Origin of the sequence: Shinella sp. HZN7 (genome assembly GCF_001652565.1) — a bacterium.
Taxonomy (GTDB): domain Bacteria; phylum Pseudomonadota; class Alphaproteobacteria; order Rhizobiales; family Rhizobiaceae; genus Shinella; species Shinella granuli.
Genome location: NZ_CP015736.1, coordinates 950150 through 1007820 on the forward strand (window position 1 = coordinate 950150; position 57671 = coordinate 1007820).

The following is a 57671-nucleotide window of genomic DNA, read 5'->3' on the forward strand; positions in this document are numbered from 1 at the left end:
CAGCAGGACGGCCCGGCCACCGACGCCGGTCCAGCCGCTACCGTGCATGCCCTGTGCGCCAAGGGCGCGGGCAAGGCCGGCGCCGATCGCCGAACCGCCCGTGACCAGCCGCGCATCGCGGACAAGCCGTCCCAACCGGTCGATGTCGTCGTCGTCTATGGCATCGGCGACGATGAAGCGCGCGTCTGTGTCGACCAGAGCCGCATTGGCCTCGCCCGCGCGCAGCGTGGCCAGCGGCAGGTGGCCGACCTTCTGCGCCGTCTGCCGCGCCAGCCAGCGCCGCAGGTCGGGATCGGTCATCGGGGTCAGCGGATGCTGCGCCAGCGGGCTCTCCGACAGCAGGCGATCTTCGACGAACAGGTGCCCCTGATAGACCGTGCGCCCCGTCGCGGGAAAGCTGGGCACGAAGAGGACCCGGTCCGCGCCGAGATCGTCGGCCAGCGCCTCGGCGACGGGACCGATATTGCCCTCCGGGGTCGAATCGAAGGTCGAGCAATATTTGAACAGGATGTGTTCCGCACCCTGCCTCAGCAGCCAGTCCACCGCCGCGCGCGAGGCGGCGACGGCCTCGGCTGCGGGGACCGAGCGGGTCTTGAGCGCCACGATCGCCGCCGCCTCGTCGGTGGCGGAAGCCGGCAGCGGGCCGGCATAGAGGCGGGTGGGAAGCCCCGCCTGCGCGATCATGTTGGCGAGATCAGCCGATCCCGTGAAGTCGTCCCCGATGGCGCCGATCAGCATGGGCGGATCTCCATCAATAACCGCCCTGCGCCGGGGAGCGCGCAGCCGCTGCGCCGAGAGTCTCGGCCACCGCCGCGCGCAAGCCGCGGGTGAGAATGCCGAAATCGTTGCCGGGCGTGACCAGGGCGAAGCCCTGCGCCACGCGTCGCGCAGCCTCGGCGCCGTCGGCGCAGAAGATTCCGACCGGGATCCCCGCGGCCTTGGCCTTTTCGAGGACATGGGCGATGACCTCTTCGGACTTTCGCCGGTCAGGCCCGACGCGACCGTCGAACACGAAAGCGAGGTCGTTCGGGCCGATATAGATCATGTCGACCCCCTCGACGGCGAGGATCGCGTCGAGGTTTTCGACGGCCGCGACGGTCTCGATCATCGGGATGACCATGATCTCGGAATCGGCATGCGCCACATAGTCGGAGCCACCATAGAGCAGGGCGCGGGCCGGCCCGAACGAGCGGATGCCGGTCGGGGGATAGCGGCAGGCTCGCACCAGTTCCGCCGTCTCCTCGGCGGTGGAGATCATCGGGCAGATGACGCCGTAGGCGCCGCTGTCCAGCACCCGCATCAGGAATGCCGGATCGAGCGAGGGGACGCGCACCAGCGGGACCGCGGGTGTGGCGGAAATCGCCTGCAGCATGTGCAGGGCGTCGGCCGGGCCGATCATGCCATGCTGAAGATCGACGGTTGCGGCATGGACCCCGGCATGTCCCATCCCCTCGGCGGAATAGGACGAGGGGATGGACAACCAGGCATTGACGATGGTCTGCCCCTCAGCAAGCCTCTCGCGGAGAGGATTGCGGCGGATGTTCGGTTGATCGTTCATGTCGTGCGCTCCCGCGTGTCAGTCGTGCGCGCCGGTCTGAAGCAGGATCTGCTTCCAGATGGCGGTTTCATCGATCAGGGTGAATTCGTTGCGGATCGCCGGGCCGCCGTCATCGCCGAACGGGCCGAACTCGACATGGCTGATGCCGAGCACATAGACCTGCGCCTGCGTCGGCGTGCCGAACCGGCCCCAGCCGGAATGCTTGCCCCACAGCGACCAGCGGATGGCCGACCTTGGCGGCATCAGCGGGTCCTCGCGGCCGATGACGTGCTCGATGCTGAACTCGGCATGGGGGAAGGCGGCCCGCAGGCCCATCCAGAACTGGTCCGCCTGCGCGCGGCCGAACAGCGTCTCGCCGCCGGGATAATGCAGGTTGCAGGCGCGGTCGTAGCTGCGCGGGATCACCTCCATGTCGGCGGCCATGATGCGGTTCAGGATCTCGGCGTGGCGCTGCCCCCATTCGTTGTCGTTGCCGCGGCCGGTATAGGGTCCGGGCACGTCGTTGTCCTTCGTCAGCGGCTTGACGCAACGCTCCGGCCCGCCCTCGCGCGCGATCAGGTCGCGGGTCCAGTCGATCACGTCGAAGCCCATCTGCCGCACGATCGCCGACTGGTCGCGCACCAGCCATTCGTCATAGATCGTGTCGTCGCGGATCGCGCAGTCGGCGAGGATGCGATAGGCGAAGTGCTTTCCGGTCGGCGCGCCGTACATGCCGGGCCGCGTGTGCCGTGCCCATGAAATCAGCCGGTGCGAGGACAGGAAGGCGTCGGAGGTCTCGGTCGAGCCGGCCGGGTCCTCGCACCAGATCACGTCCTCGCCCGGCAGTTCCCGGTCCGGAAATTCCGCAAGGGTCGCCATGGTCGCCGCGATGACATTGGTGTTGTCGACCACCACCGAGGCGGGCGAGCGCACGATCAGCCCCGGGGCATAGTGGCGGCGCAGGCTGCCGATCTGGCGGTCCTCCCAGATCTGCTGGGTGAGGCCGTTGATGAAATGCGGGACATCCCGCCATTTCGGATCAAAACCTTTCATGACTGTACCTCTTGTCTGTCCTGTTGCTGGCGAAGGGAGACCACGGCTGTTCGGCGACGCCACGGCCGGCGCCGGCCGGCACATCCTGCGGAAGCCGGGGCGATAAAGCTGGTTGTTTTTCGTCGTCCGACCCGGGGCCATGGTGCGCTGCCATGCCCCAAGCGCGCCGGATCAGGGCGGGTCCGAACCCTCGCGGGCTCTTTCGCCGTCCTCTCATATTATTAGTTGCCAGATATCAAATTCTGTGTCTAGGGTATTTATGCATTCGAATGCACAAAGGGAATGCACAGAGGAAGGAGCTCAACCCGAATGGCCGAGATCGTCTTGCGCAACCTCACGAAACGATGGGGCAGCTTCACAGGTGTCGAGCGCACCAACCTGACGATAGCGGACCAGGAATTCCTGGTTCTGCTGGGGCCGTCGGGCTGTGGCAAGACGACCACCATGCGCATGATCGCCGGCCTGGAAGAGGCCAGCGAGGGCGACATCCTGATCGGCGGGCGGCGGGTCAACGGCCTGGATCCGAAGGACCGCGACATCGCGATGGTCTTCCAGAGCTATGCGCTCTATCCCAACATGAACGTCTACGAAAACATCCGTTTTCCGCTGAAAGTGCGGCGCGTGCCGGCCGCGGAACATCACGAAAGGGTCATGCGCGCGGCCCGGATGGTCGAGCTGACCGAATTCCTGGAGCGCCGCCCGGGCGAGCTGTCCGGAGGGCAGCGCCAGCGCGTGGCCCTGGCGCGTGCGATCGTGCGCCAGCCGAACGTGTTCCTCATGGACGAACCCCTGTCCAACCTGGACGCCAAGCTCAGGGTTTCGACGCGCGCGCAGATCAAGAACCTCAGCCACGAGCTGAAGGTGACGACGATCTACGTCACCCACGACCAGGTGGAAGCGATGACGCTGGCCGACCGCGTCGTCATCATGAAACGCGGCGTGATCCAGCAGGTCGGAAGCCCGGTGGAGATCTACGACCGGCCGGCCAACACCTTCGTGGCCGGCTTCATCGGCAATCCCGCCATGAACCTGATGACCGGAGAGCTTCGCGGCGGCGTCTTCAGCGGCGAGAACGTCCGCATTGCCGGGATTAACGGGCCGGACGGCGCCGTCGTCCTGGGGTTTCGGGCCGAGGATGCCTCGGTGGTGCCCGCCGGCGGCGACATCGTCGCGCCGACCTACACCATGGAGCTTCTGGGCGACGCCACGATGGTCGCGGTGCGCGCCGGCGGCGCGCTCGTCACCGTCAAGGCCCACAAGGATTACCGCATCGAGATCGGCGCTCCGGTCGAGATCTCGGTGCCCGCAGGGATCTGTCATCTCTTCGATGCCGCTGAAGGCAACCGCATCGAGACCGCCGGATAAATCCAACCACGAATGCCGGAAAACGTGCCGGCAGCAAACAGCAGGGGAATCAAAATGAAACGTCGAAATCTCTTCATCTTCGCCGTCCTTGCCGCGCTCGGCTCCGGACCGGCCAACGCCGCCTGCAGCTTTTCGAACGAGGTGCCGATAAAGGTCCTCAGCGCCGCCTTCGAGGCGTGGAAGTCGGTGACCGATGCGATGGCCGAATGCGGCAACGTCCAGGCATCGCTGGACCAGGATTTCCGCTTGAAGCAGTCCGCCGCCTTTGCCGCAAATCCGGCGCTCTACCAGCTCGGCGGCGTGGCCAACAACACGATTCCCCAGTTGCTGAACGAGAAGAGGATCCGGCCGCTGAACGATCTGGTCGAGAAATACGGCCAGCACCTCAAGCCGAACCAGCTCATCAAGGTGGGCGGCGACATCGTGGCCATCGCCATGATGGTGAACACCCAGGAATTCGCCTATCGCAAGGACATCTTCGACGAGCTCGGGCTGGACGTGCCCAAGACCTATGATCAGGTCTTCGAGGCCGCCGAGAAGATCCGGCAATCCGGCAAGGTGGACTATCCGCTCGGCGGCATGACGATGTCCGGCTGGAACATGGCGCTGGAATGGCTCAACGTCTATGCGAGCCTTGCCGGCGACAGCTTCCTCAACGCGGACGGCACGCCGAACTTCAACAACGAGAACGGCATCAAGGCGCTCGAACTGCTCAAGCGCGCGAGCGAATACATGGACCCCGAATATCTCGTGTCGGATTCCACCTTCGTCCAGCAGCAGATGCAGCAGGGCAAGATCGCCATGGCCAATATCTGGGCGAGCCGTGCGGGTGCCGCGGACAACCAGGCCGAATCCAAGGTGGTCGGCAAGATCCATACCGCCGCCTCGCCGCTGGCCGGCGAGGGCGCCCGGCCGGTCGCCATGCTCTTCTGGGATGGCGTCGTGATCCCCCGCAACATCTCCGACGAGGCGGCCGAGGCGGCCTTCCGGGTCGCAATGGAAGGGCTCGATACCGAAATGGTCCAGGCGCACAACGATGATGCCGTGTGGCTGATCGAAGGCTACAAGCCCGGCCGCCTTGCCGAAGGCGCGGTCGCCACGGCCAGCGCCCAGCCCGGCCCGATCTCCTATCCCATGACGATCGAGATGGGGCTCATCCATTCTGCGATCGGCAACCAGATCAGCGGCTTCTTCACGGGAGCGAAGTCGGCGGAGGCGGCCCTGCGCGCGGCGGAGGAGGAATATGGGACGGCAGCCCGCGAGGCCGGCCTTCTTCAATGAACCATTTGCGCGGGCCGCGATGAACGGCGCGGCCCGCGGACAGTTTTCGCAAAAGCAGGGAGAAGACGGTGCGCTTCAGGACATTCGCGGCGTTTGTCGCGCCATCGTTGTTGCTCATGGTGCTGTTCATCGCCGCGCCGCTCGCCAGCGTGTTCGTGCAGAGTTTCTTTGTCACGCAGCCGCAAATCCAGCGGGTCGAGACCGAGCGCTGCACGGCCGGATTCCTGGAGCAGCAATGCACGACGGAGATCAAGAACGTCCCCGTGCTGGACAAGAACGGCGCGGTCGTGACGACGACGCGCTTCGTCGGGCTGGACAATTATCGCGCCGTGGTCAGGCCCGACCGCGCCTTCGCCGCGCTGTCGGCATGGGACTGGCAGGCCCTGATGTCGATCGATTTCTGGAAGGCGCTGCGTTTCACGCTCACCTTCACGCTGGTGACGTTGCCGCTGGTCGTCGGCCTGGGTCTTGCGATCGCGCTGGCGGTCAACAACACGATGCGCTCGATCCGCGGCCCGGTGATCTTCGTGTCGCTGCTTCCCTTCATCGTCACGCCGGTGATCGGCGCGCTGTCGATCCGCTGGCTGTTCGTCGGCGACGGGATCCTGACCCGCGCGATGGAGGCCTGGAGCGGCACCGAGATCGCCATGTTCGCGCAGGGATGGACCATCGAACTGCTGATGCTCTTCTACCGCGTCTGGCATGTCGCGCCCTTCGCCTTCGTCATCTTCTATGCCGGATTGCAGACGATGAACCGCGAGACGCTGGAGGCCGCGATGGTCGACGGCGCCTCGCGCTTCGAGCGGCTGCGCTACGTCATCGTGCCGCATCTGATGCCGCTGATCGTGTTCGTCTCGCTGATCCATCTCATGGATGCCTACCGGGTCTTCGAGGAAGTGGTCGGCTTCCGAAGCCAGGCGCATGTCATCTCGCTGCAATGGCTGACCTACGACCTGCTGCAGCCGGACGATGCGGGCAACCGCGCGGTCAGCCGCGCCTCCGCCTCCGCCATGCTGACCATGATCGGCATCGTCATCCTTCTCGTTCCGCTGCTGCGCAAGTCCTGGCGCGATCACAAGGGAGCCCGCTGATGTCCACTGTAAAGGCTTTGCGCCAGCCCGCCTCGCTGCAGATAGTGTCGGCCGGTTTCCTGCTCTTCTGGTGCGTGCTTGCCCTGTTCCCGATCGCCTGGATCGCGGTCATGAGCATCAAGGCACCCCTCGACGCCTTTGCCGCCAATCCCTTCGACGTGATCCTGGGACCGGCCACGATCGCGCAGGGCAGCGGATTGACGCTTGCCGATATCGCGGCGGCTCTTCTCGGGGGAGGGCTGGCCATCTGGTTTGCGATCAAGGTCCTGCCGGGCCTGGTCGCCCGCCACGTGCCGCCCGGCTACAGGCTGCTCGGCTGGATCCTGGCGCTCATCGGCTATTGCATCATCGTGCTTCTGGCGGGGTTCATCCTGCTGCCGCGCCTGGCGCAGGCGGTGAACGCGGCCATGGCACTCGATCCGGTCATCGGTTTCACGACGCAGCATTATCATGCCGTCTGGGTGGAGAACGCGTTCTGGCAGAACTTCGTCAATTTCGCGATCGTGACGACCGGCGTGGTGACGATCTCGCTGACGGTCGGAACGCTCGCCGGCTACGGGCTGTCGCGTTCGGGCTCGAACCTCGCCTTCTGGTTGCTGATCGGCGCGCTCGTCTTCAGGGCGCTGCCGCATTCCGTGCTCGTGGCCGGCTATCTTCCCGTCTTCATCAATTCGGCCGAGCTTCTGCGGCCGCTCCTGGGAGAAAATGCGCCGACCCTCTACGGCCAGCCGCTCGCCGTCATCATCGTGCTGGTGTCGATCAACCAGCCCTTCACGATCTGGATGCTGCGCTCGTTCTTCCAGAGCATCCCGGCCGAGCTGGACGAGGCGGCGCGCGTCGACGGCTGCACCCATTTCCAGGCGTTCCGGCGGGTCATCATGCCGGTGATGTGGCCGGGCGTGATCACGACGGGGCTGTTCAGCTTCCTGCTGGCGTATAACGACTTCCTGGTGACGTCGCTGCTGCTCGACCAGTCGGACATGACGATGGTCCCCGCCATCGCCGCCTACTTCAACCGCGAGACGACGACGACCGACCAGGTCGAAGCCATCGCGGCGGCCGTCTCGATCACCGCGCCCCTGTTCCTGCTCGTGATGGCGTTCCAGCGCCAGATCGTCAGCGGCCTGACCGCTGGCGCGGTGAAAGGATAGGGCTTCGAGTCGAAGGTGTTGCGAACTCATAAGGGGGCAAGCCGTCGAGGCTCGCATGCGGGCGATACCCTTTCTTGCGGCCGCGTCATTGCTTGCTCCCGCATCCGTCCCGGCTCTCTCTGCGTGGCGTTCGACCAGAGGCCGGTTCGCGTCGAACCTCTTGGCTGCGCTTTTTAATCGTCGTCGTCGCTCTCCGCGAAATTGCGAAGCGCTTCGATGTTCTTGACGGTTATCGAGCGATAGCTCGTCGTCAGCCACCCTGCGGCCTCTCTAGGCGGCGGGCAACACAAACGGAAAGCTGACACCAATCGAGCCAAGGCTCTGACGCATCAAGCCAGGCCCGTTGAGGGAAATCCCCCATTGCTACTGTGTGGCTGCCTTCTAGATTCAGTGCGATAACCAATCCCAACGACGGAGGGCTCCATGGCCAACCCGCAATCCGACGACAAGCGCCCAACCCCGGACCCTGCTGAGGACAATGCGTTTTTCCCCTCTCCTTATTCACTGAGCCAGTTCACATCGCCGAAATCCGACCTCAGCGGTGCGAACTATTCCGATCCTTATACAGGCGGGCGCTGGAAGATCCTTATGATCGGTGCCGATGAACGTTATCTTCTGACCGATAACGGCACGATGTTCTCAACCGGCAACCATCCCGTCGAAACATTGTTGCCGATGTACCATCTCGACAAGGCAGGCTTTTCATTCGACGTCGCGACGCTGTCCGGCAACCCCGTCAAGTTCGAATTCTGGGCGATGCCGACCGAAGACGAAAAGGTGAAGGGGCTGTTTGCGAAGTATCGTGCTCAGTTCAAGCAACCGCTGAAGCTCGCCGACGTGATCGAAACGGCACTGGGCGAGGAATCCGATTACATCGCTGTCTTCATCCCCGGAGGCCACGGCGCGCTGATTGGCCTGCCCGAGAGCGAGGATGTGAAGACCGTTTTGGAATGGGCGGCTGCCAAGGACAAGTTCGTCATCTCGCTGTGTCACGGCCCGGCGGCTTTCCTCGCCGTAGGCCTCGGCGACATGAAGGGCGGCAGGTCGATCTACGATGGCTATAAGATTTGTGCCTTTCCCGACGATCTCGATGCGCAAACTCCGGACATCGGCTATATGCCGGGCCATCTGACCTGGAAATTTGGCGAGAAACTGAAGGCGCTGGGCATCGAGATCGTAAACCAGGGCATATCCGGCGCGACCCATCAGGACCGAAAGATGCTGACCGGCGACAGTCCGCTTGCCGGCAATGCGCTCGGCAAGCTCGCGGCCGAGGCGCTCTTAAAAGAGGCGGCTGCGGGGTGATCCTCCATGCAGGCAGATGCCACGTTCCGTGTCGCTCTTGATATCGAGTGCAGCCAAACCCCTTCGGCGATCGAGGATGTGGTCCGCTCCTTTGCCAGGCCGTTGGGCTACGACCGCTTCGTCCTGTTCTCCGCATCGGCGGCGCGGGACGATGTGGTCGAACGGATCTACTGGGTCGAAGGCGATTGGTTCGGCGACGGTGAGACGGTCGATGCCGAAACCTATATTCGACGTTGTCCGGTCACGCGGCATATGCTGGAAACGCATGATCCGTTCTTCTGGACCAAGGCGAGGGAAGAAGGCGGCGAGCGTTATCGTGTCGTTCGCATGCCGCGCGGTCGCGGCATTCATGGCCTGCAAATCCCGATCTTCGGCCCGTCGGGCCTTGAAGGGGCGATGAGCCTCGGCGGCGAGCACATCGACGCATCCCCGCCAGCGCGCCTGGCGCTGGCAGTCGTAGCTTCTGCCGCCTTCCTCGCGGCCCGCCGATTGCTGGAAGCCCCTGCCGACGGCGTGACCGGAAAGCTCTCGAATCGCGAGCGCGAGGTCCTGGCATGGACGGCCGCCGGGCGGCGCCAGAGCGACATTGCCGCCACGCTCGACCTGTCGGAACGCACGATCGAGAATCATCTGCGACGAATACGCCGGCGCCTTGGGGTTGCGACGACAGCGCAGGCGATCAAGGTAGCGATCCGCAACGGCGACATCGAGGGCTGACACGAAGACCAAAGGAGACCAGTAAAATGGCTAAGACGGTATTGGTGACGGGAGCAGCGTCCGGCTTCGGCCGTGGTGTGGCATTGGGGCTCGCCTCGCGTGGCCACAATGTGATTGCCGGATGCCAGATCTGGCCGCAGGTTACGGAATTGCGGAATGCCGCCGCGGCAGAGGGTGTCGGAATGCAGGTCATCAAGCTCGATGTCCTGAGTGAGATTGACCGCAAGAATGCGCTGGAACGGGAGATCGATGTCCTGTTCAACAATGCCGGCATCATGGAATCGGGACCGATGGTCGAAATCCCGATGTCGGTGTTCCGCTCGGTTTTCGAAACCAACGTCTTTGCGGCCCTCGAGCTGGCGCAGGGCTTCGCGCGCAGCATGGTGAAGCGCGGCTCCGGTCGAATTGTCTGGACATCCTCTGTGGCGGGTCTGGTCAAGGTGCCCTTTGACGGCGCCTACGCGGCCTCCAAGCACGCAGTGGAGGGGGTATGCTCCGCAATGCACGAGGAACTGAAGCCCTATGGCGTCGAGGTCTTGACCGTGAATCCCGGCGCCTTTCGCACCGGCTTCAATGACACTGGCATGGAGAGCATGGACCAATGGTGGAACCAGGGGGAGCGGGTCGTCGAGCACTGGCCCGTCCGTGAACTCGACCGGCAGCATGATCCGGCCGAAATGATCCAGGCCATCATTGACGTGATCGAGGCAGAGAAGCCGGCCTATCGCACCATTCGGCCGGCAAGCGCCGAGGAAATGGTCAGGAAGGAGCAGGCGGCGGTGTGGGAGCGGCATGCCTGAGCGCCCCGCCTCGCAGGCCTCATGTGGCGAGGAAGGCACGACGAGGCGAGCGGCGTCCGGTGTTCCCCTCTTCTCTCACGCCGATTGACCTTGCCCCCAGGTTTTATCCAGTTTGGAGTTCGCTCCAGCGGTATTTGGGACAGCAGCGGCGGGCTGCGGTGCAGAGCCATTTCGGCTGCGCAGCACCGCATCACGTCGCGGGTTGATTGTTTGAGCGAACTCGGCAGGTGTCAGCCAAGCAATGCCTGAATGTGGTCGGTAATCGCTGCGCCAGTTTGAAAGCGCTGATCGAGCCTGCGGCCGGAAAGAGAATAGGGTTTCGTTCAAAAACGCATCGCGCAGCCGCCCAACGAAGCCCTCGATGAAGGCTTTCTGGATCGGCTTGCCAGGCGCGGTGTAGTGAGCGCTTCGCTTTCACGGACACGATTTATGCGGACGGCCGAATGTTCGCGGCATGCTGGCGGGCCTTTGCGAGCGCTTCGTCGAGACGGGCGCGAGACACGCCCGCGAGGCGCTCGACGCCCAGGAGACGTGCCAGGTCGCGCGCGGGGTCGGGCTCGTCCAGCAGGTCGGGATTGTCGAGCACGACGGCCGTGAGCTCGGCGAGCGGGATGTCTCCGATCGACCTGCGCGCATCCTCGCTTGCGGGCTGCCGATACGGAAGGATATCCGACACGGTCCCTTTCTTCCAGATGAACTCGCCGCTCGATTCCACGGTCCTGTCCAGGTCGCGCAAGTGAAGGTCTATCCGTTCACGGATTCGTCCACCTGTCCGCAGCCAGCCGTGGGCGCGGGCCAGCCGCTGGGCAAGGATGTCGGTGCGCAAGGGACTTTCGGTCTCGATGATGGCTTCGATCATCCGCCGCAAGATATCCCGGTAGCCGAATTCGAAGAACTGATCAGGATCGGCCGGAAAACCGGAAAGATCGGTGACATGATATCGTCGCTTCTCGACGATACCGACCACGGTTGCAGACGCGGGCGCCTGCATTGCTGCTCCTTCGATACCACGGGAGACCATTGGTGCTTCCGCCGAGACGAGTTCGGTCTCAGTGGTTGCCGGCGGCGGCGCAATCTCCTCGGCAGGAACGACCCCATCATCGCGAATCTCCTCGATCCCCTCCACCTCATGTCCCATGTCCCAGTGGGTGGCAACGTCCTCCTTTTCGGCGGCCCGGCGCGCCCTGCTTTCCTCCAGCAGACTTTCCAGCCCGGCGTGGAGCCGCTCCACGCAGCCTGCGGCATCGAACCACCAGTCCGTCGACCAGACACGCAGGATATTCCAGCCAAGCCCCTTCAGGACCTGCTCGCGGACCTTGTCACGATCCCGTGCGGTGGCCGACCTGTGATAGGTGGCGCCGTCGCATTCCACGCCTGCGAGATACGCGCCGGCAAGATCGGGGTGGCGGACGCCGAGGTCGATCCGGAAACCGGAAATCCCGACCTGCGGCACCACCGTCCAGCCGCGTCGCTCAAGCTGCGCGGCGACCGCTTCCTCGAAGGGAGAATCGAATCCGCCGACCGATCCGATATCCTGGGCCGGCAGCGCGATCGCGCCGCGCTCGGCATAGTCGAGAAACGTCTTCAGGTGCTGCACCGCCAGCGCCTTCGTCCGCGCCGGATCGATCTGATCGGCCGTAAAGCCGGAGAAGACGACCAGTTCCTGGCGCGCGCGGGTCACGGCGACGTTGAGGCGCCGCTCGCCGCCGTCGCGGTTGAGCGCACCGAAATCCATCGTCAGCTTGCCGGCGGCATCCTTCCAGAACGTGATCGAGAAAAAGATGACGTCACGTTCGTCGCCCTGCACGTTCTCCAGATTCTTGACGATCGTCTGTTCGACCCGTTCTTCGGCGAAGAACCATTCAAGCTCGGGATCGTCCCGGCGTGCCGTGTCGAGCAGGTCCAGGATCAGCGATTGCTGCTGGGCGTTGAAGGTGATGATGCCGAGCGTCGGGCGATCCTTTTCCGGCAGCCTCAACCAGCCCTTCATGCGGCAAACCGCTTCGCGCGTGACGGCTTCCGCTTCGATCCTGTTCGTCCGGCTCTTGCCGCGATCGTAAACACCGTCGGGCACCTTATGCAGGCGCACCGCGCGGTCTTCGACCAGGGGCGAGGGGAACGTCACCAGACGGTTCTGGTAGTAGTGGTGATTGGAGAAGGCGATCAGCGACTCGCTTCGGCTGCGATAGTGCCATCTCAGATCGCGTACCGGAATGCCGGCCGCCTTCGCCTCGTCCAGAATGCTCTCCAGATCCTTCTCGTGATCGGCGATCTCGTCCTCATCCTCGTTGCGGCCGAAGAAGTTCGTCGGCGGCAATTGTTTCGGGTCGCCGACGATGACGGTCTGGCGTGCCCGCGCGATGGCGCCGACGGCATCCCAGGTGGTGATCTGGGACGCCTCGTCGAAAATCACCACGTCGAACAGCGCCTGATCCGGCGGGAGATACTGGGCGATGGAGAGCGGTGACATCAGCATGCAGGGCGCAAGCTTGGGAAAGCTCTGCGGCATCTTGCCGATCATGTCGCGTATCGACTGGCTCGGCCGCTGCAGTTCCATCTGGTGGCGCAACAGCCCGAGTTCCGAGTTGCGCGAAACGCTCTGCACGGCGGGCAGTCCATGCGCGATCGCGCTGATCACGCGGCGGGTGGCGTGCGAGCGCACCAGATCGTCGATCTCACGGAATTCCTTGATGGCGTTTTCGTGCTGGAACCGCCGGAAATCCCGCAAAACAGGATCGCTGTCGAGAACCTTCGGAAGCCACCACCTGGCATATCCCAGTCGAAACGCCGACCGCGCTTCCTCGGGGCGGACCACCCCCTTCTCGATCTGCTCGACAAGAGGGGCAAGGCTGGAAGCCATCGCCCGGCGCCTGATGCGGCACCAGGCCGACCAGTCGCGAAGAAGATGCCGCGCATTCACGAGGGCACCGATATCCTCGCTCAGTGTCACAAGGTCGGGTCCGTCCGATCCTGCTGAAATCTCTCGCCCGGCAATCTCGCGGAAGCGCTGACGTGCAGCCTGCAGGCCTTCGATCGCGGTGAGAAGCCGGTCTCCCGTCTGCCGGACCCTGTCGTTTTCGAACGTCCCGCGCAGGCATGGGGCAACGGAACGGAGCATCGATCGTGTCTCTTCCTGGCCGCGCCCCGGGATCGGAACGGTGGCGCGGAATTCCCATGCGAGTTCGAGGATTTCCGTGATGGCGACGACGTCCGTCGCCAGACCGTCGATCGGCAGAGGTTTCCCCGTCAATTGATTCCGATCGATCGCCGAAAGGCATTCCTTCATGCGGCGCAACAGCGGAATATCCCGTTCCGGCTCTGCTGTTCCTCCATCAGCGTAGCCTTGCAGCAACTTCTGGACCTTGCGCTTGCCAAGCGCAGACGTGGGCCAGAACGAGGCGTTCGCCTCCCGCCATTGACGGTCCAGCGCATCGGGATCGAGGTCGCGCACTGCGGTCACGGCGTAGGCGGCGGAAAGTCCGCGCTCTGCCTCGCGGTAGCTCTTGATGGAATTCGCAAGCGTCTCCAACGCGCCGGCGCATTGCGGAAGCTCCCGATCGAAGGCGATGGTGATGTCGCGGCCCCGGCATTTCCGCACCACCCTCGCGAGGTTGGTCAGCCCCTGGATTTCGGCTTGTGAAGATCGGCCTTGCGACCCGAGGCCAAGGCTTGCCAGATAGGCCTCGACAGCGGTCCTCACCGCCTCGGCCGCATCTTTCAGGGATTGCGCCGCCGCGAGCAGGCTTTCCTGCCAGCCGGAGCTCCAGTCACCGACATCGACAAGATCCAGCACCGGCTGCCGTTCGACGGAAGCGAAAACGAGGCCGAGCTCGCCGGCAAGCTCTTCCAGATCCTGGAGCGTTTGCGCGTCATGGGCATCCCGCTCCGGCCATGCAAGGCCTGGTGCAGGGTTCTCCGCAGCCTTCAAAGCGATTCCGAGTGCCAGATAGGGCGTCCATCCATTCGGGTAGCGCTTGTGCAAGGCCTCGACATAGGCATTCAACTCGTCGCGGCGCAGCCGAAGGCGCTCGTTGACCGCCACCCATTCGGATGCATCGATCCCGCCGCCCTGTTCCCAGGCCGCCTTGAGCTGTCCCAGGAAATGGCGGCGGTCGGCCTTGTTCGAATGCAACTCGATGCAGTGATTTGCGAGGCCATGTTCGCGCAATCGCCGATAGACGACATCGAGCGCAGCCGTCTTCTCGGCGACGAACAGGACCGTCTTTCCCACAGCCAGGCAATTGGCGATCATGTTGGCGATGGTCTGGCTCTTGCCGGTGCCCGGTGGGCCGACGATGACGAAGTCCCGCCCTTCGGCGGCGGCAAGGCTTGCCGCCATCTGCGACGAATCCGATGGAAGAAGGCAGATGAGGTCGGACGGCGCATAGGCGCGATCGAGCTCGCGTTCCTCGCGAAACGACGGCTGTCCGTCGCCTGCCTGGAACGCCTGCTCGGGCGTGTCGATCAGGTGGCGGACGACCTTGTTCGCGCGGAGCGCCTCTGTCCGCTCCACCAGGTCCTTCCACATGAGAAACTTTGCGAAGGAGAAGGTCGACAACGCGGTTTCATCGACGACCTCCATGCCCGGAACGTCGCGGATCGCCTGGCGCATCATGGCAAGAAGGCGCGGAACGTCGATACCGTTGTCGTCGAGCGGGAGGTCTCCTGCGAATTGCGGAAGCGTCAGATCGAAATCGCGCTCCAGGAACTGCAGGAGCGTGGCGTTGAAGCGCGGCTCGTCCTCATGAAAACGGACCGTGAAACGCGAGCTGGCGCTGCGGCGCTCGAGCTTTACCGGGACCAGCAGAAGAGGAGCCCGGTAGCTGCGATCGTCTTCCGGCTTCTTCTTCCAGCGCAGAAAGCCGACGGCGAGGAACAGGGTGTTTGCGCCGCCCTCGGCAAAGTCGTTTCGGACCTGCCGGTAAAGGTCGATCAGCCGTGCCTCAAGCTCGGATGCACCGAGCGTCGAGGGGAGTTCGTCCCTGAGCAGCGCTTCGGCTGCGAAGCCGCGTTGCAGGTCCTTGCCGTGGACGTCGCGATAAAGCGCGGCGTCGCGCTCGCCGAGTGGATTTTGCTCGGGAAGAGATATGATGCGGATTGCACCACCGCCCGCCAGCCGATCCTCGAGGTAGGCGACGTCCGTGCAGAGAAACGGGATCGTCTTCCTCGAATCCGGAAAATTGAGGAGCCGGTTGCGAAGCGTAAGATCGAGCAGTTTCTTCTGCCACCGGTCGATGCGGCCGGCAGCGGTGGTCGGCTTCACCTCGATGGTTTCGACCGGCAATTCGCCGAAGGATGGCGCCGCGGGCAGAGGCAGGTCCGCAACGGGCGCCATTTCCTCATCGGGAACAGCGCGGCGGATCGGCTCGTGCGAGGCAAGCGGCATGATCCCGCCGCTCCGTGACCGCCGGACATCGATCGCCGCCACAAAGGCGTGAGCCTCCTTTTCGCTGAGGCGGTTGTCGAGGATCCGCTGCGCGTTCTCCATCGTCATGGCGGGGCGATGTGTCACGCCGGTCGTTTCGAAGACGATCAGCTCGCGGGATGCGAGCGCCTTGCGGACCTCCATCTGGTCCGTCTCGATCGCGTTGGCGAGGGTTCTCCTGGCCAGCCACACACCGGCTGACGCATGCCCCTGGAACATCAGAAGGACAGGATACAATCCGGCAGCTTCCAGGGCGGCGGCGAAAAGAAGCGTGGTGTCGAGGCAGGTCGCCAGCCGCTCCTCGGCGATCGTGCTCGGGCGCCTGATCTTCTGGCCGCGGCTTTCGAAACTGGCGGGCGGTTCCGCATAATGCAGCGCCATGCCGGCAATTGCCGAGTAGATGGCGGCGGCGAGCAGGTAGGCCCGCTGCGGGCTCTCGGACTGGTAGCCGTCCAGACCGCTCGGGTATCCATGCGCGGCCAATCGCTCTGCCGCAGTCCGCAGAATGGGTGCCACGCCCGGATCGTTCGGCATGACGAAGGCCGGAAGCAGTTGCGCCATGTCGGCGACGCCGCCCCATTCGTCCCGGGCGAGCAGCCTGACGGGAAGGTGCCGTTCGTCGAGGACGTTTCCCGCCGAGGAAAGGCGAAGCGTGATCTCGCCGCGCTCCGCCTCGTTGAGGCCGGCGAGATAGCTGGCGTCGAGTTCCACTTTCCTGTCGCTCAGCGCAAGCCTGTCGCCCGGCACGAGCCGGTCGATCGTCCATGTTTTCGGCCTCAGGAATGAGGGGGAAGAGGTCAATTCCAGCTTGCAGTTGGCGAAGTGCCTGTCGCTGTTGTTCTCGATCAGAATAGAGCGGATGACCGGTATGGCATTCTGATAGGATGCGTAAGTGAAGCTCGCGGCGATATCGGCAACGACCACCGGCCTTTCGCGGGTGTTGCTGATGCCGGCATCGTATTGTTCCGGACTATTGTCTTCTGCCATCTGCATCGGTGTGTCTCCCCGCCGAGAGACTAGCGTTGTTTTTTACCGCGAAGAAGGACTTTCTACTCGTGATAGTTGATTTTGGGCAGAAATTCTCTTATCTGCTTGGATTGGCAACGCGTATCACGTCACGTTGACCTGATGGTGATCCACCATGAAGAGGGATTTTTACATCGCAAATGAAAAAGCGTCCGCCGAAGCGGACGCCTTATCTGGTGCATATCTCAGCTTGTTGAAACGGCTGGACTGCGATTTCTGAACTGCTGTATGAAATCATGAAAGTGGAACTATAGCAATGCCTTATTCCGAGCGTCTCAAACTGGTTATGCTTGACAAGCATATAAGAATCATGAACCTAGCAGTTCAGAAATCGCAGGCCAACCGCAACCACATACTTTCGGCAAATCTTTGATTTTCCGAACTTTGTTGATAGAGCCCCGCCGGGGTGAACCGGTGAGGACTGGCTGGCAAACCTTCGAGATGGCGGGTAGCTTATCTCTATACACCCTCCACCTAGGTTGGATTCTAGGTGGAGGGTGTAAATCACTCAGCGTGTTTGACAAGTGCATGATTCTTATCATATCGTCAAGGTAGGTTATGTAATTATCTTTCACATACTTTCAGGCAAATCTTATTTTTGGCGATTTTTAATGAGCTAGGAGGCTGCGGAAGATGACATGAAAACACTTGGTCTTGATCTCGGTACAAATTCGCTCGGATGGGCAATTGTCGAAACTCGCGATGAGCCCACAAAATATAGTGAAGGCAGCATCGTTGCCAGCGGTGTCCGAATCTTCTCCCAATCCGAAATGGCGGGGCGCGATCCGCAGTCGAAAGCATCTCTCGCAGTGGCGCGGCGTCAGGCGCGTGGGTCAAGGCGCCGGCGGGATCGCTATCTGAAGCGGCGGCAGCGCCTTGTCGACCTTCTCGTCGATCTCGGGCTGATGCCCGCCGACAAGGCCGCTCGCGCAGAGCTGGTTAAGAACCATGGCGATGGGAAGACGGGCGACCTCTCGTCATCCGTCTATGCATTGCGCGCGCGGGCGCTGGACGAGGCGCTGTCGCCCTATGAGATCGGCCGCGCGATTTTCCACCTCAACCAGCGCCGCGGCTTCAAGAGCAACCGCAAGGCCGACAGCAACGACCCTGAACAGGGCGTGATCTCCGAGGGGATGCGCGCGCTCGATGAAAAGATGGCGGAGGCGGGCGCGCGGACCATCGGCGAATGGCTGCACATGCGCCGGCTGCAAGGCCTGCCGGTTCGTGCCCGTATCGCGCCTGATGGGGAAGGTTACGCCTTCTATCCCTCGCGTGGTGCGCTTGAGCGCGAATTCGACCGGATCATGGCTCGCCAGACGCTTTTCCATACCGACCTACTCACCGATACGGCAATCCGGGAGCTGCGCGAGGTGGTCTTCCACCAGCGTCCGCTAAGGCCGGTGAAACCGGGGAAATGCTCCTACAATCCGCTGGAGGAGCGGTTGGCGAAGGCGCATCCCCTGTTCCAGAAATTCCGGCTGCTCAAGGAACTCAACGAACTGGAAATCGTCGGGGAGGACCAGAAACACATCAAGCTGACGCCGGAGCAGCGCAATGCCCTGGCACTTCAGTTGCGCACGAGCCTCACCAAACAGGGCAAGGTGCCCTTCTCGAAGTTGCGGAGCACGCTGAAGCTCGGGCGGGAAGTGCGCTTCAACAAGGAGACCGACAACCGCAGCGATCTCGAAGGCGACGTGATCTATTTTCGCATGTCGCGCCCGGAATGCTTCGGTAACCGCTGGGCGGACCTGCCGGTGGAGATGCAGGCGGCAATCACCGAGAGACTGCGCACCGAGCCTGACTACAAAACCCTCATGAACTGGCTGAAAGCGGAGACGGGGCTGGATGAGGTTCATGCCCGGGCGGTGGCCGACACACCGGTGCCGGACGGTTTCGGCAGGCTGGGGCAATCCGCACTGACCGCGCTCATCGATGCGCTGGAAAACGAAGTGGGCGAGGGCGGCTTCGTCATCACCGAGGCCGAGGCAGCGAAGCGGGTTTACGGCCGCACCAATTCTGAAGCCGATCCCGACCGCAAGGGCGTGGATGAACTGCCGAAATATCAGGAGGTTCTGGCGCGCCACATTCCTCCGGGAACGGGCGAGCCCGACGATCCCTATGACGATTTCATGGGCCGCATCACCAATCCCACGGTCCACATCGCGCTCAACCAGTTGCGCCGTGTGGTCAACGCGCTGATCCGGACGTATGGCAAGCCGGACCGGATCGCCATCGAGGTGGGCCGCGACCTGAAGATGAACGACAGGGAGCGCGACGAGGTCAACCGCCGGATCGGGCGGAACACGAAAGCGGCGATCGAACGAGGGGTGAAGCTGACCGAGACCTTCCGGCAGTTGGACACCGGTTACAATCGTCTCCGGCTGGAATTGTGGGAGGATCTGAACCAGAAGCCGGAAAACCGTGTCTGCATCTATTGCGGCAAGGCCATCGCCGGCCACATGCTCTTCAACGGCGAGACGGATATCGATCACATCCTGCCCTACTCGAAGACGCTGGACGACAGCAAGGCGAACCGGATCCTGTGCTGCACCTCCTGCAATCGCGAGAAGAAGAACCGGCCTCCGTCGCGCGTGCCGCAATGGCGCAGTCGCTATGGCGAGATCCTGGCGCGCGCCACGACGCTGCCGAAGAACAAGCAATGGCGCTTTGCCGAAGACGCCATGACGCGCTTCGGCGAGGAGGAAGGTTTCCTCGCCCGGCAATTGACCGACATGCAGTATATTTCCCGGCTGGCGCTGACCTATCTTGCCCATCTCTACGATTACGAAGAAGTGGACCTCGACGGTATCTACAAGCGCCATGCCCGTGTGCGTGCCTTGCCCGGGCGGATGACCGAGATGCTGCGCCGTCAGTGGGGTCTCAACGAATTGTTGCATGACCATAATCTCATCGGCGGTGACGTGGCCAAGCCGAAGAACCGTCTGGATCATCGCCACCACGCCATTGATGCCATCGTCATCGCCTGCACCTCGCGCGCACTCATCCAGCGGCTGGCGACGGCGTCCGCGGCGGCCGAGGAGCGCGGGGCCGAGCGTGTCGTCGAGCGGATCGATCCGCCCTGGTCCGGCTTCCGCGAGGATGTCCGTGCGGCGGTGGGCGCCATCGTCGTCAGCCACAAGCCGGATCACGGCACGGTGGGCCGCGAAGGCTATGCAAAGGGTCGCGGGCAGACGGCGGGCAAGCTGCACAACGATACCGCCTACGGGCACACCGGCGAAAAGGACGCCAGCGGCAACGATATCGTCGTGCGCCGCATTGCCGTCACCGATATCAGGAGCCCGGCCGATATCAGGAAGATCAGGACCAACGCGCACGGCCATTCCGAGCTCAGGGACCGGCTTTACGAAGCGACACGCGGGCTGGAGGGCAAGGCGTTCGAACAGGCGGTGCTGGATTTCGTCAAGGGCGATGCGAAATTCAGGGGTATCCGCCACGTCCGCATCACCGAAGTGGCGAATCCCGTCTGGATCACGCATGGCGACGGGCGGCACAAGAAGGGCTATCTGCCGGGCGGCAACGATCGCTTCGATGTCTGGGAACTGGCTGACGGCAGATGGGATGCCGAAGTGGTGACGACCTTCGATGCGCACCGGCCCGGTTTCGTGCCCCGCATGCGGCTCGAAAACCACAATGCCCGCAAGATCATGAGCCTGAAGAAGGGGGATATGATCGCCTACAACGACCCTGTCAGCGGGCAGCGTATCATCGCCATCGTCCGCAAGTTCGACCAGCGCAACAAGCAGCTTTACCTCGATCCGCACAACGAGGCGGGCAATCTCGACAGGCGGGAAAAGGAAAAAACCTACAAGCCGCTTCGCCCGATGCCCAACCCATTGAAAAAATACCGGCCGCGGCAGGTCCGCATCGATGAGATCGGCCAGGTGTTCGATCCCGGTCCGTGGTGGGAGAGGCAGGACGGTTAACCAAGGATTAAGATTTGCCGGACGCAGGCGCGCGATTGAGTTAGCCTCTCAACATGCAGCGTGTGGTTGATCTTTCCTCTGATGGCCTGCATGTGGCCGTTCATCGTGGTTTCCTTACCGTGTCGAAGGACCGGGAGGAGATGGGCCGCGTAGCGCTTGATGACATCGGCGGCGTTATCGCCCATGCGCACGGGCTGACATGGTCAAATACGGTCTTCGTCCGCCTCTCGGAGCGGGCGGTGCCGGTTGTGCTGTGCGCGGCGAACCATGCGCCGATAGCCTGTGTCTGGCCGCTGCAGGGCAATCATCTGCAGGGCAGGCGGCTGAACGCCCAGGTGGACGCGTCGCGGCCTTTGGCCAAGCGCATCTGGCGCGACATCGTGGTCGCGAAGATCCGGATGCAGGGCGCGGTGCTGGCATCGGTCGGGGCGGAGGCCGGTGCATTCGACATGCTCGCCCGCAAGGTCCGCTCCGGCGATCCGGACAATGTGGAAGCGCAGGCGGCGCGGCGCTACTGGCAGGCGTTCATGGGGCCGGATTTCCGGCGCGATCAGGACGGCGAAGGCATCAATGCACTCTTGAATTACGGCTACACGGTGCTGCGCGCGATCATCAGCCGGGCCATCTGCGCCGCCGGTCTGCATCCCTCGATTGGGCTTCATCACTCCAACCGCGCCAATGCCTTTGCCCTGGCGGACGACCTGATGGAGCCTTATCGACCGATCATCGACAGGGCCGTCTACAATCTCGTGCAGGACGGGTTGCGAGAGGTTTCGCCCAAAGCGAAGACCGCGCTGGTGACATTGACGGCGCTGGATCTGCCGGCGCCGCACGGCATGAGCCCGCTGCATGTGCATGCAACGCGACTTGCACAGCAATTGGCGGCGCTTTTCGACAAGGAGGACGAGGGCCTGGAGCTGCCTTCGCCACTGGACCCGCTGACGTTATCCGGCCTTGCACGGCAGGGCGGGACGCCATGACAACGCTCCATACGGAAAAACGGGGAGAGCGGACCAATCCATCCTTCATGTCCGCTTATCGGATGATGTGGATGCTCGTCACGTTCGATCTGCCGGTGGATACGAAGAGACACCGCGCCGAAGCCACGAAATTTCGCCAGTTCCTGCTTGATCAGGGCTTTGAGATGAGCCAGCTTTCGAATTACCTTCGCTTGGTGAATGGGCAGGAACAGTTTGAAACCTACACACGGCGAATCGGATCCAACCTCCCGGAGCGGGGCGATGTTTTCATCTTTCAATTTACGGACAGGCAGTATGAAAATATCGTCCGATTCAGCGATCAAAGCCGCCGTACCCGAAAGAAAAATCCCGAGCAGATTGCTCTATTCTAGTGTTCGCGGACCATTTCATGGCGCGATAAAGCCCCAAAACCACTGTCGAAACAGGGGCTTGGGGCAATATCGAGCCTAGCAGTTCAGAAATCGCAGGCCAACCGCAACCAACTCGCCTTCGAGCGCCTGGATACGGCGAGCCTAGCAGTTCAGAAATCGCAGGCCAACCGCAACTTCGGATGCCGCCCCGTGGCGGGGCGGTCAAGCCTAGCAGTTCAGAAATCGCAGGCCAACCGCAACTCCCCGCCACAAGCACGGACACGGGCGGGGAGCCTAGCAGTTCAGAAATCGCAGGCCAACCGCAACATGCTGGCGCGTGCGTATTCGAGCAGCGGGAGCCTAGCAGTTCAGAAATCGCAGGCCAACCGCAACGGTGGAAAGGCTGAACATGCTGTCTCCTAAAGCCTAGCAGTTCAGAAATCGCAGGCCAACCGCAACACTTCGCTCTGAAGGTTCGCCTGAGACTGCAGCCTAGCAGTTCAGAAATCGCAGGCCAACCGCAACAAGGACGGGGGCCTCCTCGGCGGCGAAATCAGCCTAGCAGTTCAGAAATCGCAGGCCAACCGCAACCGGGCGAGCGAGCAATCGCTGCGGCCCTCGAGCCTAGCAGTTCAGAAATCGCAGGCCAACCGCAACGGTTCCACCATCGCCAATAGGCTGGCCCTTAGCCTAGCAGTTCAGAAATCGCAGGCCAACCGCAACTGTCAGATCGAGGAAAAGGGCTTTGTTTACAGCCTAGCAGTTCAGAAATCGCAGGCCAACCGCAACAAGGTGAACGTCACTGGGACGCGCAACTGGAGCCTAGCAGTTCAGAAATCGCAGGCCAACCGCAACCGGGTTTTCATTGATAGTCTCTCCTGGTGCAGCCTAGCAGTTCAGAAATCGCAGGCCAACCGCAACAACAATGAGGGCGCGGCCTTCTGGGAGCACAGCCTAGCAGTTCAGAAATCGCAGGCCAACCGCAACAAAATGAGTACCGTCGAGTTCTGCCAAAATAGCCTAGCAGTTCAGAAATCGCAGGCCAACCGCAACGACGATCTCGCGCAGGGGCGTGTCGGCCGGAGCCAAGCAGTTCAGAAATCGCAGGCCAACCGCAACCTGCGCCAATCCGTGAATCTCTCGGCGCTGAGCCTAGGCTCAGGACTCATTGATTAGATCCAGAAGATGTTTGTTGCAGCGATGCATATGGCTGAAAAGAACGTATGTGCGCATCGGTCGTACCGAGTTGCAATGCGCCGCCAGTCTTTGAGCTTTGCGAAGAGGTTCTCCACCTTGTGGCGCTGTCGATAGAGCGCCTTGTCGTAGGGATATGGTGTCTTCCTGCTGCGGCTGGAGGGAATACAGGGTTCGATACCCTTTGCCTGCAGGGCCTGCCGGAATGGTATGCTGTCATATCCTCTGTCGGCAATCAGCGTTTTGGCCGGCGGCAAGGTATCCAGGACGAGGCGTGCGCCTGTGTGGTCGCTCATCTGACCTTCATTGAGCGGCAGGATGATCGGGCGGCCTTGACCATCGCAGACGGCATGCAATTTGGAGTTCAACCCGCCTTTGGTCCGCCCGATACGACGGGGAACATCCCTTTTTTAAGCAGACTCGCCGCAGTTCGATGCGCTTTCAGGTGTGTGGCGTCGATCATGATGCGTTCGGGCTTCGGACCGTTACCGGACAGGGCCACAAAGATGCGGTCGAATCACCCAGCCGGCTCCAGCGGATGAAGCGATTATAGAGCGTCTTGTGCGGTCCGTAGCCCTTTGGCGCATCCTTCCATTGCAGACCGTGCTTGATGACGTAGACGATGCCGCTGATTACCCTGCGATCATCGACGCGGGGAACACCATGCGCCAAGGGAAAATGCGGCTCGATCCGCGCCATCTGGCGCTCGCTCAGCAGAAACAGATCATCCATCACGGTCTCCTTCCAGAAACCGTGAATCACATCTCATCACAAATTAATAGGTCCTGAACCTAGGCGGTGATCGTCGCCACGAAGACGGCGAGCGTCAGCCGCATGTTGAGGGTGAGGCCGTCGATCGCGAGGAAGATCGGCATGGCGCTGAAGGCGAGTACGATCGCCGCGACGATCTGTTTGACGCGGGCGGGCGGCATGCTTGGCTCGGCCGTCGGAGACGGTTCCCCACGCCGATCGGCGTGGGGTTCGGGAAAGGCGGTTGCATAAAGGACCACGATCGCCCTCCTTTCGATCTTTCAGGCTGCGGCTCAATCGTCGTCGGACGACGAGTTCGAGGAACTGTTCGAATTCGAGTTGCTGTTGGAATTGGAATTGTTGTTGGAGTTCGAGTTCGAGTTCGAGTTCGAATTGGAGTTTGAGTTGGAATTGGAATTCGAGTTGGAGTTGCGATTCGAGTTGGAATTCGACGAGCTGTTGGAATTGCGGTTCGAGCTCCAGCTACCGCGACGGTCGTCGTCGCGGTCGCGGCCGTAGCGCGCCTGGCTCGCCTTGCTGGTGCGCGTCATCTTCTGCAAGAAGCGGTAAACCGGGTCGTCGGCGACGGCGGGCGCGGGGGCTGCGGCGCCGACCACCAGGAATGCGCTCAGGATTGCGATGACCTTCTTCATGGTGTTTCTCCTTTGAGTGACAGCCTCGTTGGCTGTGAGGGGGAAACGGCGGTCGGCAATTCTTATTCCTGATAAAACAGAAATAATTTCAATATGATAGGCCTTTTCTGCAGCGCATGCGGCATCGCCGCCGCTGCGGGGCGCAGCGATGGCCAAGGCGTTTATCCGGCTCGGAACCTATCGCTGGGCGCGGGCGAACTTGCGATACCAGCCGTCGGCAGCGAGCGTCTTGCGCAGGATCGTCTTGCGCACCGCGCCCTCCGGCGCGCTTTCGGCACGGATGTCCGCGTCGAGATCGGAGGCATCGCGGCGGAAGGGGATGACCTGCACGATCGGCGTGCCGCGTTCCAGCATATGCAGGCCGTCCTCGCCGATGGCGAAGAAGGGAAAGTGGATTTCCGATTGGTAGGTATCGGTGTCGACGACGCCGGCAACGACCTCGAACACGCCGTTCGGCCGGTTGAGCGGCGGCACGAACAGGCAGCTCCAGCCGGGCGGGGTGCGGACGGTCCAGTAATTGTGGAACTTGCAGGGCGGCAGCGGCTCGCGCGGATTGCCGGCGACCTGGTGGCTGGCATGATTGCTGACCAGCGCGCGATCGAAATCCCAGCCGCAATCGACCGTCTTGCCGCCGTCGGAGATTTCCATGCGCACGCTCGCCGGAAGGCCGATCACCCAGCCGGCGGCCATGGCGTCGAGGAAGGGCATGCAGCGCTTCACGGTGATGCCGCTGTTGGTGGGCGAGACCTGCGTCTCGTCGATCGCGGGCAATTTGCGGAACCAGTCGGGCAGCACCGTCTTGGCGCGCACGGGGGCGGGGATCACGCCCTCGTCCTCTTTGCGGCAGAGAAAGGTCAACCGGGGCTGCGGTTTCTTCAGAAGGGCCAGGGCCATCGCTGTTCTCCTCTTCAATCGATGGGAGAAGAACGGCGATGGACGAAGCCTATTCCCGGCGGCGCGAAAAATTTTTGGCCGAGCGTCAGGTCACCCGGTAGAGCTGGACCGGCCGCTTCGGTGCGCGCTTGATGATGCCCTTCGCTTCGAGATCGAGCTGCACGGCCTTCATCCACCAGCCCGCCTTCTGCCGCTCCGGAAAATCCGTCTCCGACAGGTGCGGTAGCAGCGCCTCCTGCGCCTGGGCGACTGTCATGCCCGGCGCCGTGTCCGGCAGGGCGGCGAGCAGCGCCGCGCGCATCGCCATGTATTTCGTGCGGTCGAGCCTTTCGGTGCGGCCCGGCGTGTTGATGTTTTCGACTTCGATCTTGTCAGACATCAATCGTCCCCCCAACGGCGATTTTCGGATTGCGGAAGCCCATGGCGATCCAGGCCGCCAGGAGTTTTCCATAGAAGGCGACCGTGTGGGTCTTGAGGTTGGGAATGTCGGCAGGCAGGCCGGACCGATCGGCAAGGTCGCTCGTCATGGTGCGCAGCTCCGCCCTCGGCCTTTGGGCTTCCGGCCAGAGATGCAGGTAGAGGCTCAGCCAGTGCGCGCCCTTCATCTCCAGGAATATGGGCGTGTTGCAGCAGGTGGCGACGACGCGGCGCGAGCCGGCGGTGGGGGAGAGGCGGAATTCCCTGAGGTTCTCCGCGCCCGACAGGATGCAGACCCGGTCCTTGCGGTATTCCGCGGCCGGTGTCGCATGGTAGCTGGTCAGCGTGTTCTTCGCGCCGGGAAGCGTCGCGAGCCGGCCGGCGGCGGCCCGGCAACTGTTGCACAGGCATTCGGAAACCAGGATCGGGTCTCCCTGCACTTCAAGGCGCGTCTGGCCGCAGGCGCAGCCGATATGGGTTGTTCTGCGCATCTCAGTCATCCTCCGTGACGTTGAACAGGTATCGAATGTATCGCTCCAGATGGTCGAGGCTTTCGCGCGCTAGCGCGGGGTCGTTGGCCGCCTTCGCCAGGATGAAGCCGCCCTGGAGAACGGCCTGCGTGTGGCGCGCGAGGCTCTCAGCCGTCCAGCCGGTCGCCGTGATGCCGCGCTCGCGCCGTGCCATCTCGATATCGGCCTCCAGCGTTGCCGTGTGCCCGAACATGCTGCGCCCGCAGGCATCGCGAATGTCGGGCGCGCTCACAAAAACCTCCTGTGCCATCGTGCCGACGAGGCAGGTGAATTCCTGCAATTCGCCCGCGATGATCGCCTTGCGGAAGGCGACATAGGCGAGAACCCGCGCCAGCGGCTCGCTCGGACCGTGATAGAGGGCGGCGGCGAAATAGGCCGACGTCGTCTCGCCCCAGAACTCCGCGGCCGCCACCCCGAGAGCCTCCTTGCTCCCGAAGTGATGGAAGAAGGCGCCCTTGGTGACATCGGCAGCCTTGCACAGGTCCTCGATGGTGGTCGCCGCGAACCCCTTTTCGCGAATGATGTCACGTGCGGCCTCCAGGAGGCGGATCCGTGCATTGCCGCGTTCGGGTGATTGTTTGGTTGGCCTGGACATGACGAGAACATACCATACGGTCGGTATGTGTCAAGTATGGTTTGATATCAACCTATCCTGTGCCCTGGCGCCGGGCGCATACGGCGCTGAACCGGCCTCCAAGAAAGCCGGTTCAGCATGTCATATGAGGGCTTGGAAAAGGCTAGGGTGCGAGCGCCTTGCGTTCTTCTTCGGCGGAAAGCGGGGCGCCGGCCTGGATCGAGGTGAGATAGGTGTCGATCGTCTCCTGCGTGGAGGCGGGCACGTAGCCTTCGGCCTGCGGCGTCGTCAGCGCCAGCCGCGTCGCCCAGGCGCCGTCCTGGCGGCAGGCGACCGTCAGCGTGCTGCTCGCCTCCTGCTTCAGCTCATATTCGCGGCAGAGTTCGCCGCGCTCGTCGCGGAACGTGGCGACGACATGCAGCACGGCGCCCGAGAGCCTTATGTCCCGGCCGGAAACCTCGCGGTCGAGGGCGGCGGCGATCTCGGCGGCGGAATCCGTTGCGGACGGCCCCATGCTGCCGAGTGTGAAACCGATGACACCCGTCACCAGCGCCACGAGGCTTGCCGCAACCGGCATGAGCCAGGGCCGTGTCGTCGGCTGCGCCATCTGCTGCGGTTTCGGGCGGAAGGACACGACGATATTGTCGCGGGGCGACTGTGCCTCCTCCGCCATTTTGCGCACAGAAGCCAGCAGCGCCTCCGGCACCGGCTCGTCGATCAGCGGCTTCAGCGCCTCGCCCACCAGCCGGCGGCTGTCGAGGAAGACGGTGAGCCGTTCGGCCAGCGCCTCGTCGGTCGCAAGCGCCTCTTCCAGCGCGAGGCTTCGCGCCTCGTCCAGCTCGCCATCGGCGAAGGCCATCAATGTCTCGTCGTCGAAATCGTCTTTGTTCATGAAACGCCGCCTTTCGTATCGGGCGAACGTCTCTCGCCAAAACTTATTCCCGTCAGCTCCATCAGATTTTTTCGCGCGCGGGCAAGACGGCTCATCACGGTGCCGATCGGGATGGCGAGAACCTCGGCCGCATCGCGGTAGCTGAACTCCTCCACGCAGACCAGCACCAGCACTTCGCGCTGCTCGTCCGGCAGTTTCTGGAGGGCGATGGTCACCTCGGCCAAATCCATGCGGGCATGGGCGGCGGCCTCGCCAGAGGGCACGGAGACGTCGCGCGCCTCGTCGATGTCGTCATGCGGGCCGGCCGTCTTCAGCCGGCGCAGGTGGTCGATCCACAGGTTGCGCAGGATGCGGAACATCCAGGCGTCGAAGCGGCTCTCCGGCGCAAAGCTGTCGGCGGCGAGGATGGCGCGCTCGCAGGCCGCCTGCACCAGATCGTCGGCGAGCTCCCGCGACCGGCAGAGCGAGATCGCGAAGCGTCTGAGGTTCGGCAGGAAGGCCACCAGCCGTTCCGGCACCGTCGGCATGTCATTCGTCATGCGATTTCTTTGGCACGCCATGGAATAAGCTGTCGAGTCAAACGTATGTCAGGATACCAGTCACCGATACGAGCCACCATCCGCCATGGAGATCGACCATGCCGAGCCGCCTTGCAGCCCTCTCCGGACGCCTCTCCCTCCTCGTGGCCCTGACCCTGGCCGGTACGGTGGCGCTGCCCGCGCCGGAGGGTGGCTTTGCTCCCGGCGTCGCCGTTGCTCTCGCCGACGACGATGATGATGATGGCGGGGACGACGGTGGCGGCAGCAGCCGCGGCGGTCGCGGAGGCGACTGGCAGCCGAAAGCGCGCGGCGACCTGCGCTCGCTGTTCCGCTGGCCATCACGCGAGGTGCGTCGAGCGCCCGTGCGCCGCGCGGTTGCGGTGCCGGACCGTGCGCCGAACGAGATCGTCGCGACCGGCCTCGACGACGACGCCATCGCGGGCCTGGCGCAGGACGGTTTCGTCGTGGACGACCGGGTCGAGATTGCGCTCATCGGCGGCGAAATGGTGCGCCTCATCGTCCCGCAAGGCATGACGCTCGATGCGGCGCGTGCTGCCGTCTCGGCCCGCAGCGCCTCGGCGACGGTAGATTTCAACCACTTCTACCAGCCGCAGGCCGGGGGCAAAGCCGCCTGCGTGCGGGAAGGCTGCGCGCTGGTGCGCCACATGGTCGGCTGGCCGAGCGGCGAGGCGGGCAGCGGCCTCGCCTGCCTGAAGCCGCAGCGCATCGGTCTCATCGACACGGCTATCAATGCAGAGCACGCCGTGCTGGCAGGCACGCGGCTGGAAATCCTCGACCTCGGCGGCGGGGAGGGGGCGAAATCGGGTGAGCAACACGGCACGGCGGTGGCGGCACTTCTGGTTGGCGCGCCGGGAAGCCGTGTGCCGGGTCTTCTGCCAGGCTCGGAGCTCGTCGCGGTCGACGCCTTCCAGCGTTTCCGCAAATCCACGGATATCGCCAGCGTCTACGACCTCGTCCGCGGGCTCGATCTCTTGATCCAGCGGAACATCCGGGTCGTCAATCTCAGCCTGACGGGGCCGGCGAACCGTGTGCTCGAGCAGGCGGTGGAGGCCGCCAACGGGCGGGGAACGATCCTCGTTGCGGCCGCCGGAAACGACGGTCCGAATGCTGAGCCGGTCTACCCCGCCGCCTACGAAGTTGTCATCGCCGTGACGGCCGTCGATACGGCAGGCAACCCCTATCGCCGGGCGGTGCGTGGCGCCCATATCGATATCGCCGCACCCGGCGTCGGTGTCTGGACGGCGGCCTCGATCTCGGGTGCAAGGCAGAAGAACGGCACCTCGTTCGCAGCCCCTTTCGTGACGGCGGCGGTTTCCCTGCTGCTTAGCGCCAAGCCCGGCCTTTCGCCGCGCGATATCGAAGCGGAGTTGACGAAATCCGCCGAGGACATGGGCACGCCCGGCAAGGACAACATCTACGGCTGGGGGCTTCTCAACGCGCGAGCACTCTGCAGACAAGCGAAAGATGGAAAGTAAGCTTTGCGGAAAATGACCCGCTGTGCGCTGACGGCCAGATTTCGCTCGAACGACGACCCCCGGGCGCCAGTTGCATCAATCTGTGGAACTCTACCGTCAGCGCCAGGTCGAGAACTTATTGTGTGGTCCCGAAATGCGATGGTGCGGCTTAATTTTGTAGATTGGCGGGTCCTTTGGCGCCCATGCCCGCTTCGTTGCCGGCTGGAACCCGCGAGGTCCACGCGCGATTGTGCCGAAACGTCGAGCGGGGTGCAGGTCATGGCGCTCATGCGAGCAGCCCGAATGAGATGCGATGAGCGATGATTATCGAACAAGGGCTGACAACGGGCCATCTCCGGTCTCACCGTATACCCTGAAATCAACACCGTAGACGGCCTTGAGGACATCGGGCGTCATGATCGATTGCGGAGAGCCGCGGGCGATGAGCGAGCCGCCGTGCAGCGCAATGATTTCATCGCAGTATCGGCTCGCCATGTTGACGTCGTGCAGGACCATGATGACGGAAAGCCCCTTTGTTTTCGTCAGGGTGCGTATGAGATCGAGCACTGCGATCTGATGAGCGATGTCGAGCGCCGAGATTGGTTCGTCCAGCAGGAAGCACCTGGTATCCTGTGCGACCAGCACGGCCAGCCAGGCGCGTTGATGCTCGCCACCCGAGAGCGTCTCGACAGGACGGTCGGCGAGCGCCGTCATGCCTGTGAGGTCGAGCGCTTCGTCCACCTTCCTTGCGTCCTTCGGGCGAAATGCGCCGAGTGCGCCGTGCCAGGGATAGCGCCCGAATTTCACGAGTTCACGGACGCGGGTTCCCGCCGCGACTGGTGTCTGTTGCGGCATATAGGCAAGGTTGCGGGCAAATTCCCGGTTCGGCCAGCCGTCGAGCGGGCGCTCGCCGAAGCGGATATAGCCGGCGGTCGGCGTGATCTGCCGGGCAAGAATCTTGATCAGGGTCGATTTGCCCGAGCCGTTGTGCCCGATCAGGCCGATCGTTTTTCCTGTGAATAGCTGCAGATCGAGCGCATGCAGGATCGTGCGTCCGTCAACGCTGTATGAGATGCCGTCCAGAGAAAAGAGGGGTCGCGCGTCCGAAAGGAGCGATGACGGATGGAGCATGGAGCTTACCTCATGATTTTGGCCGTCGTGTGCAGACGATGCGGCGATCGACAGGCGGGCTGTGTTCATTGACCGCCGTCCCTTGCCTGGCGGCGCAGATGCCACAGGAACCATGGACCGGCGACCATGGCGGCCAGCAGACTGGGCGAGAGAGACCAGGGCCATGCGAGATTGCGGCTCAGCCATTCCGCAACGGTCATGGCGAGCGCGCCGATCAGGCCGCTGGCGATGCTGGCGCTGGCCGTGCTGCGGAATCCGAGCACGGCGGCGACGTGCGGCACCATCAGGCCGATGAAGCTGATCGGGCCGACGACCATGGTTCCCGCAGCCGTCGCCATCGCCGCCAAGGCGATACCAAAAGTCCTTACCGCAGGAACGCGAACGCCAAAACTTGCCGCCGTCGCATCGCCAAGAGCGAAGAGGTCGACCTGCCGGTGCAGCGTGAGGCAGGCGGTGAGGCAGGTGAGACCTGTCAGGCACGCTGCGATGGCGGCGGCAAGATTCACGCCGGTCGTCATGCCCGAAAACCACCCGAGCAAAGCGGCACCGCGTTGCCCGCCGCCGGCGAGTGCGATGACGAGCATGGCATTGGCCGTGCTGGCGAGCCCCACGCCGAGAAGAAGCATGCGCGAAGGCTCGAACCGTGACCGGAGCCCGAGCAGGGTCACGAGAAGCAACGCTATGGTTGCTCCCGCCATCGTGATCGCCAACTTCGTCGCGACCCCGAGGGTCGGCAGGACCACGAAAGCAACGGCGAGCGCCAGGCCGGCGCCGTGGCTGATACCGAGGAGGTCCGGGCTGGCGAGCGGATTGCGCAGCAGGCGCTGCAACAGAAAGCCCGCCAGGGCGAGGCAGAGGCCAGCGCCGGCCGATGCAAGCAGTGGCGGAAGACGCCAGCGCCAGACAAGGGCCAGATCGTCCCGACCCGCGAGCGACCAGCCTTCCGGGCCGCGGCCATAAAAAAGAGCGACTGCGAAGGCTGCAGCCAGAAGGAGGGCGAGAACGGCAATTCGCCTCGTGCCACCGCCATTGTGGCCGCCGGGAGAGATCGTGGTTGTCTTCGGGATACCGACTGGCGTTGTGCGGGCGAGAAAAATCAGGAGCGGCCCCGCCAGCAGCCCGGCCGCTGCTCCGACCGGCAGGTCGCCGGTGACGGTGGAAAGCAAGCGGATGGCCTGGTCCGTCAACAACAGGAGCAGGGCGCCGGTCACTCCGCATCGGAGGAGTCCGGGATGGCCCTGCCGCCAGATCGTCCGGGCGAGTGCGGGGGCGGCCAGTCCGACAAGGCCGATCTGCCCGAACTCCGCCGTGACGAACGCTGCCAGGAGCGAGGCGATGACGAGCAGGGAAAGCTTGACCGTGCGCACCGGCAGGCCGAAGCTCGTCGCGGCCCCGTCACCGAGGGAAAGAAGCCGGAGCGGCCGTTCCAGCAGGCAGAGCGGGCCGACGGCGAGGGCGGCCACGATCGCCAACCGGAGTGAAGGATCCCAGCCGCTCTGTTGCAGCGAGCCGGCCTGCCAGGTCAGGAGATTGCTGAGAAAGTCGTGGTTGAACAGGACGAGGGCTGCATAGGCCGCGTTGCAGAAGAGATTGATCATGACCCCGGCAAGCACCAGCGTCTGCGAGGACAGGCGCGGCCCCCAGGCGACGGCGAGCGCCGTCAGAAGGGCGAGCGCCGCGCCGGCCAGCGCAACGCCCTGATAGCCGTAGGACCAGAGCGCCGGCGCGAAGACGAGGCTTGCTGCCAGGCATAGCGCCGCGCCGCCGGAGATGCCGAGGATCGTCGGTTCTGCCAATGGATTGTCGAAGGCGCGCTGGAAGACGGCGCCAGCAAGCCCCAGAAGGAACCCGGAAACCAGGGCCGCGGCGACTCGCGGCAGCGTGCTGTAACATAGGATGGCCGGATCGCTCGCGTCGAGGACCGCCATCAGGGTGAGCGCGATGGCCGGCGCGGCAAGCATGGCCGTCTGCCATGGTCCGCGATGGGGACTGCGGAAGGCTTGGACGATCATCGCGGTATGCCTGCTCCGGAAGGGCCTGAAAGAGCATGGGCCAGCGCTTCGGCAAGATGAAGGGTCGAGCGGCAGCCGCCGAAAGGATAGAACTGGCTGATGCGGACGACCCTTTGTTCGCGAACGGCGGGAAGGCGGTGCCAGAGCTGGCTGTCGGCCAGCACCCGCTCGGTCTGTGGAGCGAGCGAAGGAATTTCCATCTGCAGAAAGACGGCGTCCTCCAGCGCCATCAGCGACTCGAAGCCGACCTGAATGAAGCCGCTGGCATTGGTCGGCCCCTGCCAGGCGTTGACGAGACCCAGCCGGGCGATCACCGAGCCCGGCATGCTGCCATTGCCATAGATCATGGCGCGGCTGCCGCTCTGGTCGGGAAGGAGGATACAGACGGGACGCGTCCGGCCGAGGCTTGCGGCGAGCGCGTCCATTCGACGCTCGATCCCGGACAACACCGTTTCGGCTGCGCTGTCCGAAAGCTCCGCGGCCCGCCCGCATTGCCGGAGAATGGCTGCGGCTCGGCCATAGCTCTCGGCGCCGGTCATGTCAGCCACCACCTCGACCGGTGCGATTTCATGCAGTCGCGGCGTCATGAACAGGCTAGGCGCGCCGATGAAGACGAGGTCCGGGCGAAGCCTGTCCAGGAGTTCGAGATTGATTTCCCAGAACGGGCCGATGTCGTGCGTTTCGGCGGGCAGCGCCTGCGGCATGCGCTGATTGTAGTAGCCGGTGTCGGCAACGGCGAGCGGGGCGACGCCGAGAGCAAGCAGAGACTCCGCTGCCGCCCAGTCGATGGCGGCGATGCGCCGATGCCCCTGCGCCCGCAGAGGGGAGAAGGGGAGAAGGGCGGCAAGGCCGCCGGCAAGTAAGGAGCGTCGATTCAACATGATCGCATGGGAGCGCCGCCTTGCGACGGCGCATTCCCTGTTCTCAGAAATCGACGGTCAGTTTGCCGATGACCGAGCGCCGATCACCCTGGTAGCAGGAGTAGCTGGACTCGCAGGTCGTGAAATACTTCTTGTCGAAGAGGTTCGTCGCGTTCAGCGAGACCTTGGCGTGTTCGTTGACGCGATAGCTGGCCCCGATATCGAAAAGCGTCCGGCCCGGAACGGAAACGGAATTGGCATTGTTGCCATAGACCTCTCCGACGTAGCGAACGCCTGCGCCGAGCGAGGCACCCTCCAGCACGCCGTCATTGAACGTGTAGTTGAGCCAGCCCGATGCCTGATGTTCCGGCACGAGCATGGGGCGATTGCCGACATAGCCCAGCGCGTCCTTCGTGATTTCCGCGTTGGTATAGGTATAGGAGCCCGTGAAATCCCAGCCGCCGCCAATGCTGACCTTGCCTTCGACCTCCAGGCCGCGTGAAGCGATTTCGCCCGTTGCGACCGCATAGCCGGTGGACAGGTAGTTGAGGACATTCGTCTTCACGATGTCGAAATAGGCCACGGTAAAGAGGCCGTCGAAGCTGTCGGGCTGATATTTGACGCCGACCTCCCACTGGCGGCCGCGGGAGGGATCGAACGTGTTGCCGTTTTCGTCGACACCGCTGTTCGGCACGAAGGATTGCGAGAAGCTGACATAGGGAGCGAGACCGAACGCGGTGACGTAGCTGAGACCAGCACGGCCGGAGAAGTTGCCGATGTCAATATTGGTATCCGCGCCCGTCAGGCGATTGTGCGTATCCAGATTGAGCCAGTCATAGCGCCCGCCCAGCGTCGCGATGAATCCGTTGCCGAATTTGATCCGGTCCTGGGCGTAGATGCCGGTCTGGTTGTAGCGCTCGGCGTAGTTGACGATGGGTGTGGTCGGCGTCGGGATGGTAACGCCATAGACCGGTGCGTAGGGATTCAGCGAAGGGGCTGGGCCCTGATAGCGTCTGACGTCGGCGTCCGACCAGCTATAGTCGAGACCGAACAGCGCCTGGTGCGAAAGGGCGCCGGTCTCGAATTCGGCCTGAACCTGGTTGTCGACCGTGAAGGAATCGAAGCTTTCGTCGAAGTGCCGGGCGAAGCGGTCGAGGCCGGCCGTGCCAAGCCCCGACAGGAAGATGTTGTCCAGGGTGAAGTCGACATGGCCGTAACGAACATTCTGGCGGACCGTCCAGGTGTCATCGAAGCGATGTTCGAATTCGTAACCGATGGACTGCTGCTCCTGAGTGCTCTGGTTGAAGCTGGGATCGCCGAGAAGAATGTTGGTCGGCGTGAAGAGCATGATCGTGCCGCCGCTTTCATCCTTCAGTGCTTGGCCCGTGATGGTCAGGGTCGTGTCCTCGTCCGGCTTCCAGGTAATCGACGGAGCGATCATCAGGCGGTCGTCACCGATTTCGGTGCCATCCGAATACTGGAACTGGGTATTGGCGTCTCTGGCAACGCCGACAATGCGATAGAGGATGCTCTTGTCTTCGTTCAGCGCACCGCCGAGATCGAAGGCGGCCTGCTTGCGGTCATGGCTGCCATATTCGAGCTCGACCTGCCGCACCTCCTTTTCCGTCGGCCTCTTCGACGTCTTGTTGACGATGCCGCCCGCGTCACTCTGGCCATAGAGCGAGGAGGAGGGGCCGCGCAGCACCTCGATGGTATCGAGCGCATAGGGGTCGGTGCGGTAGAAGCTGTAGCTGCTGGAAACCTGACGCAATCCGTCGAGATAGGAGCTCGTCGCCTGGGCGTTGAAGCCGCGCATCATGATCCAGTCATAGCCTTTGGGATCCGGCCCGTAGGTCTCGATCGCGACGCCGGGAACGTAGCGTAGCACTTCCGTCACGCTCTGCGCATTCTGCGCTTCCATCTGCTTGCGGCCGATGACCGACACCGATTGCGGCACTTCGATGAGCTGGGCGTCGGTCTTCAGTGCTCCCATGGAGCGGGTTGCGACGAAGCTGTTCGCGCCGTTGCCATCGCCGTCGACCACGATAGGGGCCAGACCCGTGGAACCCTCGACGCTGACGGTCGAGCCGTCGGTCGCGACCGGATCGTAGATCTGCACGGTCGTCGCATTGCTGAAGCGATAGAGGAGGCCGGTGCCGTCGAGCAGCCGGGAGAGGGCCTCATTCGCCGTCATCGGGCCGTGCACGGGCTTGCCGGTCTTGGCGATCGCGCGGTTTTCGCGGAAGACGACCGACAGGCCGGTGACCCGGCCGATATCGTTGACGGCCTGCGTTACCGGCTTGGCGGCGATGTCGAAGGTGAACGCCCGGCTCTGGATCTGCGCTTGCGCAAATGCGCCTCCTGCCGAACCCCATGCCGCCGATGCCAGCAGGCCGGCCGCGAGAAGATAGCCGGTTCGCCCCATGCCATTCCGTCTCATCGCATTTTTTCCTCTCAACTGCAGGACAATGCGCGGCGAAAGCCTATTTCGTCCGCGTTCTGTCTCCTTCACGGATGAGAGGCAGGGGCGATGAACCCCTTTCATGAAAAAATCTTGATTTTCCTTTTCATGTATTGTCGAGGCCGGCCGGCGTCATGGGGTGATCAGGGTCAGGCGCCCTGCCAGCGCGTTGAAACGGAACCCTACGGAGGCCTGGAGCGAGGCGAGCGCGGCATCTGTGTCGTCAAGCGGGAAGCTGCCGGTGACACGCTCGTTTGCCAGCGCGGTTGAAGCGATGACGATCCGGCCTGGCCTGTAGCGCTCGATCTCGCGCACCACATCGGCAAGACGGGCGCGGTAGAAGACGAAGCGGCCATTGCGCCAGGCAAGGCTGTCCTCGATGTTCACGCTTTCGACGGCAGCAAGGCCCGCGTCATCGAACGCCACCTGTTCGCCCGGTTTCAGCAAGGCCTTCGCCCGGTCCGGACCGGCCGTAACCGAGACGCTGCCATTGGCAAGCGTCACAACCGCCCGGCCGTCGAACAGACGGACATCGAAGAGCGTGCCGAGGACGCGGACTTCCCCTTCGCCTGCTGCCACCACAAACGGTTTTTCCGCATTGTGCACCACATCGAAGAAGGCTGCGCCACGCAACAGACGCACACGCCGTTCGCCCGCCGTAAAATCCTCTGCCAGCGCGCTGTCGGCGTCGAGCAGGACGATCGACCCGTCGGCCAGCCGGATGCTGGCACGCTCGCCACGGGGGCTGACATAGTCTGCGGCCAGGTCCTGGAAGAGGTGCGGACGTTCCAGCCATATGGCCGCGCTCAGAAGACAGAGCAGCACCAGGGCAAGACCCGAAAGGCGACGAGTGGTCCGTGTGCGGCTTTTCTCGCCATCCATGGCGCGAAGATAGACCGCCAGTTCGTCGGCTTCCGCTTCGGCAAGGCGTTTGCCGGGTTGCTCAGCCGCCTCCCAGGCGAGTGCGATAGTACGGAAGGCCTCCGCATGGGCAGGGTCGGCCTTCTGCCAGGTTTCGAAGGCGATCCTTTTGCGTTCCGTCGGCGCCTGGAGCAGGTCGATGAACCAGGCGCGGGCTTCGGCCTCGATATTCTGGGTGGTTCTGTCTGATGTCACGGTCTTCGTCATGGCGCTCTTCCGGCCCTCAATCGACGAGGGTTTTCTGGCAGGCCGCGACGGCCCGCGCCATATGCTTGGCCACGGCCCTCTGGGAAATGCCCATGGCGGCGGCGATCTCGGCGAAGGTTCTGGCATGAACGCGATTGAGAAGGAAGATATGCCGCGTCTGCTTTGGAAGTACTGCAAGAGCCTCATCAATGCTGCGAATGCCTTGCCGGGCCTCCAGAATCTCTTGTGGCGACACCGATGCGGTGGCGTATTGTTCCGGCAGCAGTCCGTTCTCGAGGGATCGGCGCGTCTGCTGTGCCCGCAAATGGTCGATCGCCGCATTGCGGGCGCAGCGCGAAAGATAAGCCGCGTCGTTGTCCGTACGCAGTGGAGAGCGCTCCCACAGGCGCAGGAAGATGTCCTGCACAAGGTCATAGGCCGTGGCGGCACATCCCACACGCCGGTTTATCTGCCGGTGAAGTCGCTCTCGTTCCGTGAGATAGAGAGTGGCCATTTCCTCATACTTGGACGTCATTTTCTTCTAGAATCTCAGTCGATCTTCCATCGGCATTCATCGTGACGGAATGCAACCAGAGTGGCGCGGTTGCAGCAAGAAAGCCTCGCGTCGGTCGAGGCGTTGGCAAAATACTTGTATATAATAATCATGTTTTGTAAATGGGGGGTGTTGAGGCGCACCATGTTCGCGCTGACGGAATATCCTCTTCTGCGTGAGAGGGTACCGCAACACCAGGCCGGAGACGCGACCGCACCTTCGCGATCGTCGATTGCCTGCATCGTCAGGGTTCTCCCATGCATAATTTGCCTCGCAACGAATTTCTCCAGGCCTGCGAGACGATGGTGCCATCAAAAATCTGGGGTCAAACGTCGAGGTAAGTTATAGGGCGTCGATGTCGTCCTTTGGCAGAAAACGACGTGTCGGTGGTTCGATTCCCATCAAGAGCAACCCTCACGGTTTGAATGCAGCCTTCAATGCTTCGAGGTTGCTTTGCATGACCTTGGCGATATCAGAACTGTCCGCTCCAACGTTGGACAGGAGCACAGTCCTCGCACCTGCCTTCTCGATACCCTTCGCGAGATGCTCTCCCGGCTCTGCGTCAAGGATGACGATTGCCACATCATGGGCTGCGAGCCAGTCGGCGAGCTTTTCCGCGCGCTCCTGCGTCCACTCATTCGGCGCGGCGGTGATAGAGGCGAGGAGGTCGATTCCGAGATCGGCGGCAAGATAGGCGAAGTGCGGTGACAGCGCGATGGCGGTCAGGTCGTCGGCCTCCGCAAGCGCCCTGTCGGCCTTGGCCTTGATTTCCAGGAGCCTTTGCTTCAGCGCGGCGAGATTGGCGGCGATGGTTTCGGCCGAGGAAGGCGCGAGACGGGAGAGATCGGCGGCGAGCACGTCGGCCATGCGGCCGAGATTGCCCGGTGCAAGCCACGGCGCGGAACCCTCGCCCGTCCCCGGCATGGGGGCAAGATCGAGCGCCGCATAGACGATGCGATCGTCGGTGGGGTCTGCGATGGCGATGCCGTTCAGCACGCCGTCGAGCGGGCGGCCCGCGTCGATCTCCACGATGCGGATGTTGCTGCGGCGGGCGTGCGGATAAAGCGGGTCTTCCGGCCAGAAGGAGCGGAAGGTGATGACCGCGTCGGCGCCCGCGGCCGCCTTTTCCAGCACGGCCTTGCCGCGGCCGGCGAGATAGGCGGCAAGCCGCGTCGCCGGCAGCTTTGCCGGCTGGACGGCTTCCACCGCGATCGTGCTGTTCACGGTGAGTGCCGAGGCAAGGGAAAAGGCCGCCGGATGTGCCGTCAGGACACGGGCGGCAGGCTTTGGTGTCGCGGCGCCTGCGCGACCGGCAAGAGCGGGGACCAGCACAGGCGCGGCGAGCATGGCCGACAGCATGGTCCGGCGCGAGAGGAAGTCGCTCATGCGGGATCTCCTTTGAGGGCGGGAAGCAGCGCGCGGACGGCAGTGCAGCCGAGGAAGATCGTGCCGGCGGACAGGATGATCGCAGCGCCCGAGGGGATGGGAAGGTCGAGCTCCATGGGGATGAGGATGCCGGCGATCGTCGCGGCAAGCGCGAAGAGGACGGAGAGCGTGACGAAGCCCTTGAGGGAGCCGGAGACGGTGCGGGCGGCCGCGGCGGGAATGACGAGCAGCGCGCCGACGAGGATGGCGCCGATGATCTTGACGCTCGCCACCGTCACCACCGTCACCAGCACGACGAAGAGATAGTCGAGCGCCTTGACCGGCACGCCGCGCACGGCCGCCAGCGTCGGGTTGAAGCTCGCCAGCATGAAGCGGTTGAAGAACGCCGTCGTCAGCGTGAGGACGGAAAGGCCGACGCCGGCGAGGATCGCGATATCCACGCCCGAGACCGTGAGGATCGAGCCGAACAGCACGTTCTCCAGGATATGGATGTTGATACGCCCGGCGAGCACGAGAAGGATGCTCGCGCCGAGCGCCAGCGACATGGAGAGGAAGACGCCGATCAGCGTATCGGCCGAAAGGCCGGTGCGGTTGCGCAGGTAGTTGAGCGCGATGCCGAAGATCAGGCAATAGCCGAAGAGCGCGCCATAGGGCCCGGTATAGGGCTCGCCGAGGAGGATGCCGATCGCAACGCCGGTCAGCGCCGCATGGCCGATGGCCTCGGAGAAGAAGGCATGGCGCTTGACCACGACCAGCGTGCCGAGCCCGCCCAGCACCGGCCCGGCGATGAGGCCGGCCAGCAGCGCGTTGACCGCAAAGCCATAGGCGAGCGAGGGCGGCAGGTAGCCCCCCGCCGCAAGCGCCATCACACCCTGCCGGAAGGCTTCGAACCACGCGCTCATGCCACGCCTCCGGCCCGGTGCGAGAACAGCGCCAGGACCCGCTCGGGCGTCAGTTCCGCTTCCGGCGCGCCATCGAAGAGCACTGCGCGGCTGAGGCCCGTGACGCGGCCGGCAAAGCGCCGGACCGCGGCGAGATCGTGCTCGACCCAGAGGATCGTCGTGCCGCGCTCCTGCAGCCTGCCGATCAGCCGTTCGAAGATGCGCGCCCCCGCCTCGTCGAGCGCCGCCATCGGCTCGTCGAGCACCAGAAGGTCGGGCGGCGGCATCAGGCCCTGTGCCATCATCACCCGCTGGCGCTCGCCGCCGGACAGTGCCCCCATGCGCCGCCCCGCCTTGCCCTCCATGCCGACGTCGGCAAGCGCGGCGAGGATCGCCGTCTTCACCGTGTCTTCTGGCGTGAGGAAGGACGGCCGGCCCGCGACGAGGGCGGCCAGGAAATCCATCACGGTCATCGGCAGGCCACGGTCGAATTCCAGCGCCTGCGGCACATAGCCCGTGGTTCCGCGATCGCCCGGCCAGTCGATCCGGACGGTGCCGGTATGCGGCGCCTGGCCGAGCAGGCAGCGGACAAGCGAGGATTTGCCCCCGCCGTTCGGGCCGACGACGGCATGCACCGTGCCGGGTTCGATGCGAAGCGTTACCCTCGAAAGAACGTCGGTGCGCCCGAGCACGAGAGAAACCTCGTCGAAGACGACGGCCGGGCCTTTCCCAACGATCGCCTCGGCGGCGGCAAGCGGTGGCATGGGCGCGTTCACGGATTGCCCTCCGCCCCGCCCTGCTCGCGAATGGCCTTCACCACGGTCGCGAAGTTCTCCGCCATCTCCGTCTCGAACTTCTCCGGCGTGTAGTCGCCATAGATGATGTGGGAGAGCGGATAGAGTCTGATGCCCGTCTCGCGCTCGATGGTCTCGACATAGGTCGAGGGGAAGTTCAACTCGGAGAAGATGACCTTCACGTCGAGCGCCCTGATGGCGTCGATGGTCTTTGCGAGCTGCGCCGGGCTCGGCTCGATGCCGTGCGCCGGCTCCACCACGGCCGTCACCTCCAGGCCGAATTCGCGCAGGAGATAATCATAGGCGCCGTGGATGGTGGCGACGCGGAAGCTGGTGCCCGGCATGCCGGTCAATTCGGACAGCGCGGCGGCGCGGATCGTCCTGAGGCGCCTGGCATAGGCACGGGCATTGCTGGCATAATCGGCCGCATTGCCGGGATCGAGCCGGCCGAGGTCGCGCGCGATCGTCTGCACCTGCTGGATGGCGCCGGCGATCGAGAGGAACGTGTGCAAATTGACCACCTGGCCGGAGATCGTGCGGCTGTTGCCGAGCCGGCTCGACACGCCGCCGACGGCCGCCAGCAGCGGCACGTCGCGATTGGCCTCGATGACAGGGATGGAGGGGTTTTCCGAGGCGGCGATCATGCGCTCGGCGAAGTCGTCGTGGCCGATGCCGTTCAGCACCACCACGTCGAGCGTTCCGACCCGACGGATGTCCTCCGCCCGCGGCTCATAGGCATGCGGGTTGAAGCCGACCGGGATCAGCGGCACGACCTCAGCCCTGTCGCCGACGATGTTGGCGACGTAGGAATAATAGGGATGCAGCGTCACGCCCACCTTGCGTTTCTTGCCTTCGGCGCGCGGAGCTGAAAGCGTGAACGCCAGGGCGCCTGCCAGGAGCGCGCGGCGCGGAATACGGACGGTCATTGGCCGGCCCCTCGTGTCACGGATGCATCGTAGCGGCTGACGATCTCCTTCCAGCCGGCGGCGACCAGCGCCTCGTCGGAAAGGCCGGCGGCCGCGGCATGCGTCGACCGGTTGAGCCAGACGGAAACGCCGCCTTCCGGCTCATTCGCGTGCCCGTCCCCGGCCGTCGCGATGCGCAGGAGAAGAGAGCCGGCAATGTCGGCCGATGCGGTCTGGCCAAGCCATCCGGCGAAGCCGTCAGCGGAACGCACGAGGCTCCAGACATGGCCGCCGCGGCCCGCCGTCGCCGCATCCACCGCGAAGGGCGGCAGCGCCTGCTCGGCAAGCGCCTCCGGCGTCGGCACCGTTCCGCTTTCCAGCGCGAAGGCGATGTCGTCGGCCGCCACCTTCAGCTCGGCATTGAGGCTCTGCTCGGCCGCCGTCAGCCCGTCGCGAGCATCGACCTGCCATTCGGCGATCCCGGCAACAGCCGGTGCGCGCGTGCGCAGGCCGACCACCGTTCCTGCGACAAGAACGATGGCAAGGCAGATGAGCGCGACGAAAAGCGTCTCCCTTCCGGCGCTGACGGGCCGGACGACGACGCGCGTTCCCTGTCCTGCCGCCGTCATGGCGCAAGCCCGTCTATGTCGCGCCAGTCCACTTCCACCACATGGCCGGGACCGGCATCGAAGAGTATGTAGAACTCACCCGCTGGCCTGTCGAAGCGCACGACGGAATCGGCCCCGAACTTGCCGGGCACTAGGATTTCCTCGTCGTAGGAGATGACGTCCAGCGTCACGCCCTCTGCGCCCGTGCCGTCGGAAAAACCGCCCTTGCATGCGATCCTCCCGCCCTCCATCGCACACGTGCAATATGGGTAATGCGCATAGGCGGGGGTGGTCGCCAACAAGAGGAGGATGGCGAAATATCTACTGTATATGAACGGCGAACGGAGCCGGGTCATTCGGCGCTTCCCTGTTTTCTGGTTTGCTGTCCGAAGAAGTCCGCTGTCGCCGGCGACAGGGTGCTCAGCGGAACGTAGGCCTGGTGAATTTCGCCGGCCCAGGTCTCGATCGTCAGCCAGAGCACCGAATCCTGACTGGTGCTCGGCGGCATCTGGACGGAGGCGGTGAGCTTGAAGGGATTGCCGCCGAAGAGGGCGCCGGCCGCGCGGATGTTGCGGGGCTTGCCGACCCGCAGATAGACGCCCTTGATGCGATCGATGCAGCCGGCGCAAGGCTGGAGGTCGTAGCTCTTCATCCAGCCGCCGATGATGGCCTGCGGCCGGGCGGCATTGCTCTCGCCAAGGGTCAGCGCGAACGGGCCAGCGACGAGTTCCACACCCTTGACGGGCACGAAGGGCAGCGGCGCATCCTTGCGGGACAGGTAATCGGGCAGGAAGAGCGCCGGCAGCGCGAGGAGGGCGATGCAGGCATGGAACTTGACGCGGTCCCAGAGATAGCGCGCCCATGTTTCGGGCGCCTTCCGGCGGGCGGGCAGCACGATCATTCGCCAGCCTCCCTTGGCAGAAGGCCGGGACGCGGGCGCACGAGCTTGACCGTCGACTGCACCGTGCGCATGAGGAAGATCATCAGGCCGGAAAAGACCATCGCGGACAGGACGAGGCCGAAGAAGGCCCAGACGAGCTTCGACCAGAGGCTGTAGAAATCGCCGGTATGGAGGCTGCGCAGGATCGGCGAGAGGGTCGCGGCCGGGCGGGAACTCGTGACCGTTTCGGTCTCGATGACCGCGCCGCTGCCGGGATCGAGATAGATCTCGGCCTTGTAGAGCGGAAAGGCCGTGCGGCCGGTCACACGAACCGGCGTATAATTGTTGAAGCCGAGATAGACCCCGTCGACGCGAAAGCCGGGAAAGGTCTCGTCGGCGATGCGGAAGGCATAGCGCAATCCGTCCGTATTGGTGCTCGCCTCCTGCACGACGGGCGGCAGGTTACCTGTAGTCGGCGTTCCCAGTTCGTCGAGGATGCCGATGACGAGGAACCAGAGGGAGGAAACGGCGATCAGCGAGACGAACCAGAGCGACCAGATTCCGGCGAGCCGGTGCAGGTCTCCCCAGAAGACGCGGGATCCCTCATCGATGCGCAGCCGCGGATTGAGATAGGCGCGCCAGAATTTCTTGTAGACCAGCATGCCGGTGAGCAGGGAAACCAGCATGGGCAGGGACAGTAGGGCGACGAGGTGCCAGCCATAGGGTTTGACACGGTCATAGGGCGTCAGCAGCCAGCCGTGCAGGGACTGCATGAACCATTGGTAGCGGGAATAGGACAGATTGCTGCGCCCCTTCACGGCGCCGCTGTAGGGGTCGAGGAAGAAGGTCGCCTTTTCCTGATCCGGCAGATAGGCGGCGATCTGCACGGTCAGGTAAGGCTCCGGCTGGAGGATGCGGTAGGGCCGCGCCGCTGGCTCCTGCGCCTTCAGGCGGTCGAGCAGGTCTCCGGCGTCAAGCCGTGCGCGGCCGACCGCCGCATCGGCGCGCATCTCGGGATAGCGCAGCCAGAGCACCTCCCAACTGACGGTCGAGAGCGTGCCGGTCAGGCAGGCGAACAGCAGGAAGAACCAGATGGGCACGGCGCACCAACTGTGAAGAACCAGCCATAGCTTTGCCTTGCTCTTTTTCTTCGCCATGAAAGCGGGTCTGTCCCCTCGAAACGGTTGGTTCAACGGCTTGCCGCTCCGGAGAAGTCCCGGGGCGGCAAGTCTTCGGAATGGCCTGTCAGAAGGTCTTCTTCAGCGTGAAGGTGACATTGCGCGGGGCGCCGAAATTGCCGGTCGCGTAGTTCTCATCGAAGCTGCTGTAATACTTCTCGTTGAACAGGTTGTTCACGTTCAGGCTTGCGGCCACGCCGTTCTCGAAATCATACTTGGCCATCAGGCCAACGACGGCATAGCTGTCTTGAACGGCAGTTCCGCTGGCCGGCCAGAACCATGTGTTGAAGATCTTGCTTTGCCAGGACACGTTGCCGCCGACAGTCAGGCCGGTATCTGGAATCGCGTAGGAGGTTGCGATCCTGACCATGTTTTCGGGCGTGATCGTGGAGATCCGGACGCCGTCGGCATCCTCCGTCCGGCTGTGCGTGAAGCCGCCGCCGACCTGCCAGCCGGGAAGAACCTCGCCGGATATTTCAAGCTCAACGCCCTTCGTGACGGCGCCGTCGATCGTCTTGTAGGGGAAGGTTCCGTCCGGCAACGTGCCAGGAACGCTCCGGTCGCGCGTGGCGAGGTTATCCTGTTGGACATAGAAGCCGGCCAGCGAGACATTCAGCCGGTCGTCGAAGAACGCGCCCTTGATGCCAAGCTCGTAGTTCGAGCCGGTCGTCGGCGCGATGATGTTGAAATCCTTGTCGCGATAGGCCTGCTGCTTGAAGATCTGTGTGTAGCTTGCATAGGCGGACCAATTGTCCGTCAGGTCGTAGACCAGGCCAGCATAGGGGATCCACTCGCCGTTGCGTTCCGACGACTGGCTGGATCTCGCCCCCGAGTCGAAGTCATGGCTGTTGAAGTCGTACTGATAGAAGACGACGCGGCTGCCGGCGATGAGCGAGAGATCGTCGGAAAGCCGGAAGCGGCCGCTGCCATAGACGCCGATCTGATCGATCTCGGTGATGCTGCGGAACCTCTGGCTGCCCAGATAGGAATCCAGATTGGGGATATAGCCGTTCCAGTCGAAGATGCTCCCGGCAACAGGCTCGTAGTCAAAGCCTGTGCCGTAGGTACCGTGGTCATCTTCGCCGAAGGTGCTGGTGATGCCGAAGCGAAGATCGTGCTGCCGGCCGAAAAGCTCGACCGGACCTTCCAGATAGGTGTCGATCGCATGCTGGGTGGTCGTCGTTGCCAATTGGCCGCCGAGCAACTGGGCACCGGTTCCATCAGGATTTATGGTGCCCCAGGATGCGGAGGCCAGCATGCCCCAGCGTTTCGCCCGATAGTAGGAATAGTCGGCATGGAGCTTCCATCCATTGTCGAATTCATGGTCCAGCCGTACGAAATGCGTGCGGAAGTCCTGATTGTAGGGAAGGCTGCCGCCACCCGGATTGAACGACCAGTCGTAGTCCACCAGGCTGCCATCGGTGTGGAAGAGCGGGAAGCCGCCGAACTGGGTGTTGTAGGTCCTGCGCCGCTGGTAGTCGGTGCCGAGGGTCAGCGTGGTGTTCTCGGCGACGTCCGCCTCCACCACGCCGTAGACCACGCCTTCGCGCAGATCGTAGCGGTCGAGATAGGAGTTCGCGTCTTCAAGGCTCGTCACGAAGCGGCCCCGGATCGTGCCTTCCGCATTGAGCGGGCCACTGACGTCGAATTCGGAGCGGTAGGCCTGCCACGACCCGGCGCTGCCGGAGAGGTAGCCCTGGAACGTATCGGTCGGGAGTTTTCTCGCCAGGCTGATCGTGGTGGACGGGTCGCCCGCGCCGGCCATGAGGCCGCTGGCGCCGCGCAGCACATCGACATGGTCGTAGAGAACCATGTTGGAAACGCTCGGACCGGAGCCGTATTGCACACGATACCAGGTTGGGATGCCGTCGATCTGCCAATTCGGATTGGAAAAGCCGCGCGCGTAGACCATCGTGCGCTCGGAATCCATCTGGTGGACGGTGATACCGGGCGTCTGGCGCAGCACGTCGGCGATCGTAGTGAGGTTCTGGTCCTCCATCTTCTGGCGTGTGACGACGGTGACGGACTGGGGCGTCTCGCGCAGCGTAAGCGGCAGGCCGGTCGCCGAACTGGTCTGTGACGTGGTGTAGGAACCGGTTCCCTCGGTCGTGGTGCCCTGGCCCTCCACGGTGATCGTTTCGAGGCTGGTGGAGCCGTCCGCCGCACCGCCGCCGGCGGGCAGGCCGGCGACCAGCGCCGCTGTCGAGGGGCCGGAAATCCGGGCACTGACACCCGTTCCCGCCAGCAGGGTCTGCAATGCCCGTGCCGGCGCCATCGATCCGTTGACGGCCGTCGAGCGCTTGCCGGCCACCGCCTTCGAGGTGAAGCCGACTTCCCAGCCGGTGGTGCGGACGAAGGCCGCGATCGCCGAGGAGAGCGGCTGCGCGGGAATGTCGAAGGCGACCGTCTGGCCGGCGGTCTGCTGCTCGGCATGGGCGGCGGGCACGGCGAGATGGGTGGTCGCCAGCACCGTCGATGCGATCAGGAGCGATGCTAGGGACCGTTTCCTGCGGCGGGCGCCTGTCCTGCCTGTTTCGTAACGCGCGCCAGCGCCTGCATTCCGCTTCATCGGTGGTCCCTCTCGTCCTGATCAGAGGGTCGATGCGCACCTTGCGTTCTCGACCCATAGACCTTTGACAAACGGGCCGCGCCGATCTCACAAAAAAAGTTGAGTTTTTATCGCAGGATTAAAATTCCGCCCGGCAGGCGCGTGACATCCGCCCCGGCGGCAGTGGCAAGCGAGCGGATCACGCGCTCCGGATTGTCTAGGCGATAGTTGCCGTTGATCCTGACATGGCTGAGCTGGCCGTTGGCGACGACGACCGTATGGCCATAGTAGCGCTCGATCTCGCCGAGGACCTGGTCGAAGGGCTGGTCCTCGAAGACCACGCGCCCCTGAAGCCAGGCGTGCGAGGTGCCGGGATCGGTCTTGCGGACGCCGGAAAACGCCGCCGCCGTGGCGATGATGCTTTCCCCCGGCTCAAGCGACGCGGTTTCCGCGCGCTCGGGAAGCCGGGTCACGTCGACATGGCCGTGTTCCAGGACGACGGTGTCCTCGGTGCTTTCGGTCCGCACGGAGAACGCCGTGCCCTTGACCTCGACCTCGGAGAAGGCCGCAGCGACCGTGAAGGGCCGTGCGGGATCGGGGACGACGTCGAAATAGGCTTCCCCCTGCAGTAGGGTGACCGAGCGTTTGCTTCCCTCAAAATCCAGCGAGACGGCGGAGGCCGTGTTGAGGATCATGCGCGATCCGTCGGGAAGCGTGATTTCATCGCGCGCGCCGGCCTGCGTTATGTAGTCGGCCTGCCATTGCAGGCGGAGCGCGGGATATTGCTGGATTCCCACCGCAAGGAGCAGCACTGCGGCTGCCGCCATGGCGCCCCTGGTCCAGCCACCGCGCTTCCCTCGCCGGTCTGCGAGCACGACTACCTCCGGCGGGCGCGAAGACGGCATCGTCCGCGCGGCGACGTCTTTGGCCACCATGTCCATCTCGGGCAGGTTCCATGCGGCGGCCACGGTGTCGAAAGCCGCGGCATGGGCGGGATCGGCCTGCTGCCATTGCCGGAAGCGTGCGGCAAGCGCGGTGTCGTCCGGCGCCCCCTGGAGCGTGATCAGCCAGTTCAGCGCAGCATCCATCACCGCGTCGGGATGGACGAAACCCTGCTCCTTGCCGCCTTGTTCTCGCTTGTCGCGTTCCACTCAGGTTAATCCGATCTGACGGGCCGGGAATAGAACGGCTCTCTTCCTGAGACATTCGGCAAACTGCAATCTCACAAAATCTTCCCCTCAAGGCACGGGTTATTCAAAGATATTTCGACGAAAATCGGTAGGCGGAGGCACGATCAACCGCGATCGATCTTTGCCAAGGCATCAACGCAGTGGGCGTGCGCAAGCTTGAGATCGTTGAAGACCGTATTGGGGGACACGCCGAGATGTTCGGCGATCTTCGGATAGGACCATTTCTCGATGCGGCTCAGGAGCCAGACCGTTCGCGCGCGCTGCGGCAGTTTCGCCACGGCCTCGTTGAGGCATTGAAGGCGCTGGCGGTGGATCAGGTCGGCTTCCTGGTCGGGCACCGAGGAGGCGATATTCTCTACATCGGCTTCCGGCAGGTCGTCGCGCTCGATCCGGCCGCGCATGTCAAGGCGCCGCTTGTGGTTGATCGCGAGGTTTCTGGCCGTCTGGTAGAGGAACGCTTCGACATGGTCGATCGGTCCGTTCTCAATCGCTTTGCTGGCACGGACATAGGTTTCCTGCGCCACGTCCTCGGCCGCCTGCTGGTCGCGCACGATCCGCATCACGCTCCACATGAGCGATTTACGCTTGCTCAGAAAGATTTCGGCAAGGGACGCGCTCAATTCGTCAGCCCTTTGATGATAACGACGCCGCAGTAAGCAATTCATGGCCTTGATTGCCGCATTCCCTATCAGATCAAAACGCTTGCGCAATCAGAATGAATTAGAATGGTTCGAAGGAGTTTGTGTTCACTCGCTTGGACATTGGCTGTGATCGAGAATGGTAAGGTTGTGCGGCTCCACATTTCTTCGCCCGCTCCTTGCTCGCAACCAAGGGCGATCAGCAACGTGAGCACCACGTTCTTCTCTAATTGGGGCGAGAAGTGCGCGACGGACGCCGGGGCTTGTGGGATATCAGTTCGTATCCCTTCAAGAGCCGTCGGCTCGTACCAAACGATCGTCGTGTTGGGAGGTGAGTGGAGTTGCCCCCAAAAGACCGGACATGCTCAGGTTTGAGATTGCGAGCTGATGAACTCGCGCGGTGATTGATATCCTAAAGCACTGTGCGGGTGAAGATTGTTGTAGTGCTCGAACCAGAGCGGCAGTTGCGCGATGACGGTTTCGGCATCCGGGGTGGGGTTCACCGCGACGTAGTCGCGCTTGAAGGTTTTGACGAAGGCCTCGGCCATGCCGTTCGATTGCGGGCTGCGCACGGGCGTCGTGCACGGCTCCATGCCGATGTCGCGGAGCAAGGATGCGGTATCCCTGGCGACGAAGCACGAACCGTTGTCGGTGAGCCATTCGATGGGCTCGGACAACATGTTGATGCGACCGAAGCGGTTCTCGACGGCGGTGATCACGAGGTCCTGCACGTCCTGGCTCTTGATGCCCTCCGTGGTGGCGACATGGGCGATTGCCTCACGGTCGCAGCAGTCGAGGGCGAAGGCGACACGGACCTTCTCCTTGTTGTCGCAGCCGATCTCGAAGCCGTCCGAGCACCATCGGATGTTGGAGCGTTCGACAGCGACCTGACCATCGTGGCGGCGATCATCGACCGCTCCGGTGTGGCGCACCAGAAGCAGGTTGTGCAGCTTCATGACCCGATAGACGCGCTTGGCGTTGGGCCACGAACGCCCGTCTTTCCGGGCATTCCGGCGCAGGATGGCATGGACCCGCCGATAGCCGTAGGTGGGCATGTCGGCAATGACGGCCCTGATTTCTTCCACCAGCTCCCGATCCGGGAGTGGCGGCCGTCCTCTGGCTCTGGAAGGGGAACCCGTGGCACGCGCAGCGATATTCGAGCGGGCGACACCCAAGGTTTCGCAGATGGTCTTCATTCCAAAATCCCTCTCGGCAGAGAGATCGAGCGCAACATCCGTTTTTTTGGGCCACCGGCGATTTCGAGGGCTTCCTTGAGGATTTCGCTCTCCATCGTCTTCTTGCCCAGCAGGCGTTGCAACTCCTTAACCTGGGCCTGAAGCGCCCGGTATTCGGATGCCGGAACGACCTCCTCTTCGGCGGCCGTCGCCGTCAGTGCTCCCTGGGATGCCAGCTTGCGCCAGGCGAACAACTGGTTCGGCTGGATGCCGTGCCGACGCGCGACGATGCTCACCGTTGCGTCCGCCTCGTAGGTCTCTTGAATGATCGCCAGCTTCTCTGCCGTGCTCCAGCGCCGCCGACGTTCCGGCCCGGAGAGAACTTCCATCTTAAAATTGCTACCAGTCATATTACCAACATTACTCCTACCCACTTAGCTAAGTGGGGGAGCATGTCCGGGCCTTTCGGGGGCTAATTCAGTGAGGGGATTGCTACGATTGCAGATGCTTCGACGAGGCAGCAAACGAAGATCGACTATTCCTCTTTCAACTGGAATCGTACCGTTGCAACGCCGAGGCCGACGAGGATGAAAACAACACCGAACAGGTGGTAGGAGTGAATTTTTTCGCCAAGGAAGACCATTGCCATCACCGCGGACGAAATTGGCATCAGGTACATGGTCAGGCTGGTCAGCGCGGCTCCCATGCGACGAACCGCATACTGCATGGCGATATAGGCAAAGAATGAAGAAACCAGGACCATGCCGATGATGCTTTGCCAATCGGCCGGTTTGTTAGGAAGGGGCGCACCAATTGCAACTTCCCATCCAGCGAACGGGAGCAACACGATAGCGCCGGAAAGGCTCATGGCGCCAAGAGCGGCGGTCGGCGTCAACCCATGGAACTTGGGGCTTCGCAGCATCAATGTGTAGGTAGCCCAGGAAATCGCAGCAAAGCAAATGCCGATGTCGCCGATGTTGAATTGGAGGGAGTTGAGAGCCGATAGCTCGCCCCGAAGAGCGATGATAGCAATGCCTGCCAATGCGAAGCCGATGCCCGCGAGTTCTCGCAGAGCGATCCGCCGATCGTTTATGAAAAACTCCAAAACCAGGACAAAGAGCGGCGAAGTCGCGTAAATCAACGTCGCGTTGGTGGCGGTGGTCAGTTCAAGCGACCAGTAAACAATACCGCCGCAGATCAACATGCCCAGAATTCCCGCGCCCAGCCAGAGTCCCGGATGAGCGCGTATGAAACGCAGACATTCCTGTCGGGATAACCAGAGGGCGGGAAAGAGAACGAGCACGGTTCCGAACCACCGCAAAAACGCCATCAGAAAAGGGGCTACATGGCCCGCTATGCTGCGCCCAAATATCAGGTTGCTGGAGAGGAGGATCGGCAAGCACGCTAGAATAAGCCAATCGGAGCTGCCGCGTGCTGATAGGCTTCATCGCGTGTTGGCCGGGGAACAGCCAGCCGTCGCGATGCATCACGCCCTGCTGCCGCCCGACTCTCCACCACTGCCGCAGAAGCGTGAGCAGATCCTCGGACAGCATGGCGTTGCGATAGCGCCCGCCCTTGCCACGTTCAACGCGTAACAGCATGCGCTCGCTGTCGACGTCGGCGACCTTCAGCATCGATACCTCGGCGACACGCAGGCCCGCGCCATAGGCGACCGACAGAGCGGCCTGGTGTTTGAGGCAGTTGGTGGCGTTGAGCGGCCGGGCAACCTCGTCGCGGCTGAGCACGACGGGCAGCTTGCGTGGATGCGCAAGCCGGACGAGCCTACGCGCCAGGTCCGGGCAGTCGAGCGTGTGGGTGAAGAAGAAGCGCAGAGCCGACACGATGCTGTTCATGGTCGGAACGGGAACGCCGTCCTCCTGCCGCTGAATCTGGAACCGGCGCAGATCGTCGGCGGTCGCCGTGTCTGGTGAACGCCCGAGGAAAGTCGCCAGGCGTCCAATATCGCGAAGGTAGTTGCGCTGCGTCTCGCGTGAGAAACGCCGCATGTTCATGTCGTCGATCAGTCGCTGGCGCAGCGGGCTGATAGGGGCATCGAGAACGGGATGTTGCATGGTCAGGCTCATTGTTGAAGAAGCCCGTTATGCTTTGCTTCTGCCGAACCCCGCTCAACGCGAGCGCTACACCCGGCCGGTGTCCTCTACCTCAACCGCAGGCACGCTTCCGCGCAGCGGGTTCGTTCCTCGACCCCAGAGCTTCCAATGGAGACCTTATGCACCGAGCTCCCGGCAATGGCAGCGCTGCCTACGAACTTCGCTGCCTCCAGGCGGGCCGATTAGTCAGGAAAGGCTCTCTTTGGAGGGCCTTTTCGATTCGATCGCCACGGGCTTACGAGGGGGGTCTGTCAGTTTTTCGTATCTGGAAGTTTTCGTCGCCTCGGGATGGCTGTAAATCCTTCACATAGAAGGATTTTCGCTGGTCGGAGTGGAGTGATTCGAACACTCGACCCCCACGTCCCGAACGGGCGCCTCAGGTCCTCCTATGCCGCTTTGCTTCCTGATCTTAAGATTGAAATTATTGCGTTTTTTGGATTTTCCGAGGAATCCGGAATGATCTCGATCATCGCGTTTCTGTCAGTTTCTGTCAGTTTCTGTCCGACCTTGCTGGCCTTCCGGCCGACGAAATCCCCCATGTCGGCGAACGCGTCCGTCACCTTCTTCAGGTCTTCTTCCCGGTACTTCGCGTAGGTGGTGACGAGGGTTTCGACCGACATGCCGAGCCAGCCGGCAATCGAGACGAGAGGCAACTGTGGCTGCTGGCAAAGCCATGTCGCGGTCGTGTGCCTGAAGGTATGGATGACCGCATCGGTATCCTCGCCAAGGACCTCACGGAAGCACCTCCGCATCGACTGGGCGATCTCGCCAGGCTCGTCCTCTCCCGACGAACCATATGGGTACAGGCATGGGTAGATGATTCCCTGCCGCTTCCATCGGACGCAATATTTCACGACGAACGGATTCAACTCGACCTTAGGAGCACGCTTGTTGTCGTACTCCACTTCATCGTCGCCGAGGCGATGCAACCAGCCCCGCCACTTGTTCTTTCCGGTTTCGGGATCATAGGCCTCGACCAGCTCGATCCACGGCCGGTCTCCCTCGTCGTTGAAACTCGCGAGGGTTACACGCGTCTTGCGAGACCCGGTACAGATGAGCAGAAGCATGGCGCGGGCGAGATGTCGCCAGACATATAGCCCCCTTTTCGGCTTCCCGTCGATCCAGCCCATCCCTCGCTTGAAATACGCGTGTGAGATAAGGCGGACGACCTGTTCAAATGAAAAAATTGTCGTGCGACGGTCATATTTCGCCGTCAGAGGCATATGCACGTCAGCCCTGATCAGACGGCGACGGAGAGCGCAAGCGATCGCGGCGTTCAGGTCCTCCAGATAACGCAGCGCGGCAAGTGGTTTGAATTCGACGCTCTTGGGGTCGAACGGTTCCGGTGTGACGGGAGCCTTTCGCTTCGGCTCCAGCGCTTCGCGTCGCGTACCGATCCGAGCTGCCGCCGCTTTGTCGAACTTCGCCTTCTGTTCCTGGTACTTTGCCACAACGCGCTCGTGCTTTTCACGGGCGCGCTGGACGGCCTTGCGATGCAGGAATTTCACGAAATCGTCGCGGCTGTCTTCATCGAGTTCGTCGAGCGTCATATCGCCGAAAAACTCGACGATGGTCTTCAGGCGCTTGATGACGTCTTCCGGCCGGGCGACGGGTTTCTTGTAGTGCCGGTCAGGGATGAAATTCGCGATCCGCACGTCGGCGTATAGCGCGATGACATCGGAAACGAGAACATCGGCTGTGTCCTGGTTCTTGACCTTCCGGGTGCCGCCGGCGTGCTTCTTCGCGATGTACTTTGCTTTCTCAGCCTCGACACGCCTGAGATAGTCAGGGGTGTCCTTCTTGCCGAAGCCGAGCGAGAACTTCACGGGCTTCCCGTCATCACCGATATCGCGGATGAAGAACTTGTCCGTCTTCTCATCGTACCACTCGCGGGCACCAAGCCGAGGTCGCGCCATATCGTCCTCCTATTTCTTCTTGTCGCGGGCTTTGCCGAGCAGATCATTGAGCATGGACATCGCGTTCTCTTTCGAGGCGACCTTGCGTTCCTGGCGGCGGTTCTCTCGTACGGCAGGCGTCTGTGGCGGTCTATCCGGTGTCGAGGTAAAGGAAGGGGCGCCTCGTTCGAGCCAGTCGCGCAGCCCTTTCACTGTGACGGTCATCTTACCGCGGATGATCCTGCCTTCGAGATGGCCTGACTTGATCGCCCCATCGAGGGAACTGACTTTGAACGTCGGGCTGGGGGTGCGTGTGCCGTTGCGGAGAACCTCGCCGCCGAGGATCGGCAGGTAGATCGCGTCCCTGAGCTTCAGGGGAGTATCGTCGCCGAAGGTTCTTGGAACCATGCCCATCGCCTCGACCTTGAGTCCGTCCTCGGCTGCGTGGAGCTTCGTGAGGACCTGGTCAATGCCGACGTGAAATTCAGCGTTCAGCTCTTCAAGGTCGGCGAGCATCCGCCGGCTGAGTTCCAGGTCGTCAGGTCCATCATCGTTCATATACGCGGCCTCCACGTCGTTTCTGCCTGACTCAGAAACACGGCCGACCCCGAAGACGTCAACTCCTATTATGCAACTTTTCCGCGTTCGCTTTCGATTTTGAGCCGGTGTTGCAATCGAGTTCTTTAATTATAAAAATCAACAAAGTATGCGAGTTCTTGAATTTTCTCATGGCATTTTAATGATTGAAATTGCCATTTTCGGAAAGTCAAAAATTCAACTAAGGAATGTGGATGTCGAGTTCTTGAATTACGTCTCAAAGCCGTCGGCGAGAGGATAATTATGTATTCTCGTAGATCGCCTCGATACGAGCGACTTCCTCATCAGTAAGAGCGGCGAACTCTCGTTCCCGGGCGCGCTTAGACAGTTTGCCGTCGTTCTGGCGCAGGAACCGGAACAATAGATCAAGCAGCCGGTCCGGCATGTCGATGATTGCCTGCACCCGCGCTTTGAAATTGTCGTACGTCCGTAGGAACGCAGTCTCTGCCGGCAGGTCGACATCGACCGTGCGGGCGACGCATTCGAACAGAAACTCGACATGCGGTGTCGCGTCGAAATAGCGGTAGAAATCCGCGGTCTCGTTCTCCACCTCGACGTTCCCCCGGTCTGTCGGCCGCCACTGGATATGTGGCAGGAGACGGCGGGAATAGGTCTCCAGAACCCTGCGATAGTCCGCGATCCTATCGAGGATGACGGCCGAGACGGGAAAGACCAGGCCGGGCGGGTTGAAGCCGCGTTCCGCCAGGACATGATGGATAAGATACCGGTGCAGGCGCCCGTTACCGTCCTCGAAGGGATGGATATAGACGAAGCCGAAGGCAAGAACGGCGGCGGCGAGCACCGGATCGAGATGTCGCGCGGCCCCGCGGTCGAAGGCCGTCAACCCGTCGATCAGCGTCGGCAGGTCCTCATGCCGGGCGCTGATATGGTCCGGGATCGGTGCGCCGCTTAGGCGGTCATGCTCGCCGACAAAACCGCCCTCGACGCGCAAACCGAGATGGACGAAACGCGCATCGCCGATGACGATGCGCTGTAATCGCTCTAGCTCCACACGATCGATGGGGCGGCGGCCTGCCTCGCCGATGACGCGTCCCCATCGCTGGATGCGATCCTGCGGCGGGTCCTCACCTTCGATCTCGAAGCTCGAGCGCGAATCCTTGAGCAAGAGGAAAGCGGCCGTGCGCGCCAGCAAATCCGCCGGCACATCTGCGATAAGGCGCCGTGCCTCGTCGCCGAGCCTACGGGCCACGAAATCATCGAGTGCGGGTGTGCGAAAAACCATCGGGCAAAAAGCCGGCGTTCCCGGTAGGTTGTTCTTGACCCGATGACGCGAGGACGTCGTAGGCTCGATGGTCCACTGTCGCGCCGGATCGACAACGGGCGCATAGCTGCCTTGGGTCGCATCGGGGAGGTCTAGCCGCTCATTGAGCAGCCATTCATAGAGAAACCAGAGCCGTCGAGCGTAAGCGCCTGTCGGGGAGGCCTTTACGATCGCTGTGACCGGTTCCGGGCCTACGGTGCAGAACAGTGTCTTCAGGACGGCCAGATCAAGTCCTTCATAACGTAGGGCGAAGACAAGGTGCCCTTCGAGGTCGGCATCCGGCTTATGGCGTGGCGTATAGAGGTTCCATCCATCGGCTTGATAGACTCTGTGACGCTGGCCGATTGCTGCGAGGGTGGTGGGCATTGGCACATTCAGATCATAGGCGTCAATCAGTGCTGCATACCCAACGGGCATTGCGGCCTCTGGCAGCCAGCGACCGTGAAAAACGGTTACGTTTTGTGAGAAAGGCTTCCGCTGACCAGGTTCCATGAAATTCGATTCTCCACTATGAAGAATGGTTCTGTGTGGAGAATTTCATGAAAATCGATAACGTGCAATGCCTAGTTCCTCGCCCGCCTTGCGACCTAAAAGCCGGCTTGTTTAGCCGCTTAACGCGAGGGTCGTATTCGGCGATTGCTTTGAAAATGCATGTATCGAGAATCGCAGACGTCTTAGTGGCACGGGCGAGTTCTGCCGGCACTTTCATAAACCACTCGTCGTCGGTCATGCCTGCTTTCCTGCCGTCGACATTATCGACCAAAAGGCGCGGCATGCGCGCTCACAAAACTTCGATTGATGCAGCTATTCCGCTCATTGCGCTGAAGGTCAACGCGGTATCGGCGAGGGTAGTTTTGGTCAAGCGGTTCGATCATCAGGCGGCCCAGGATATGCCTGGGGTGCCTACCTGTTCGGCACCACCTGCAAACGACGAGCATCCGCGGACCCCTCCGGGGCCAAGCATGGTGCATTTCAATAGAAGTTCTCGATTATCACGACCTCGTCTTCGTGTGTTGGTTTCCACGCAGAACTGAGCCGGTTAGGCGCATAATTTCCATTGAGAATTGAGCCATGTGAACCTTCCCCCAACGCGGAGAGCGACGGGGGCAACGGAGTGATCCACATGGGACTTTTAAATATCATTCGTCGGATGGCGCTGCGTGAGAAGCAGTCGATCCGCGAGATCAGCCGGCGAACAGGGCTGTCGCGGAACACGATCGCGAAGTATCTGAACGCTGGTACAATCGAACCAACATTCACCGTACCGGAACGACCGAGCAAGCTTGATCCGTTTGCCGACAAGCTGGCGGCCTGGCTGAAGACCGAGGCCGGGAAGTCGCGCAAACAGCGACGAACACTGAAGCAGGTTCATGCCGACCTGGTGGCTCTCGGCTTTACCGGCTCCTATGGTCGGGTTGCCGCCTTCGCCCGTGATTGGCGAGCGGAACGACAACGTGAGCAGCAGACGACGGGCCGCGGCATATTTGTTCCGCTGTCTTTCCGCCCAGGCGAAGCATTCCAATTCGATTGGAGTGA

47 protein-coding genes, 3 pseudogenes and 1 CRISPR repeat array (2 of these 51 running past the window's edge) are annotated in these 57671 nt (G+C 62.8%); of the genes and pseudogenes, 12 read left to right on the forward strand and 38 right to left on the reverse strand.

The window, feature by feature from the left end; translation table 11 throughout:
* The 3 genes in view from otnK to shn_RS04605 are tightly spaced (at most 18 nt apart) and all read right to left on the reverse strand, a layout consistent with a single transcriptional unit that may run on beyond the window.
* Positions 1-738 carry the 5' portion of a 3-oxo-tetronate kinase gene (gene otnK, locus shn_RS04595; RefSeq protein WP_064329359.1) on the reverse strand. The gene continues 477 nt to the left of window position 1, outside the view, so 738 of the gene's 1215 nt are visible here — the first part of the coding sequence; it begins with the start codon at positions 736-738; its stop codon lies off the left edge, out of view.
* Between the two features lie 13 nt (positions 739-751).
* Entirely contained in the window at positions 752-1558 is an 807-nt protein-coding gene (locus tag shn_RS04600; protein ID WP_245337365.1) for an HpcH/HpaI aldolase/citrate lyase family protein, read from the reverse strand.
* Positions 1559-1576: 18 nt separating this feature from the next.
* The gene (locus shn_RS04605; protein ID WP_064329360.1) at positions 1577-2590 is read right to left on the reverse strand and encodes a hypothetical protein; all 1014 of its coding nucleotides are present in this window, start codon (positions 2588-2590) and stop codon (positions 1577-1579) included.
* A 309-nt stretch (positions 2591-2899) separates the two neighbouring features.
* Between shn_RS04605 and shn_RS04610 the strand changes: the two genes are divergently transcribed.
* The 7 genes from shn_RS04610 to shn_RS04640 all read left to right on the forward strand — a co-directional run bounded on the left by shn_RS04610 (position 2900) and on the right by shn_RS04640 (position 10300).
* Complete coding sequence (locus shn_RS04610; RefSeq protein ID WP_064329361.1) at positions 2900-3955, forward strand: ABC transporter ATP-binding protein; 1056 nt, start codon at positions 2900-2902, stop codon at positions 3953-3955.
* A 54-nt stretch (positions 3956-4009) separates the two neighbouring features.
* A complete protein-coding gene (locus tag shn_RS04615; RefSeq protein ID WP_064329362.1) occupies positions 4010-5236 on the forward strand; it encodes an ABC transporter substrate-binding protein in 1227 nt (408 codons plus the stop codon).
* A 68-nt stretch (positions 5237-5304) separates the two neighbouring features.
* Positions 5305-6327 carry a carbohydrate ABC transporter permease gene (locus shn_RS04620; protein WP_064329363.1) on the forward strand — a complete coding sequence of 341 codons (1023 nt, stop codon included), beginning with the start codon at positions 5305-5307 and terminating at the stop codon, positions 6325-6327.
* The gene (locus shn_RS36925; RefSeq protein WP_064329364.1) at positions 6327-7478 is read left to right on the forward strand and encodes a carbohydrate ABC transporter permease; all 1152 of its coding nucleotides are present in this window, start codon (positions 6327-6329) and stop codon (positions 7476-7478) included. The genes shn_RS04620 and shn_RS36925 overlap by 1 nt, the downstream gene beginning before the upstream one ends.
* Before the next feature lie 423 nt (positions 7479-7901).
* A complete protein-coding gene (hchA, locus tag shn_RS04630; protein WP_064329365.1) occupies positions 7902-8783 on the forward strand; it encodes a glyoxalase III HchA in 882 nt (293 codons plus the stop codon).
* 6 nt (positions 8784-8789) lie between these two features.
* Positions 8790-9500, forward strand: a complete 711-nt coding sequence (locus shn_RS04635) for a PA1136 family autoinducer-binding transcriptional regulator (RefSeq protein ID WP_064329366.1) — start codon at positions 8790-8792, stop codon at positions 9498-9500.
* A 26-nt stretch (positions 9501-9526) separates the two neighbouring features.
* A complete protein-coding gene (locus shn_RS04640; protein ID WP_064329367.1) occupies positions 9527-10300 on the forward strand; it encodes an SDR family oxidoreductase in 774 nt (257 codons plus the stop codon).
* Positions 10301-10375: 75 nt separating this feature from the next.
* On the opposite strand, the pseudogene shn_RS34875 reads toward shn_RS04640, so the two are convergent.
* Both shn_RS34875 and shn_RS04645 read right to left on the reverse strand, forming a co-directional pair.
* Positions 10376-10702, reverse strand: a pseudogene (locus tag shn_RS34875) (transposase); the annotation flags it as partial.
* A gap of 25 nt (positions 10703-10727) precedes the next feature.
* The gene (locus shn_RS04645; RefSeq protein WP_084437761.1) at positions 10728-16718 is read right to left on the reverse strand and encodes a DUF3320 domain-containing protein; all 5991 of its coding nucleotides are present in this window, start codon (positions 16716-16718) and stop codon (positions 10728-10730) included.
* A 671-nt stretch (positions 16719-17389) separates the two neighbouring features.
* Here shn_RS04645 and cas9 point away from each other — a divergent pair.
* Genes cas9 through cas2 form a run of 3 tightly spaced genes read left to right on the forward strand, consistent with a single transcriptional unit; the run spans position 17390 to position 22046 of the window.
* Entirely contained in the window at positions 17390-20695 is a 3306-nt protein-coding gene (gene cas9, locus shn_RS04650) for a type II CRISPR RNA-guided endonuclease Cas9 (RefSeq protein ID WP_064329368.1), read from the forward strand.
* Positions 20696-20748: 53 nt separating this feature from the next.
* Entirely contained in the window at positions 20749-21675 is a 927-nt protein-coding gene (cas1, locus tag shn_RS04655; RefSeq protein ID WP_064329369.1) for a type II CRISPR-associated endonuclease Cas1, read from the forward strand.
* Positions 21672-22046: a CRISPR-associated endonuclease Cas2 gene (cas2, locus tag shn_RS04660; RefSeq protein ID WP_245337367.1), complete on the forward strand. Its 375-nt coding sequence runs from the start codon at positions 21672-21674 to the stop codon at positions 22044-22046. The genes cas1 and cas2 overlap by 4 nt, the downstream gene beginning before the upstream one ends.
* Before the next feature lie 72 nt (positions 22047-22118).
* A CRISPR array of direct repeats spans positions 22119-23144; the repeat unit is 36 nt; unit sequence AGCCTAGCAGTTCAGAAATCGCAGGCCAACCGCAAC.
* Positions 23145-23197: 53 nt separating this feature from the next.
* Here cas2 and shn_RS34880 read toward each other — a convergent pair.
* The 9 genes and pseudogenes from shn_RS34880 to shn_RS04705 form a co-directional block, all read right to left on the reverse strand.
* Positions 23198-23951, reverse strand: a pseudogene (locus shn_RS34880) (IS5 family transposase).
* Positions 23952-24010: 59 nt separating this feature from the next.
* Positions 24011-24151 carry a hypothetical protein gene (locus tag shn_RS36310; protein ID WP_168168878.1) on the reverse strand — a complete coding sequence of 47 codons (141 nt, stop codon included), beginning with the start codon at positions 24149-24151 and terminating at the stop codon, positions 24011-24013.
* A 111-nt stretch (positions 24152-24262) separates the two neighbouring features.
* Entirely contained in the window at positions 24263-24622 is a 360-nt protein-coding gene (locus shn_RS34885; protein ID WP_084437764.1) for a hypothetical protein, read from the reverse strand.
* A 177-nt stretch (positions 24623-24799) separates the two neighbouring features.
* Positions 24800-25516, reverse strand: coding sequence for a DUF6065 family protein (locus shn_RS04680; protein ID WP_064329370.1), 717 nt, complete (start codon positions 25514-25516; stop codon positions 24800-24802).
* Between the two features lie 85 nt (positions 25517-25601).
* The gene (locus shn_RS04685; protein WP_064329371.1) at positions 25602-25895 is read right to left on the reverse strand and encodes a hypothetical protein; all 294 of its coding nucleotides are present in this window, start codon (positions 25893-25895) and stop codon (positions 25602-25604) included.
* A complete protein-coding gene (locus tag shn_RS04690) occupies positions 25888-26424 on the reverse strand; it encodes a GFA family protein (protein WP_064329372.1) in 537 nt (178 codons plus the stop codon). The genes shn_RS04685 and shn_RS04690 overlap by 8 nt, the downstream gene beginning before the upstream one ends.
* Before the next feature lies 1 nt (position 26425).
* Entirely contained in the window at positions 26426-27058 is a 633-nt protein-coding gene (locus shn_RS04695) for a TetR/AcrR family transcriptional regulator (RefSeq protein ID WP_064329373.1), read from the reverse strand.
* A 142-nt stretch (positions 27059-27200) separates the two neighbouring features.
* Entirely contained in the window at positions 27201-27929 is a 729-nt protein-coding gene (locus shn_RS04700) for an anti-sigma factor (RefSeq protein ID WP_064329374.1), read from the reverse strand.
* Positions 27926-28468, reverse strand: coding sequence for an RNA polymerase sigma factor (locus tag shn_RS04705; RefSeq protein WP_064329375.1), 543 nt, complete (start codon positions 28466-28468; stop codon positions 27926-27928). Before shn_RS04705 ends, shn_RS04700 begins: the two co-directional genes overlap by 4 nt.
* A 98-nt stretch (positions 28469-28566) precedes the next feature.
* Here shn_RS04705 and shn_RS04710 point away from each other — a divergent pair, with 98 nt between their 5' ends.
* Complete coding sequence (locus tag shn_RS04710; protein WP_245337368.1) at positions 28567-29964, forward strand: S8 family serine peptidase; 1398 nt, start codon at positions 28567-28569, stop codon at positions 29962-29964.
* A 303-nt stretch (positions 29965-30267) separates the two neighbouring features.
* Here shn_RS04710 and shn_RS04715 read toward each other — a convergent pair whose 3' ends face one another.
* From shn_RS04715 to shn_RS04830, 24 genes and pseudogenes are all read right to left on the reverse strand, one after another.
* Complete coding sequence (locus shn_RS04715) at positions 30268-31074, reverse strand: ABC transporter ATP-binding protein (RefSeq protein WP_064329376.1); 807 nt, start codon at positions 31072-31074, stop codon at positions 30268-30270.
* Between the two features lie 65 nt (positions 31075-31139).
* Positions 31140-33086 (reverse strand): Fe(3+)-hydroxamate ABC transporter permease FhuB, encoded by a 1947-nt coding sequence (gene fhuB, locus shn_RS04720; protein WP_064329377.1) that lies wholly within the window; start codon positions 33084-33086, stop codon positions 31140-31142.
* Positions 33083-33967: an ABC transporter substrate-binding protein gene (locus shn_RS04725; RefSeq protein ID WP_064329378.1), complete on the reverse strand. Its 885-nt coding sequence runs from the start codon at positions 33965-33967 to the stop codon at positions 33083-33085. The genes fhuB and shn_RS04725 overlap by 4 nt, the downstream gene beginning before the upstream one ends.
* A gap of 43 nt (positions 33968-34010) precedes the next feature.
* The gene (locus shn_RS04730; RefSeq protein WP_064329379.1) at positions 34011-36386 is read right to left on the reverse strand and encodes a TonB-dependent siderophore receptor; all 2376 of its coding nucleotides are present in this window, start codon (positions 36384-36386) and stop codon (positions 34011-34013) included.
* Between the two features lie 153 nt (positions 36387-36539).
* On the reverse strand, positions 36540-37535 hold the full coding sequence (locus tag shn_RS04735; protein WP_084437768.1) for a FecR family protein: 996 nt from the start codon (positions 37533-37535) through the stop codon (positions 36540-36542).
* Between the two features lie 16 nt (positions 37536-37551).
* Entirely contained in the window at positions 37552-38049 is a 498-nt protein-coding gene (locus shn_RS04740) for an RNA polymerase sigma factor (protein WP_064329380.1), read from the reverse strand.
* Positions 38050-38063: 14 nt separating this feature from the next.
* Positions 38064-38309 carry a hypothetical protein gene (locus shn_RS35720; RefSeq protein WP_145925868.1) on the reverse strand — a complete coding sequence of 82 codons (246 nt, stop codon included), beginning with the start codon at positions 38307-38309 and terminating at the stop codon, positions 38064-38066.
* A gap of 172 nt (positions 38310-38481) precedes the next feature.
* On the reverse strand, positions 38482-39453 hold the full coding sequence (locus tag shn_RS04745) for a metal ABC transporter solute-binding protein, Zn/Mn family (RefSeq protein ID WP_064329381.1): 972 nt from the start codon (positions 39451-39453) through the stop codon (positions 38482-38484).
* A complete protein-coding gene (locus shn_RS04750) occupies positions 39450-40355 on the reverse strand; it encodes a metal ABC transporter permease (RefSeq protein WP_064329382.1) in 906 nt (301 codons plus the stop codon). The genes shn_RS04745 and shn_RS04750 overlap by 4 nt, the downstream gene beginning before the upstream one ends.
* On the reverse strand, positions 40352-41110 hold the full coding sequence (locus tag shn_RS04755; RefSeq protein WP_245337369.1) for a metal ABC transporter ATP-binding protein: 759 nt from the start codon (positions 41108-41110) through the stop codon (positions 40352-40354). Before shn_RS04755 ends, shn_RS04750 begins: the two co-directional genes overlap by 4 nt.
* A complete protein-coding gene (locus shn_RS04760; protein ID WP_064329383.1) occupies positions 41107-42054 on the reverse strand; it encodes a metal ABC transporter solute-binding protein, Zn/Mn family in 948 nt (315 codons plus the stop codon). The genes shn_RS04755 and shn_RS04760 overlap by 4 nt, the downstream gene beginning before the upstream one ends.
* Complete coding sequence (locus shn_RS04765) at positions 42051-42662, reverse strand: DUF6162 family protein (RefSeq protein ID WP_064329384.1); 612 nt, start codon at positions 42660-42662, stop codon at positions 42051-42053. Before shn_RS04765 ends, shn_RS04760 begins: the two co-directional genes overlap by 4 nt.
* Positions 42659-42832 (reverse strand): hypothetical protein, encoded by a 174-nt coding sequence (locus shn_RS36930; RefSeq protein ID WP_245337370.1) that lies wholly within the window; start codon positions 42830-42832, stop codon positions 42659-42661. The genes shn_RS04765 and shn_RS36930 overlap by 4 nt, the downstream gene beginning before the upstream one ends.
* A gap of 161 nt (positions 42833-42993) precedes the next feature.
* Positions 42994-43542: a hypothetical protein gene (locus tag shn_RS04775; RefSeq protein WP_064329386.1), complete on the reverse strand. Its 549-nt coding sequence runs from the start codon at positions 43540-43542 to the stop codon at positions 42994-42996.
* Positions 43539-44678, reverse strand: a complete 1140-nt coding sequence (locus shn_RS04780; protein ID WP_064329387.1) for a PepSY domain-containing protein — start codon at positions 44676-44678, stop codon at positions 43539-43541. The genes shn_RS04775 and shn_RS04780 overlap by 4 nt, the downstream gene beginning before the upstream one ends.
* 88 nt (positions 44679-44766) lie before the next feature.
* Positions 44767-47268 (reverse strand): TonB-dependent siderophore receptor, encoded by a 2502-nt coding sequence (locus tag shn_RS04785; RefSeq protein ID WP_084437770.1) that lies wholly within the window; start codon positions 47266-47268, stop codon positions 44767-44769.
* Between the two features lie 107 nt (positions 47269-47375).
* Positions 47376-48398 (reverse strand): FecR domain-containing protein, encoded by a 1023-nt coding sequence (locus tag shn_RS04790; protein WP_064329388.1) that lies wholly within the window; start codon positions 48396-48398, stop codon positions 47376-47378.
* 143 nt (positions 48399-48541) lie between these two features.
* Entirely contained in the window at positions 48542-49147 is a 606-nt protein-coding gene (locus tag shn_RS04795; RefSeq protein WP_371328589.1) for an RNA polymerase sigma factor, read from the reverse strand.
* Positions 49148-49440: 293 nt separating this feature from the next.
* A protein-coding gene (locus shn_RS04800; protein ID WP_145925869.1) for an IS3 family transposase occupies positions 49441-50660 on the reverse strand; the annotation gives its coding sequence in 2 pieces (ribosomal slippage) (positions 49441-50324 and positions 50324-50660; 1221 coding nt in all).
* Between the two features lie 125 nt (positions 50661-50785).
* Complete coding sequence (locus tag shn_RS04810) at positions 50786-51649, reverse strand: DMT family transporter (RefSeq protein ID WP_245337371.1); 864 nt, start codon at positions 51647-51649, stop codon at positions 50786-50788.
* A gap of 22 nt (positions 51650-51671) precedes the next feature.
* Positions 51672-52322 (reverse strand): annotated as a pseudogene (locus tag shn_RS04815) (tyrosine-type recombinase/integrase); the annotation flags it as partial.
* Positions 52323-52747: 425 nt separating this feature from the next.
* Positions 52748-54277 (reverse strand): hypothetical protein, encoded by a 1530-nt coding sequence (locus shn_RS04820; RefSeq protein WP_064329392.1) that lies wholly within the window; start codon positions 54275-54277, stop codon positions 52748-52750.
* 9 nt (positions 54278-54286) lie between these two features.
* Positions 54287-54814: a hypothetical protein gene (locus tag shn_RS04825; protein WP_145925871.1), complete on the reverse strand. Its 528-nt coding sequence runs from the start codon at positions 54812-54814 to the stop codon at positions 54287-54289.
* 280 nt (positions 54815-55094) lie between these two features.
* On the reverse strand, positions 55095-56627 hold the full coding sequence (locus shn_RS04830) for a Fic family protein (RefSeq protein ID WP_084437772.1): 1533 nt from the start codon (positions 56625-56627) through the stop codon (positions 55095-55097).
* Between the two features lie 631 nt (positions 56628-57258).
* Here shn_RS04830 and istA point away from each other — a divergent pair.
* Positions 57259-57671: the 5' portion of an IS21 family transposase gene (gene istA / locus shn_RS04835; RefSeq protein WP_145925847.1), read on the forward strand. The gene runs 1120 nt beyond the window's last position; only the first 413 of its 1533 coding nucleotides appear in the window; its start codon is at positions 57259-57261; its stop codon lies beyond the right edge, outside the window.

Bases quoted from the DNA above. Each gene is read 5' to 3' on its own strand.
- shn_RS04600 (WP_245337365.1), bottom strand. From the start codon at position 1,558: ATGAACGATCAACCGAACATCCGCCGCAATCCTCTCCGCGAGAGGCTT.
- shn_RS04605 (WP_064329360.1), bottom strand. From the start codon at position 2,590: ATGAAAGGTTTTGATCCGAAATGGCGGGATGTCCCGCATTTCATCAAC.
- shn_RS04610 (WP_064329361.1), top strand. From the start codon at position 2,900: ATGGCCGAGATCGTCTTGCGCAACCTCACGAAACGATGGGGCAGCTTC.
- shn_RS04615 (WP_064329362.1), top strand. From the start codon at position 4,010: ATGAAACGTCGAAATCTCTTCATCTTCGCCGTCCTTGCCGCGCTCGGC.
- shn_RS36925 (WP_064329364.1), top strand. From the start codon at position 6,327: ATGTCCACTGTAAAGGCTTTGCGCCAGCCCGCCTCGCTGCAGATAGTG.
- hchA (WP_064329365.1), top strand. From the start codon at position 7,902: ATGGCCAACCCGCAATCCGACGACAAGCGCCCAACCCCGGACCCTGCT.
- shn_RS04635 (WP_064329366.1), top strand. From the start codon at position 8,790: ATGCAGGCAGATGCCACGTTCCGTGTCGCTCTTGATATCGAGTGCAGC.
- shn_RS04640 (WP_064329367.1), top strand. From the start codon at position 9,527: ATGGCTAAGACGGTATTGGTGACGGGAGCAGCGTCCGGCTTCGGCCGT.
- shn_RS04645 (WP_084437761.1), bottom strand. From the start codon at position 16,718: ATGCAGATGGCAGAAGACAATAGTCCGGAACAATACGATGCCGGCATC.
- cas9 (WP_064329368.1), top strand. From the start codon at position 17,390: ATGAAAACACTTGGTCTTGATCTCGGTACAAATTCGCTCGGATGGGCA.
- cas1 (WP_064329369.1), top strand. From the start codon at position 20,749: ATGCAGCGTGTGGTTGATCTTTCCTCTGATGGCCTGCATGTGGCCGTT.
- cas2 (WP_245337367.1), top strand. From the start codon at position 21,672: ATGACAACGCTCCATACGGAAAAACGGGGAGAGCGGACCAATCCATCC.
- shn_RS36310 (WP_168168878.1), bottom strand. From the start codon at position 24,151: ATGCCGCCCGCCCGCGTCAAACAGATCGTCGCGGCGATCGTACTCGCC.
- shn_RS34885 (WP_084437764.1), bottom strand. From the start codon at position 24,622: ATGAAGAAGGTCATCGCAATCCTGAGCGCATTCCTGGTGGTCGGCGCC.
- shn_RS04680 (WP_064329370.1), bottom strand. From the start codon at position 25,516: ATGGCCCTGGCCCTTCTGAAGAAACCGCAGCCCCGGTTGACCTTTCTC.
- shn_RS04685 (WP_064329371.1), bottom strand. From the start codon at position 25,895: ATGTCTGACAAGATCGAAGTCGAAAACATCAACACGCCGGGCCGCACC.
- shn_RS04690 (WP_064329372.1), bottom strand. From the start codon at position 26,424: ATGCGCAGAACAACCCATATCGGCTGCGCCTGCGGCCAGACGCGCCTT.
- shn_RS04695 (WP_064329373.1), bottom strand. From the start codon at position 27,058: ATGTCCAGGCCAACCAAACAATCACCCGAACGCGGCAATGCACGGATC.
- shn_RS04700 (WP_064329374.1), bottom strand. From the start codon at position 27,929: ATGAACAAAGACGATTTCGACGACGAGACATTGATGGCCTTCGCCGAT.
- shn_RS04705 (WP_064329375.1), bottom strand. From the start codon at position 28,468: ATGACGAATGACATGCCGACGGTGCCGGAACGGCTGGTGGCCTTCCTG.
- shn_RS04710 (WP_245337368.1), top strand. From the start codon at position 28,567: ATGCCGAGCCGCCTTGCAGCCCTCTCCGGACGCCTCTCCCTCCTCGTG.
- shn_RS04715 (WP_064329376.1), bottom strand. From the start codon at position 31,074: ATGCTCCATCCGTCATCGCTCCTTTCGGACGCGCGACCCCTCTTTTCT.
- fhuB (WP_064329377.1), bottom strand. From the start codon at position 33,086: ATGATCGTCCAAGCCTTCCGCAGTCCCCATCGCGGACCATGGCAGACG.
- shn_RS04725 (WP_064329378.1), bottom strand. From the start codon at position 33,967: ATGTTGAATCGACGCTCCTTACTTGCCGGCGGCCTTGCCGCCCTTCTC.
- shn_RS04730 (WP_064329379.1), bottom strand. From the start codon at position 36,386: ATGAGACGGAATGGCATGGGGCGAACCGGCTATCTTCTCGCGGCCGGC.
- shn_RS04735 (WP_084437768.1), bottom strand. From the start codon at position 37,535: ATGACGAAGACCGTGACATCAGACAGAACCACCCAGAATATCGAGGCC.
- shn_RS04740 (WP_064329380.1), bottom strand. From the start codon at position 38,049: ATGACGTCCAAGTATGAGGAAATGGCCACTCTCTATCTCACGGAACGA.
- shn_RS35720 (WP_145925868.1), bottom strand. From the start codon at position 38,309: ATGCAGGCAATCGACGATCGCGAAGGTGCGGTCGCGTCTCCGGCCTGG.
- shn_RS04745 (WP_064329381.1), bottom strand. From the start codon at position 39,453: ATGAGCGACTTCCTCTCGCGCCGGACCATGCTGTCGGCCATGCTCGCC.
- shn_RS04750 (WP_064329382.1), bottom strand. From the start codon at position 40,355: ATGAGCGCGTGGTTCGAAGCCTTCCGGCAGGGTGTGATGGCGCTTGCG.
- shn_RS04760 (WP_064329383.1), bottom strand. From the start codon at position 42,054: ATGACCGTCCGTATTCCGCGCCGCGCGCTCCTGGCAGGCGCCCTGGCG.
- shn_RS04765 (WP_064329384.1), bottom strand. From the start codon at position 42,662: ATGACGGCGGCAGGACAGGGAACGCGCGTCGTCGTCCGGCCCGTCAGC.
- shn_RS04775 (WP_064329386.1), bottom strand. From the start codon at position 43,542: ATGATCGTGCTGCCCGCCCGCCGGAAGGCGCCCGAAACATGGGCGCGC.
- shn_RS04780 (WP_064329387.1), bottom strand. From the start codon at position 44,678: ATGGCGAAGAAAAAGAGCAAGGCAAAGCTATGGCTGGTTCTTCACAGT.
- shn_RS04785 (WP_084437770.1), bottom strand. From the start codon at position 47,268: ATGAAGCGGAATGCAGGCGCTGGCGCGCGTTACGAAACAGGCAGGACA.
- shn_RS04820 (WP_064329392.1), bottom strand. From the start codon at position 54,277: ATGGCGCGACCTCGGCTTGGTGCCCGCGAGTGGTACGATGAGAAGACG.
- shn_RS04825 (WP_145925871.1), bottom strand. From the start codon at position 54,814: ATGAACGATGATGGACCTGACGACCTGGAACTCAGCCGGCGGATGCTC.
- shn_RS04830 (WP_084437772.1), bottom strand. From the start codon at position 56,627: ATGGAACCTGGTCAGCGGAAGCCTTTCTCACAAAACGTAACCGTTTTT.